At 58.2% G+C, this 56,061-nt stretch carries 56 protein-coding genes and 1 other RNA gene (2 of these 57 cut by a window edge); 24 read left to right on the top strand and 33 right to left on the bottom strand.

All coding sequences use genetic code 11. The features are described 5' to 3' along the window. Window positions 1-1,560, top strand: partial view of an MMPL family transporter gene (locus tag PJU76_RS11835; protein WP_271779684.1) — the 3' portion only. It extends 792 nt beyond the left edge of the window; the window shows 1,560 of its 2,352 coding nt (coding positions 793-2,352); the start codon falls outside the window, past its left edge; its stop codon occupies window positions 1,558-1,560. Between the two features lie 14 nt (window positions 1,561-1,574). On the opposite strand, the gene PJU76_RS11830 is transcribed toward PJU76_RS11835, so the two are convergent. Beyond that, complete coding sequence (locus PJU76_RS11830) at window positions 1,575-1,838, bottom strand: phosphopantetheine-binding protein (protein ID WP_271779683.1); 264 nt, start codon at window positions 1,836-1,838, stop codon at window positions 1,575-1,577. A 307-nt stretch (window positions 1,839-2,145) separates the two neighbouring features. Between PJU76_RS11830 and PJU76_RS11825 the strand changes: the two genes are divergently transcribed. From PJU76_RS11825 to PJU76_RS11805, 5 genes are read left to right on the top strand one after another with little or no spacing between them, the layout of a single operon-like run. After that, complete coding sequence (locus PJU76_RS11825; RefSeq protein WP_271779682.1) at window positions 2,146-3,339, top strand: beta-ketoacyl-[acyl-carrier-protein] synthase family protein; 1,194 nt, start codon at window positions 2,146-2,148, stop codon at window positions 3,337-3,339. A gap of 17 nt (window positions 3,340-3,356) precedes the next feature. Then, window positions 3,357-4,166, top strand: coding sequence for a beta-ketoacyl synthase chain length factor (locus tag PJU76_RS11820; protein WP_271779681.1), 810 nt, complete (start codon window positions 3,357-3,359; stop codon window positions 4,164-4,166). Next, window positions 4,157-4,609 (top strand): 3-hydroxylacyl-ACP dehydratase, encoded by a 453-nt coding sequence (locus tag PJU76_RS11815; protein ID WP_271779680.1) that lies wholly within the window; start codon window positions 4,157-4,159, stop codon window positions 4,607-4,609. Before PJU76_RS11820 ends, PJU76_RS11815 begins: the two co-directional genes overlap by 10 nt. Next, window positions 4,609-5,331: a 3-oxoacyl-ACP reductase FabG gene (fabG, locus tag PJU76_RS11810; RefSeq protein WP_271779679.1), complete on the top strand. Its 723-nt coding sequence runs from the start codon at window positions 4,609-4,611 to the stop codon at window positions 5,329-5,331. Before PJU76_RS11815 ends, fabG begins: the two co-directional genes overlap by 1 nt. Continuing rightward, on the top strand, window positions 5,328-6,611 hold the full coding sequence (locus tag PJU76_RS11805) for a cation:proton antiporter (protein ID WP_271779678.1): 1,284 nt from the start codon (window positions 5,328-5,330) through the stop codon (window positions 6,609-6,611). The genes fabG and PJU76_RS11805 overlap by 4 nt, the downstream gene beginning before the upstream one ends. Window positions 6,612-6,640: 29 nt before the next feature. On the opposite strand, the gene PJU76_RS11800 is transcribed toward PJU76_RS11805, so the two are convergent. The 5 genes from PJU76_RS11800 to PJU76_RS11780 all read right to left on the bottom strand — a co-directional run bounded on the left by PJU76_RS11800 (window position 6,641) and on the right by PJU76_RS11780 (window position 11,938). Beyond that, complete coding sequence (locus PJU76_RS11800) at window positions 6,641-7,405, bottom strand: glycosyltransferase family 2 protein (RefSeq protein WP_271779677.1); 765 nt, start codon at window positions 7,403-7,405, stop codon at window positions 6,641-6,643. After that, the gene (locus PJU76_RS11795) at window positions 7,402-8,190 is read right to left on the bottom strand and encodes a lysophospholipid acyltransferase family protein (RefSeq protein WP_271779676.1); all 789 of its coding nucleotides are present in this window, start codon (window positions 8,188-8,190) and stop codon (window positions 7,402-7,404) included. The genes PJU76_RS11800 and PJU76_RS11795 overlap by 4 nt, the downstream gene beginning before the upstream one ends. Window positions 8,191-8,714: 524 nt before the next feature. Further along, on the bottom strand, window positions 8,715-9,824 hold the full coding sequence (locus PJU76_RS11790) for a chorismate transformation enzyme, FkbO/Hyg5 family (protein ID WP_271779675.1): 1,110 nt from the start codon (window positions 9,822-9,824) through the stop codon (window positions 8,715-8,717). Further along, on the bottom strand, window positions 9,782-11,104 hold the full coding sequence (locus PJU76_RS11785) for an NAD(P)/FAD-dependent oxidoreductase (RefSeq protein ID WP_271779674.1): 1,323 nt from the start codon (window positions 11,102-11,104) through the stop codon (window positions 9,782-9,784). Before PJU76_RS11785 ends, PJU76_RS11790 begins: the two co-directional genes overlap by 43 nt. Before the next feature lie 51 nt (window positions 11,105-11,155). Continuing rightward, window positions 11,156-11,938, bottom strand: coding sequence for a polysaccharide deacetylase family protein (locus PJU76_RS11780; RefSeq protein WP_271779673.1), 783 nt, complete (start codon window positions 11,936-11,938; stop codon window positions 11,156-11,158). Between the two features lie 479 nt (window positions 11,939-12,417). Between PJU76_RS11780 and PJU76_RS11775 the strand changes: the two genes are divergently transcribed. Together PJU76_RS11775 and PJU76_RS11770 are read left to right on the top strand one after the other, a co-directional pair. Then, complete coding sequence (locus PJU76_RS11775) at window positions 12,418-12,834, top strand: ClpXP protease specificity-enhancing factor (RefSeq protein WP_271779672.1); 417 nt, start codon at window positions 12,418-12,420, stop codon at window positions 12,832-12,834. A 26-nt stretch (window positions 12,835-12,860) separates the two neighbouring features. Next, on the top strand, window positions 12,861-13,499 hold the full coding sequence (locus PJU76_RS11770) for a transglycosylase SLT domain-containing protein (protein WP_271781013.1): 639 nt from the start codon (window positions 12,861-12,863) through the stop codon (window positions 13,497-13,499). Here the strand turns inward: PJU76_RS11770 and PJU76_RS11765 are convergent. Genes PJU76_RS11765 through aroQ form a run of 6 tightly spaced genes read right to left on the bottom strand, consistent with a single transcriptional unit; the run spans window position 13,481 to window position 17,542 of the window. Then, window positions 13,481-13,723 carry a helix-turn-helix domain-containing protein gene (locus PJU76_RS11765; protein WP_271779671.1) on the bottom strand — a complete coding sequence of 81 codons (243 nt, stop codon included), beginning with the start codon at window positions 13,721-13,723 and terminating at the stop codon, window positions 13,481-13,483. The two genes, PJU76_RS11770 and PJU76_RS11765, sit on opposite strands and share 19 nt — an antisense overlap. Before the next feature lie 12 nt (window positions 13,724-13,735). After that, window positions 13,736-14,368, bottom strand: coding sequence for a zinc-ribbon and DUF3426 domain-containing protein (locus tag PJU76_RS11760; RefSeq protein WP_271779670.1), 633 nt, complete (start codon window positions 14,366-14,368; stop codon window positions 13,736-13,738). A gap of 2 nt (window positions 14,369-14,370) precedes the next feature. Further along, the gene (prmA, locus tag PJU76_RS11755) at window positions 14,371-15,249 is read right to left on the bottom strand and encodes a 50S ribosomal protein L11 methyltransferase (protein ID WP_271779669.1); all 879 of its coding nucleotides are present in this window, start codon (window positions 15,247-15,249) and stop codon (window positions 14,371-14,373) included. Further along, window positions 15,246-16,592 carry an acetyl-CoA carboxylase biotin carboxylase subunit gene (gene accC / locus PJU76_RS11750; protein WP_215861802.1) on the bottom strand — a complete coding sequence of 449 codons (1,347 nt, stop codon included), beginning with the start codon at window positions 16,590-16,592 and terminating at the stop codon, window positions 15,246-15,248. The genes prmA and accC overlap by 4 nt, the downstream gene beginning before the upstream one ends. Continuing rightward, window positions 16,585-17,061: an acetyl-CoA carboxylase biotin carboxyl carrier protein gene (accB, locus tag PJU76_RS11745; protein WP_271779668.1), complete on the bottom strand. Its 477-nt coding sequence runs from the start codon at window positions 17,059-17,061 to the stop codon at window positions 16,585-16,587. The genes accC and accB overlap by 8 nt, the downstream gene beginning before the upstream one ends. 19 nt (window positions 17,062-17,080) lie before the next feature. Beyond that, complete coding sequence (gene aroQ, locus PJU76_RS11740) at window positions 17,081-17,542, bottom strand: type II 3-dehydroquinate dehydratase (protein ID WP_215880029.1); 462 nt, start codon at window positions 17,540-17,542, stop codon at window positions 17,081-17,083. Between the two features lie 269 nt (window positions 17,543-17,811). Here aroQ and PJU76_RS11735 point away from each other — a divergent pair, with 269 nt between their 5' ends. Beyond that, on the top strand, window positions 17,812-18,669 hold the full coding sequence (locus PJU76_RS11735) for a diiron oxygenase (protein WP_271779667.1): 858 nt from the start codon (window positions 17,812-17,814) through the stop codon (window positions 18,667-18,669). Window positions 18,670-18,883: 214 nt separating this feature from the next. Here PJU76_RS11735 and ftsZ read toward each other — a convergent pair whose 3' ends face one another. The 17 genes from ftsZ to rnpB form a co-directional block, all read right to left on the bottom strand. Further along, on the bottom strand, window positions 18,884-20,044 hold the full coding sequence (gene ftsZ, locus PJU76_RS11730; protein WP_271779666.1) for a cell division protein FtsZ: 1,161 nt from the start codon (window positions 20,042-20,044) through the stop codon (window positions 18,884-18,886). A 58-nt stretch (window positions 20,045-20,102) separates the two neighbouring features. Beyond that, window positions 20,103-21,371, bottom strand: a complete 1,269-nt coding sequence (gene ftsA / locus PJU76_RS11725; RefSeq protein ID WP_215849785.1) for a cell division protein FtsA — start codon at window positions 21,369-21,371, stop codon at window positions 20,103-20,105. 30 nt (window positions 21,372-21,401) lie between these two features. Then, on the bottom strand, window positions 21,402-22,247 hold the full coding sequence (locus PJU76_RS11720) for a cell division protein FtsQ/DivIB (protein ID WP_271779665.1): 846 nt from the start codon (window positions 22,245-22,247) through the stop codon (window positions 21,402-21,404). Continuing rightward, a complete protein-coding gene (locus PJU76_RS11715; RefSeq protein ID WP_271779664.1) occupies window positions 22,240-23,166 on the bottom strand; it encodes a D-alanine--D-alanine ligase in 927 nt (308 codons plus the stop codon). The genes PJU76_RS11720 and PJU76_RS11715 overlap by 8 nt, the downstream gene beginning before the upstream one ends. Beyond that, entirely contained in the window at window positions 23,159-24,046 is an 888-nt protein-coding gene (murB, locus tag PJU76_RS11710) for a UDP-N-acetylmuramate dehydrogenase (RefSeq protein ID WP_271779663.1), read from the bottom strand. The genes PJU76_RS11715 and murB overlap by 8 nt, the downstream gene beginning before the upstream one ends. Further along, on the bottom strand, window positions 24,043-25,437 hold the full coding sequence (murC, locus tag PJU76_RS11705) for a UDP-N-acetylmuramate--L-alanine ligase (RefSeq protein ID WP_271779662.1): 1,395 nt from the start codon (window positions 25,435-25,437) through the stop codon (window positions 24,043-24,045). The genes murB and murC overlap by 4 nt, the downstream gene beginning before the upstream one ends. Further along, entirely contained in the window at window positions 25,430-26,512 is a 1,083-nt protein-coding gene (gene murG, locus PJU76_RS11700; protein WP_271779661.1) for an undecaprenyldiphospho-muramoylpentapeptide beta-N-acetylglucosaminyltransferase, read from the bottom strand. The genes murC and murG overlap by 8 nt, the downstream gene beginning before the upstream one ends. After that, window positions 26,505-27,677, bottom strand: a complete 1,173-nt coding sequence (ftsW, locus tag PJU76_RS11695) for a putative lipid II flippase FtsW (protein ID WP_271779660.1) — start codon at window positions 27,675-27,677, stop codon at window positions 26,505-26,507. The genes murG and ftsW overlap by 8 nt, the downstream gene beginning before the upstream one ends. Continuing rightward, window positions 27,674-29,020, bottom strand: a complete 1,347-nt coding sequence (murD, locus tag PJU76_RS11690; protein ID WP_271779659.1) for a UDP-N-acetylmuramoyl-L-alanine--D-glutamate ligase — start codon at window positions 29,018-29,020, stop codon at window positions 27,674-27,676. Before murD ends, ftsW begins: the two co-directional genes overlap by 4 nt. Window position 29,021: 1 nt before the next feature. After that, entirely contained in the window at window positions 29,022-30,104 is a 1,083-nt protein-coding gene (mraY, locus tag PJU76_RS11685; protein WP_271779658.1) for a phospho-N-acetylmuramoyl-pentapeptide-transferase, read from the bottom strand. Next, a complete protein-coding gene (locus PJU76_RS11680; protein WP_271779657.1) occupies window positions 30,104-31,456 on the bottom strand; it encodes a UDP-N-acetylmuramoyl-tripeptide--D-alanyl-D-alanine ligase in 1,353 nt (450 codons plus the stop codon). Before PJU76_RS11680 ends, mraY begins: the two co-directional genes overlap by 1 nt. Further along, entirely contained in the window at window positions 31,453-32,901 is a 1,449-nt protein-coding gene (locus PJU76_RS11675; protein WP_271779656.1) for a UDP-N-acetylmuramoyl-L-alanyl-D-glutamate--2,6-diaminopimelate ligase, read from the bottom strand. Before PJU76_RS11675 ends, PJU76_RS11680 begins: the two co-directional genes overlap by 4 nt. Continuing rightward, window positions 32,888-34,672: a peptidoglycan D,D-transpeptidase FtsI family protein gene (locus tag PJU76_RS11670; RefSeq protein ID WP_271779655.1), complete on the bottom strand. Its 1,785-nt coding sequence runs from the start codon at window positions 34,670-34,672 to the stop codon at window positions 32,888-32,890. Before PJU76_RS11670 ends, PJU76_RS11675 begins: the two co-directional genes overlap by 14 nt. Next, on the bottom strand, window positions 34,669-34,932 hold the full coding sequence (gene ftsL, locus PJU76_RS11665; protein ID WP_064218192.1) for a cell division protein FtsL: 264 nt from the start codon (window positions 34,930-34,932) through the stop codon (window positions 34,669-34,671). Before ftsL ends, PJU76_RS11670 begins: the two co-directional genes overlap by 4 nt. Further along, window positions 34,922-35,887, bottom strand: coding sequence for a 16S rRNA (cytosine(1402)-N(4))-methyltransferase RsmH (gene rsmH / locus PJU76_RS11660; protein WP_271779654.1), 966 nt, complete (start codon window positions 35,885-35,887; stop codon window positions 34,922-34,924). Before rsmH ends, ftsL begins: the two co-directional genes overlap by 11 nt. Continuing rightward, on the bottom strand, window positions 35,884-36,339 hold the full coding sequence (mraZ, locus tag PJU76_RS11655) for a division/cell wall cluster transcriptional repressor MraZ (RefSeq protein WP_064218194.1): 456 nt from the start codon (window positions 36,337-36,339) through the stop codon (window positions 35,884-35,886). Before mraZ ends, rsmH begins: the two co-directional genes overlap by 4 nt. Before the next feature lie 322 nt (window positions 36,340-36,661). Next, window positions 36,662-37,006, bottom strand: an RNA gene (gene rnpB, locus PJU76_RS11650) — RNase P RNA component class A. A 145-nt stretch (window positions 37,007-37,151) separates the two neighbouring features. Between rnpB and PJU76_RS11645 the strand changes: the two genes are divergently transcribed. Next, complete coding sequence (locus tag PJU76_RS11645) at window positions 37,152-37,418, top strand: hypothetical protein (RefSeq protein WP_271779653.1); 267 nt, start codon at window positions 37,152-37,154, stop codon at window positions 37,416-37,418. On the opposite strand, the gene PJU76_RS11640 is transcribed toward PJU76_RS11645, so the two are convergent. The 3 genes from PJU76_RS11640 to PJU76_RS11630 are packed head-to-tail and all read right to left on the bottom strand — an operon-like array spanning window position 37,363 to window position 41,092. After that, the gene (locus PJU76_RS11640) at window positions 37,363-38,733 is read right to left on the bottom strand and encodes a tRNA nucleotidyltransferase/poly(A) polymerase family protein (RefSeq protein WP_271779652.1); all 1,371 of its coding nucleotides are present in this window, start codon (window positions 38,731-38,733) and stop codon (window positions 37,363-37,365) included. The two genes, PJU76_RS11645 and PJU76_RS11640, sit on opposite strands and share 56 nt — an antisense overlap. Window positions 38,734-38,742: 9 nt before the next feature. Beyond that, window positions 38,743-40,470, bottom strand: a complete 1,728-nt coding sequence (locus PJU76_RS11635; protein WP_271779651.1) for an AMP-dependent synthetase/ligase — start codon at window positions 40,468-40,470, stop codon at window positions 38,743-38,745. 1 nt (window position 40,471) lies between these two features. After that, the gene (locus PJU76_RS11630; protein ID WP_064218197.1) at window positions 40,472-41,092 is read right to left on the bottom strand and encodes a glutathione S-transferase N-terminal domain-containing protein; all 621 of its coding nucleotides are present in this window, start codon (window positions 41,090-41,092) and stop codon (window positions 40,472-40,474) included. A gap of 300 nt (window positions 41,093-41,392) precedes the next feature. Between PJU76_RS11630 and lpxC the strand changes: the two genes are divergently transcribed. Further along, on the top strand, window positions 41,393-42,307 hold the full coding sequence (gene lpxC / locus PJU76_RS11625; protein ID WP_271779650.1) for a UDP-3-O-acyl-N-acetylglucosamine deacetylase: 915 nt from the start codon (window positions 41,393-41,395) through the stop codon (window positions 42,305-42,307). Here lpxC and PJU76_RS11620 read toward each other — a convergent pair. Further along, window positions 42,247-42,759, bottom strand: coding sequence for a DciA family protein (locus PJU76_RS11620; protein ID WP_271779649.1), 513 nt, complete (start codon window positions 42,757-42,759; stop codon window positions 42,247-42,249). The genes lpxC and PJU76_RS11620 overlap by 61 nt on opposite strands. A gap of 50 nt (window positions 42,760-42,809) precedes the next feature. Between PJU76_RS11620 and secA the strand changes: the two genes are divergently transcribed. The 13 genes from secA to waaA all read left to right on the top strand — a co-directional run. Then, window positions 42,810-45,557 (top strand): preprotein translocase subunit SecA, encoded by a 2,748-nt coding sequence (gene secA, locus PJU76_RS11615; protein ID WP_271779648.1) that lies wholly within the window; start codon window positions 42,810-42,812, stop codon window positions 45,555-45,557. Window positions 45,558-45,566: 9 nt separating this feature from the next. Continuing rightward, a complete protein-coding gene (argJ, locus tag PJU76_RS11610; RefSeq protein WP_271779647.1) occupies window positions 45,567-46,793 on the top strand; it encodes a bifunctional glutamate N-acetyltransferase/amino-acid acetyltransferase ArgJ in 1,227 nt (408 codons plus the stop codon). Then, on the top strand, window positions 46,793-47,782 hold the full coding sequence (locus tag PJU76_RS11605; protein WP_271779646.1) for a Nudix family hydrolase: 990 nt from the start codon (window positions 46,793-46,795) through the stop codon (window positions 47,780-47,782). The genes argJ and PJU76_RS11605 overlap by 1 nt, the downstream gene beginning before the upstream one ends. Continuing rightward, complete coding sequence (locus PJU76_RS11600) at window positions 47,783-48,745, top strand: glycosyltransferase family 2 protein (RefSeq protein WP_271779645.1); 963 nt, start codon at window positions 47,783-47,785, stop codon at window positions 48,743-48,745. Continuing rightward, a complete protein-coding gene (locus PJU76_RS11595; RefSeq protein WP_271779644.1) occupies window positions 48,742-49,458 on the top strand; it encodes a polysaccharide deacetylase family protein in 717 nt (238 codons plus the stop codon). The genes PJU76_RS11600 and PJU76_RS11595 overlap by 4 nt, the downstream gene beginning before the upstream one ends. Then, complete coding sequence (locus PJU76_RS11590) at window positions 49,455-50,531, top strand: glycosyltransferase family 4 protein (protein WP_271779643.1); 1,077 nt, start codon at window positions 49,455-49,457, stop codon at window positions 50,529-50,531. The genes PJU76_RS11595 and PJU76_RS11590 overlap by 4 nt, the downstream gene beginning before the upstream one ends. Window positions 50,532-50,592: 61 nt before the next feature. Continuing rightward, window positions 50,593-51,177: a Uma2 family endonuclease gene (locus PJU76_RS11585; RefSeq protein ID WP_271779642.1), complete on the top strand. Its 585-nt coding sequence runs from the start codon at window positions 50,593-50,595 to the stop codon at window positions 51,175-51,177. Between the two features lie 11 nt (window positions 51,178-51,188). Then, window positions 51,189-52,295, top strand: coding sequence for a glycosyltransferase family 9 protein (locus PJU76_RS11580; protein ID WP_271779641.1), 1,107 nt, complete (start codon window positions 51,189-51,191; stop codon window positions 52,293-52,295). A 23-nt stretch (window positions 52,296-52,318) separates the two neighbouring features. Next, on the top strand, window positions 52,319-53,503 hold the full coding sequence (locus PJU76_RS11575; RefSeq protein WP_271779640.1) for an O-antigen ligase family protein: 1,185 nt from the start codon (window positions 52,319-52,321) through the stop codon (window positions 53,501-53,503). Next, window positions 53,503-54,273 carry a glycosyltransferase family 2 protein gene (locus PJU76_RS11570; protein WP_271779639.1) on the top strand — a complete coding sequence of 257 codons (771 nt, stop codon included), beginning with the start codon at window positions 53,503-53,505 and terminating at the stop codon, window positions 54,271-54,273. Before PJU76_RS11575 ends, PJU76_RS11570 begins: the two co-directional genes overlap by 1 nt. Further along, window positions 54,270-55,322: a lipopolysaccharide heptosyltransferase I gene (waaC, locus tag PJU76_RS11565; RefSeq protein WP_271779638.1), complete on the top strand. Its 1,053-nt coding sequence runs from the start codon at window positions 54,270-54,272 to the stop codon at window positions 55,320-55,322. The genes PJU76_RS11570 and waaC overlap by 4 nt, the downstream gene beginning before the upstream one ends. Further along, window positions 55,319-55,999: a tyrosine-protein phosphatase gene (locus PJU76_RS11560; RefSeq protein ID WP_271779637.1), complete on the top strand. Its 681-nt coding sequence runs from the start codon at window positions 55,319-55,321 to the stop codon at window positions 55,997-55,999. The genes waaC and PJU76_RS11560 overlap by 4 nt, the downstream gene beginning before the upstream one ends. After that, a protein-coding gene (waaA, locus tag PJU76_RS11555; protein ID WP_271779636.1) for a lipid IV(A) 3-deoxy-D-manno-octulosonic acid transferase crosses the window boundary here: on the top strand, window positions 55,996-56,061 show its start. 1,188 nt of this gene lie beyond the right edge of the window; 66 of the gene's 1,254 nt are visible here — the first part of the coding sequence; its start codon is at window positions 55,996-55,998; the stop codon falls past the right edge of the window. The genes PJU76_RS11560 and waaA overlap by 4 nt, the downstream gene beginning before the upstream one ends.

The following is a 56,061-nucleotide window of genomic DNA, read 5'->3' as shown; positions in this document are numbered from 1 at the left end:
CTTTTGTTTGTATACCGGTCTCTGGTGGTGCTCGTATACAGCCTTGTGCCCGTGATGTCTGGCGTTATCGTTGGTATCGCGGCGGTGTCTTTAGGTTTTGGGATGGTTTATGATATCACTTTGGGATTCGGCACGGCACTGATCGGGGAAGCGGTAGATTATTCAATCTATTTCTTTGTGCAGACCGGGGAAATGGCTACCGGCGCTGAGTTATGGAAAAAAAATTATTGGCCCATCATCAGGCTGGGTGTTTTTACCTCAGTGGTCGGTTTTGCCAGTCTGCTGTTTTCTAATCTGCCAGGGCTCGCCCAGCTTGGCCTCTATGCCATTACTGGCCTACTCACCGCCGCAGGTGTTACCCGCTTGGTATTGTCAAGGCTGCCCGCACATCATTTTAAACGGCGCGATTTCGAGCGGGTGGGTGATGTTCTTCTCGACGTTATGCGTATGCTGTCGTCCGCAAGATGGATCGTTATTTCATTGACGATCATTGCGAGTGGCATTTTGCTTGTCCATCGCGATCATATCTGGAGTCACGAACTGTCGGCGCTTAGTCCAGTTCCTAAAGCCGATCAGTTACTCTATGCGAAGTTGCGTAAGGATATGGGGATACCTGATGAGGGATATTTGCTGGTTGTCTCCGGAGCAACCCGTAACCTGGCTCTGGAAAATGCCAGTAAAATTGACCCGCTATTAGAACGGCTCCAGATCTCTGGAATTATTGGCGGCTTTGAAACACCTACTCGTTTTTTGCCCGGCATGGAATCCCAGGTGGAGCGGAGATCGGCTTTGCCTTCGGAACCTGTTCTGATCACACGTTTAGAAGCGGCGGTGCGCGGTTTGCCGGTGTCAGCATCACGGCTCTCCCCGTTTGTCCAAGCGGTGGAGCGGGAGCGGAAGCTGCCGCTACTGACTTATGCTGAGCTGCCAGCGGGTGTTCAGCAGATTGTCGACAGTATGCTTGTGCATCATGGCCAGGAGTGGAGCGTGTTGTTACCAATTATAGCGCCATCATCCGGTAAGATTGACTCTAAGGCAGTGCAAGCCGCAATGATGCATCATCATATTGATGATGCTATCTTTGTTGATATTTCTGGCGCCACCAATACGCTTTATTCTGGGTATATCAGGAATGCGCTCAAGCTTTCTTTGGCCGGTGTTCTAGGTATTATCATTTTATTGTTAGCAGTCTTCCGATCCGTGATACGTGTTGTTCGAATCATGTTACCATTAATTGCTGCGGTACTTGTGGTAGTAGCTGCATTTGTGGTGATGGGTGTCGAGTTGAATATTATGAATCTCATTGGACTGATGTTGATAGTTGCCGTAGGGTCTAACTACGCACTATTCTTTGATCGTGGCGGGCAGATGAATAGGGAAGGCTCGTCACGCACTTTATTATCTTTGGTTGTTGCCAATATGGCCACGGTTATCGGTTTTGCGCCGCTGGCCTTCTCCGGAGTCCCAGTCCTTCAGGCAATTGGTGCCACTGTTGCTCCCGGCGTGATATTGGCGCTTTTATTTTCTGCCAGCTTGGTTGAGCGCAGAGGTTTATTGTAGCGCGAGCGTTGTGCTTAGTCGGCTTGATGGTTTTGTACGTAATTACTGAGGTTTCTTAGGCAACTGAATATCTCTGTTTTATTGGCTCCTTCGCCAGATAGCATCACCCCGTATTTCTTGGTGATTACCATAGACAGCTCCAGGAGGTCGATAGAATCCAAGCCCAATGGGCCGCCATAGAGTGGGGCCTCAGGATCTACTTGCAAAGGGTCCCCTGGCAGGTTCAAGGATTTTATAATTAAACGGCTTAAGTCTGCTTCTTCTGGGGTAAGGGCCATTCTTTAATGTCTCCATTTTGACTGTCGTTGTACGTCAGATCCCGCTGGTCTGCCAATGGTGCGCGTAGCTTTAATCCGCTCTGCACGCGTTGTCAGGAGTGCACCGTTCTCTCATTTCCGCCAGTGCTCCCTCGTCGAGCGTAGCCTTGGGATTGTAACCCAGAATAAGGTGTCGTCCAGCATCCTCTGTGGCGGGGTTTGCCAGCGAAGATGGCATCGGGAGGCGTGTGGTCAGCAGGTGCCCGTTGACTTTTAGCCGCTTCACCATCACAATGGTCTTTCAATATCACATTGATTTATAATATATATGTCCATTCTGATGATTTCTGGCGTGACCGCTACAAGTTGCATTGGCCGTGGTCTGGAACAGACCTTGGCCGCATTGCATGGTCGGCGGGGCGGGCTTGCGCCTTGTGTATTCCGCGACGTGGTCGTCGACACTTGGGTCGGTGAAGTGGCTGGCGTGGATGACGAAGAAATGGATGCGGATCTGCGCGATTTCAATTGTCGTAACAACCGCTTGGCCCAGCTCGCACTTTCTCAGGATGGTTTTACAGATGCTGTTGAGGTGGCCGTCGGGCGCTGGGGGCGACGACGCGTGGGTGTTTTCCTGGGAACGAGCACTGCCGGTATGTTACGTACCGAGTGGGCGTTTCGACATCGTGACGCAGTGAATGGCCAGCTACCGGCAGAATTCGTATATGCCGGTACCCATAGTCCTTATTCCCTTACGGAATTTGTCCGGCGTAAGCTTGGTCTTGCAGGGCCTGCTGTGGCTGTCTCGTCGGCGTGTTCTTCCAGTGCGAAGGTCTTCGCCTCCGCCCAGCGGATGATAGATTGCGGTTTGATTGATGCGGCGGTGGTGGGCGGTGTGGATTCATTATGCGCGACGACACTCTATGGTTTTGAGTCTCTGGGTCTTTTGGCCAAAGAGCCGTGTCGACCGTTTAACGGTGATCGTGCGGGCATTTCTATTGGGGAGGCGGCTGCGTATATGCTTGTGGAGAGAGTGACTGGTCCTCAGGATCGCGAAGCCGTCTGGTTGTTGGGTGTCGGCGAGTCAAGCGATGCCTATCATATGTCCTCACCACATCCGGAGGGTCTGGGCGCGCGCTTGGCCATGGAGCGCGCGCTAGTCTCCGCAGGGTTGGGCCCTGAACATATTGATTATATTAATCTGCACGGTACTGGCACCGTGGCGAATGATGCGGCAGAGGCAATCGCTATAGCGAATGTCTTCGGTACCGCAACACCTTGCAGCTCGACAAAGGGGGCTACGGGCCATACATTGGGCGCAGCAGGTGCTTTGGAAGCGGCCATATGCGTATTGTCCATTCAAAACGGCTTTATGCCGTCGGGCCCATATACCGGACCGCGGGATCATGCGATGGAAATTAATTATATTTCACAAAATCAGGGAGGTGCGATCTCCACGGTGTTAAGTAATTCATTCGGTTTTGGTGGTAGTAACTGTAGCCTGATTTTTGGCCGTTCCATTTAACGAACCGGGGTTTTGCTATGCATCCTGTGTATGTGGAAGGCATTGGTGTGTTGGGGCCGGGCATCCAAAGCTGGCAAGAGGCCGTATATTTACTGAAGGGCGAACATACCTATCTGCCCGGAAAGGCGATATTATCGTCGCCGGAATCCTTACCCCCGGCAGAACGACGCCGCGCCAGCAGAGGGGTCATGGCCGCACTGCAGGTGGGATATGCGGCCTGTGCCATGGCGGGTATCTTGCCTGCGGAGCCTGCATCGGTGTTTGCTTCTTCGGGTGGCGATGGGGATATCTGCAACGCCATTTGTTCCGCGATGGCCGCAGGCGACCATCTGATATCGCCCACCCAGTTTCACAATTCCGTGCACAACGCGATTTCTGGTTACTGGGGCATTGCGACGGGCGCGATGGCGCCATCGTCTGTGGTGAGCGCCTATGATGGGAGTTTTGCGGCTGGCCTGTTAGAAGCCGTGTCGCTGCTGCTGACGCTCCGTACCCCCGTGTTGCTGGTGGCCAGTGATCAGGATTATCCCTTCCCGCTATACGCCGCTCGCCCGGTACCCGATATTTTTGCGGTTGCGCTGTTATTGACGGTAACGCCGCAGCCCGGTAACGCGCTGGCGCAGATCCGGATTTCTGGCGATATGCCCTTTGTCGAGCGGCCTGGGCAAGCGATGTCCGACGCGCAGCTTGACGATCTCTCCAGAGCCATCCCCGCGGCGCGTTGTCTGCCGCTGCTGCAATCCATCGCAAGGCGCGATACCGGAAATATCGTATTGGAGTATTTACCTTCTCAATATCTGGTGCTTGAAGTGGCGCCGTGTCGATAGGTCGTCAGTGGATCTCTGATCACATTCCGCATAAAGGCAATATGCTCTTGCTGGATTGCGTAGAGCGCTGGGATGATGAACAGATTCTTTGTGTCGCGAGCAGCCATCGAAGCACAAGCAACCCATTGCGCGCGGGTGGACGGCTGGGTGCGATTTGCGGTGTCGAGTATGCGGCACAGGCCATGGCTGTACATGATGCATTGGTACGGACGAAAGAAGGTGGCGAGCCTCAAAGGAGCGGTGCTGGTTACCTCGCGAGTGTCCGCGAATTATGTATGGAAATAACGCGCCTCGACGATATCGAGGGCGATCTGGCGGTCAGCGCAACAAGGCTCGCGGCCCACAGTAGTTTGCTTTACAGCTTCGTTATTTCCACTGACCGACGTATACTTGTTAAGGGTCGAATCATTATTTTCGTGGCGGCTCAACAGGAAGTCCCTTGATGTGTAAACGTGCCTTGGTGACGGGCGGGAGTGGTGGCATTGGTGCCGCTATCTGCCAAAGGCTGGCCGCAGATGGCTTTGACGTCATTATTCATACCCATCGCAACCTGGTAAAAGCTACCGCGTTGGCGGCGTACATCCGAGACGCTGGCGGTCGCGCAGCGGTGTCCGCCTTCGATATCACCGACCGCGAGGCGACCACCCAGTCCGTGCAGGAATTGATTGCGTCGGGGCCGATACAGGTGTTGATCAATAATGCCGGAATCCACGATGATGCGGTGTTTCCAGGACTCAGTCCGCAGCAGTGGCAGGAGGTCATAGATGTTTCGTTGAACGGCTTCTTCCATGTTACGCAGGCCGTATTGATGCCCATGATCCGCACCCGCTGGGGACGGATCATCAATATTACCTCCGTGGCGGCGCTTATGGGGAATCGCGGACAAGTAAATTACGCAGCAGCGAAAGGTGCGCTACATGCGGCGACTAAATCGCTAGCGTTGGAAGTGGCTAGTCGGGGTATTACCGTCAACGCCGTCGCGCCCGGCATTATCGCCACGGAAATGAGTGCACGGGCTTTTGATGTCGCGCGTATCACCCAGATGGTACCCATGGGGCGGGCGGGGCAACCGGCCGAGGTCGCTGATCTCGTAGCTTTCCTGGCCTCAGAAAAAGCGGCTTATATCAGCGGGCAGATTATATCTATCAATGGTGCCATGGTATGAATACGGATTTGGCGACCCAGCAATCCGAGCGTCTCGTATTTTTTACCCTGGCACAACTCTGCATTATTATTCTGGCCGCGCGCATCGCGGGAAGCTTGGCTGCCAGGATAGCCCAGGCCACTGTTGTTGGAGAAATTATCGCGGGCATTCTGTTGGGCCCTTCATTGTTCGGCTGGATAATGCCAGTTCCTTCTCTTTGGGTTTTCCATTCTACTCCGTCAGGGCCGTTAGATGTCCTTTCCCAGTTAGGTCTCATCTTGCTGATGTTTCAGGTCGGCCTGGAATTCGACTTTTCGCACCTTAAGAAAAAAGCCAATCGCCGTGTGGTGTTATGGATAGCAATGGCTAGCCTGTTGTTACCATTCGCTACGGGTTTGGGCGTGGGTTTCATGAGCGCGCCTCTGCTTTCTCCGGAGGCGAACCGCTGGGTTTCGGCGCTCTTTGTGGCTACTGCTTTTTCCATTACAGCTGTTCCTGTTCTCGGCCGCATTATGATGGAGCTGGGTATAACGAAATCCCGACTCGGGGTGATCGCCATCAGCGCCGCAGCGATAAATGACGTGGTGGGCTGGTTATTGCTCGCACTGGTAACGGCCTTGGCGCTTGCGCAATTTCAATTCCCTTTATTTTTGGCCAAGGTATTTTTCGTTCTTCTTTTTGTCCTGGCATGGTTTTTCTTCGTTCGCCCACTCATGAAATGGGCGGTCCGCCACTTTAATGCCGGGCATGAGATATCTGCGACTTTTCTGGGGATTGTTCTGGTGAGCATATTCATCTCGGGTATGATTACCTCAGCATTAGGGATATTCACGATATTTGGTGGGTTTATTATGGGCGTCATATTGTATGACGAAGCTGATTTCGCCAAGCTATGGCAAGCGCGTGTTGCCCCTTTCGTTTCAGTTTTTTTTCTGCCAATATTTTTTACATATACCGGCTTGCGAACTAATATTGCTGCGCTCGATGGCGTATGGCCGTGGATTTGGTGTGGTTTAATATTGATATCGGCGACGATCTCCAAGTTTGTTGGAGTATATGCCGCCGCGCGGATTTCAGGATTAAATCATCATCAGGGGAAAATAATGGGGGTCATGATGAATACCAGGGCACTCATGGAGCTTGTGGTCATTAATGTGGGTTATGATATGCGGGCTATTTCGGAAAAAACTTTTACCATGCTGGTCATTATGGCCATTGTGAGCACCGTCGTCACCACGCCGTTGTTGCGGCGCTGGTTGCCTCATGCGCAAGGGCGACATGGGGAGGTCGTTGCTACTTGAAAATGCTGAACAGTGGGGGCATATGACAGCTAACGCTGGTGCTGTATCCGGCGCGCCAATAATATTGGCAGACGTATTATAAAGCCGAAAAATAAACGGGTATGCATCCAGGTCAATAGAATGTTGTCACGCAGGTAATGAAAATGAGAAATCCCGCCGTCGCTGGTCTCAAAATAACGCACGGATGCCGGTAAATTGATAATACGGATTCCCATCCAGGACATTCGTACAGCGGCTTCGGGATCGAAGTCGAAACGCCGCATCCAGCGCTGTTTGTGCATGAGGCGCTGGAGGGGGGCCAAGGGATAAACGCGAAAGCCAAACAGGGAGTCGCCAATACCCCCGCCTAATGTTTCCAGGTTGGCCCACCAGTTGGATATCTTACGACCTTTTACCCGAAGAGCAGGGGCGCTGGCATCAAAAACCGGTACGCCGAGAATCATGGCGTCAGGGTTGTTGGCAGACGCCTGCATAAATGCGGGGACTTCCCCGGCGGGGTGCTGACCATCGGAGTCCATCGTCAATACATGGGTATAGCCCTGTCCCTGGGCTTGCTCCAAGCCATATCGTATAGCTTCTCCTTTGCCACGGTTATGGGAGAGGATGAGAATGCGTAATCCACCATCCCGGCGCGCTAATTCCTGGAGGCCTATCGCCGTGCCGTCGGTGCTCCCGTCGACGACGACCCAGACAGGGTTCCAATGTTGACGTGCCGCGGCCACTGTTGCATAGACTTTGGGCCCGGGGTTGTAGCTCGGAATAAGCAATAAGTGGGTGCTGGAGGGTTGTTTCATTCCAATTCGTCTGCTGCCGCTGACGCGACGTTTGGTGGTAAGGGATTGCCTGCCAGAGCTGAGTGAAAATAGGTTTCCAGTTCCACTATCGTACGGCGTACGTCCGTTGGTGGATCGAAGCGGCGACCTATCTCTATACGGTAGTGAATAGGCATGGCCGGCTTGCGAAAGAAGGGCCATCCCTTACCGAGAAAGGGAGAGTCTGCGGTGATTAATATGGTCTGGATGGGCACATGGGCCTGCTTGGCAATCAGCGCAATGCTGCCCCGTATGGTTCCGATGGGAAGGGGATGACTTCGCGTGCCTTCCGGGAAAAGAAGCAAATGACTGCCACCACGTAGTTCTTCGACGGCAAGGTGAAGCATGTGGCGTAAGGCGTCATTACGAATGTAACAAGCCAGGCGCGCACCGGCGCCAAAAAATGGATTGTCTACCAATTCCGCTTTCATAATGCACGCTAGGCGCGGCATGCGCGAAAGAATCATAATCGCATCAAGCAGTGAGGGATGATTCGGTGCGATGATCATCGGTAACTCATCGCTGAGTGTATCGAGTGCGCTAATGTCAAAATGGCAAGCACCGAGAGCGGATAATGTCCGCAGATACAGCCTAAATCCCATGGAAATAACCCATCTCCCAATTAATTTCCGAAGTTTTATCGGAAATATAATATTCATGGGTAGTGCAAAAATAGACCATAAAAGACTAACGCTCGCCAAGAGCGCGAGGCCAATGTAGAATACCACATATTCTCTGGCGGAGCGTATTTTTTCAACAAATCTCATGGGATGGAGACATTGGTCGTGATGGTCTGGCCTGCAATGGCACATGGCTAGCATGTATCTGCATGAATATCTGACCCTTAGCCGGTATGCACTCCAACATTGACGTCGCCCTAAGCAGAAATAAGGATCTTAAATAAATTACCAGATTTTCCTAGCTTGTATCACAGGAGGTAAATTATGTCAACAGCTTCGCGCTTGCTGCCGAAGCTGTTAATTTTGGTTCTCGGAATGTGCAGCGCGACATTATTTTACGGAGTGTTAGTGTCCATTACTATTATCAGCAAAGTATCCGCTGATTCAAATCGAGAGTTGTTGTCATAAAGTATAAGGCCGTTTTGGCCCTTAATAAGACGCTTCTGTGCGGCGCGCATCCCAGCCAAAACAGAACGGAATAAATTGCTTGCCGGTGATGTCACTCGACCTGGCGTCTGGACACGCCTATCTCCAATTTGGAGAATGGCGTACCAGGGGCGGGGAGAACGTTTTTAAAGCGCTGGTAGCATGCAATGTAGAGACTGGGATTTTTATGAATGCACGACTCCGCCTGTGGCCTCGATCTCCACAAGAAGTTCGGATCTGCAGATGTCCGCTTGAATGTATAGCGTTTTCGTCGCCGGTGCGATAAGCCGATCCAGTTCTGCCTGGATAATGGTTAGGTCCGCTATGTTGCGAAAATAGACGCGATAATTCAGCGTCTCTAATGTATGTAAATGATGCCCGGCGACGCGATTCGCTTCATCGATAACCGCGGAAATGTTCCGTATGCTTTCCTGGGTTTGTGCGGCGACATCATCGATATGCAAGGTGTCGTGTCCAACAATGCTGGCGGTTCCGGAAATAAATAAGGCATGTTGCTGATCTAGATTGAGCCATCCGCCGCGCGAGAAGGTAGGGCTGCATGGCCCATATTTTTTGGGATAGCGATAGGCGCTAATCTGTCTGGGATTTTCCAGAGCTACAGATTTGTCCCGCCCGGCGAGAAAGTGTACGACTAAGTTTGTGGAGGATGTCCCTACGGCACTCGCGGCGGGAATGCTATTTTCCTCGGAAAGTCGATCGTGGGCAATAAACGAGCCTTGGCGCCCGATATTGAACTGGCGATAGTGTTCCAGGCCGTGCGTGGCGCCGTTGATGTCGGGTAAAAAATTCCAGACGCGGAGTAAGTGAATATGGCCGATTTCTTGGAGGAGGTTGAATATTTGCTGATAGGCTTCTTGAGCGCACGACTGAATGGGCGGGGGATTGATATTTTCGCCATCGTCTACCGGTGTTGTTATAGCCAGGGCAATACTGCCTAAAGTAAGGGTTGCGCTACGCCGATAGCGTATATCCAAATAATGTCCAGGAATTACGGGCTGGGTCGTACTCCATATTTCACAGATATCAGCTCCGTAAATGGTCAGGGGTGTTTTTATAATGCCACTATTTTGGTCGGTACCGATCCCTGACGTGAGTTGGCTGTTGAACAAAACGATACCGAGAATATTTTTTGTGCGCAGCGCATTCCTGTTTAATGCCGTTGCTGCCGGAGCGTAGGTAAGCGTAAGCTGCGTGCCCGTGCTTGTTGACATGACCTTATCTCCACGCATGGTTAAATCCTGATGTTTTCCTTTCGCTTTTTGTATGCGGCCCAAGACCGTCCGAGGTGCCGTATCGACATCAGATAATAGACCATCTTGAAGAACCGTAATGATGTCCAAATCGGTGTTTTATCAAAAATATCTCCTGCAAGAACGGATAGCACGGCCTCTTTGGTGCGTGCCGGATTGCCCGGATACATGAACATATCGCGCAGGGCGGGCTGTGTAATGCGATAAATGTACCAGGAGAATACCTTCCCCCCGTGCCGGCTTTTCCGGTCAAAGTGACGCAATGCGGCGGCGGCACGTCGCGGTTGCCGCAGGCAAATATCAATAGTATCGGCACCGATAAAAGCGCTTTGCATCGCGAGCATGACGCCCGACGAAAAGACCGGATCGTAAAATGCGAATGCATCCCCTAACATGAGGAAGCTTTCCCCATGGGTTTGCGCGCAGATATAGGTGTAATTGCCAGTAGCTTCGACATCGGTCACGCGCCGTGCGTCTGCTAGTCGCATCGCCAGCTCGGGAGACATGGCGATAGTGTCCGCAAAAAAATCTTCCACGGGTTTCTTTCGCGTTTTTAGATAAGAGGGCCATACCACCGCCCCCACGCTGGTGGTTCCATCGGCTAACGGTATGAACCAGAACCATCCGTGTTCAAACCAGAATAGCGAAATATGCCCCTCTTCACTGGCAGGGAGGCGATGTGCCCCACGGAAATGCGCATAAAGGGCGGAACTGTTATGTTTCGGGTTATTCTGCTTGATCTTGAAGCATGTTCCGAGAAATGTATCTCTACCGGATGCATCAACCAGGAACCGTGCTTTCCATGTTTCTGTCGATCCATCCTCGCGGAGGGCGTGAACTATGGCACCTTTCTCCTGCGGCAAAAATTCAACCGACCGGGCCCGGCATCCCTCAATCGTTGTCGCGCCTTTTTTGCGCGCATTGCGAAACAGAATATCATCGAAGTCTGCGCGTCTGACCTGATAGGCCATGGGCATGGATTTGTCCCATGCATCGGCAAATAAGAAGGCTTCTCTTTTTTTTGTATGGTAGGGTGAGTTGAATTCTGCACCCCACTTTTTCATCCCGATCTGATCTACCTCCTGGGCAACACCCAATTGTTGCAGCAGCGGTAAATTGGCGGGGAGCAGGGACTCACCTATATGAAATCTTGGATGATGTGCTTTTTCTAGTATGGTGATTCGGTGGCCGCGCTCGGCGAGCAGCGCACCGATCGTCGAACCTGCCGGTCCGCCACCTATAACCAGAACGTCGCATTCGTGTGTCGCAGGATCTGCGTTTGATATCTGTTGTTCTCTGGTCATCCGTCGTTCCTCCAGTGGAGCTTTCTATGAAGGCTACACTGACTTATTTAGTTAGCTCGGCGCATTGGTCGATGATGTGTGATCACCGCAAGCACCTGTAACGGTGTGCTTGTATATTTGTGGGAGCGCTTTGACGTCCTTGAATATCATGGATAAAGACACGCTACGTAGTTCTTTATGGCTACACAGCTCTAGTAGTCTGGGCAACACAACCAGCCCCAGCTTGTTATCATGCAACAGTAGTATGTCTCCGGCGGCCAGGTTGCGGCTGAGGCGGCGGAGTACGGTGTCTGGATTTCGAGATGTTGTGTCGTAACCACGACGAGTCCACGCGACGTGGTGCAGACCGAGGCGCCGTAATACCCCGCCCAAGAATGGACTGCGAAAGCCAAAAGGCGCGCGGAAGAAACGCGGTGCTGTCCCATGCGTCGCCTCTTCGATAGCTTTTTGTGCTTTAACAATGTCGTTCGCTAATGCGCTTGGGCCGCCGAACGCGAAAAGCATGTTGTGGCGATAACTGTGATTTTCTACGCTATGGCCACGCCGAAGTATTTCGGCGACTAAATTCGGGTGCGCAGCAGCTTTCTCACCGATGCAAAAAAAGGTGGCTTTGGCGTTATGCAGGTCTAGCTGATCCAGTATTTGAGTGGTTATTTCTTCATTTGGCCCATCGTCGAAGGTGAGGGCAATTTCGCGACGTGCGACAGCGGTTTGAGGCAGGCGGACTAAATTCGGGCTGATCAATTTGCAGCGTGGACAAAGGACGAGCATGGCAAGCACGACCTGGCTGAATATTATACTTGCCAAAATGTATAGTGCGATCGTTTCTAGCATGAGTTGATATATTCTCTTTGTCGACTCTGTGAGTTATTGTAACGACAGATTATCTCTCTTTCAGCAAGGAGTCACTCATTGCGTCCATGTCGGCACTCAGCGCCGCGCCGCCGCGCCCCCCTGGGGCCTTGCCGGGGGCGGTACAGTGGTCACCAAAGCGCGGGTATTGTGCCTCATATTTTAGATATTGCGGTAATAGCGGTGTACTTTTTTCTGAATGCGCCAAAATGCCTCGTTCTGTGCGCCTCTATTAGCGGAAATCTTGTTTAAACAAATGGATATGTTATATTGGACTGAGGTTTGACAGCGGCGTGTACTTGCCTGATCCCACCGTCGGTATCTGAACAATCTTGAGAATTCCGAAAAATCGGCTATAAACTGGTTCATGGATGATTTTTAACGCAGCGGCGACAGGCGCTGCCCTTGTGTCTGTCGCCTGCACGGGTTATATGGCTGGATGCTGATGATGGAGAACAAAATTGTTACCTGAAAGTGCTAAGTCCTATCTGCTCAATGCCATCTATCAGTGGTGTGTGGACCAGGGTTATACCCCGTATATCCTGGTGGTTGTGGCTTATCCGGGGGTGTCTGTTCCGAGTGGCTACGAAAAGGATGGACGGATGATTCTTGATGTTTCGCCGCGCGCTTGCCACAGTCTCAATATGGCGGATGACTGGATTACTTTTAATGCCCGCTTTGGTGGGGTCGCCCGCACGGTAGATGTACCGATGGCGGCTGTGGCGGCGATTTACGCCGCGGAGACACAGGAGGGGATGGGTTTTGCCGATCCCGAAATTCCAACCACACCGCCGTCGTCCCCAGAGGGCGGCGGTGTGGAGAGCGCGGACAAACCCATAGGTAAGTCCGAGCGCCCTTCACTGCGGGTGGTGAAATAGTGAGGCTTGGCCTGCTGCTCAGCACGATGCTGCTCCTTTGTGGAAGCACGGCGGAGGCCAATATTTATGCGTATACCGATAGCAGTGGGGTAGTGCATTTGACCAATGTGCCTGGCGGGAATGACAGGTACCGGATGGTCATGCGAACGCCGAAAATGGCGGTAGCCATGGCGCGCGCAGATTTTAACCGGGTGGCCAGGGCGCATTATCAGGCACTGATTCGGGCGGCGGCTAGCCGTTATGGAGTCAGTCCGGCGCTGGTTAACGCCGTGATTAGCGCCGAGTCCGGTTATAATGCAGGGGCGGTTTCACCCAAAGGAGCGGTCGGGCTGATGCAACTCATTCCGGCAACGGCGGATCGTTTCGGGGTGGCCAACTCCTTCAGCCCGGCTGACAACATCAATGGTGGCACGGCGTATCTGGCCCATCTGTTGCGGGTATTTAGTGGTGACCTGAAACTGGCCGTAGCCGCCTACAACGCGGGATCGAAGGCCGTGATCCAGGCGGGTTATCATATCCCGCCTTTTGCGGAAACCCAGGCATACGTGCCGCGGGTACTCGCTTATTATCGGCAGTACCTGAATAGCGGCGGCAAGGCGGGCGGTCTGAATTCGCAAGCGGTGGTGCAAGCTGCCCCGCAGCTTATTCAGGTATCTAATCCGTAGGCTTGTAGTTTTTTACGCAAGGTGTTGCGATTAATGCCTAACCACTGGGCAGCCGTGCCGCGTTGCCCGTTACAGTGCTGCAGCGTGTTGGCAAGCAGTGCGCGCTCCACTTCGCCTATTATCATCGCATGCAAATTACTGGGTACCTCGCCCTGCAAATCTGCCAAATAGCGGTCCATGACTGCGGTCACACAATCGCTCAACGATAGGTTCGTGGTTTCCATGGCCAGCCCTGCTCAGGGGCGACTGAGGAGCGTGACTTGGTAACCGGCTGCGGTCGTTAATGCGGGGCTGCTGAGTGTAAATGGTACCGCAGTGCCGGGAACAAACCCGGAGCGGGCATGGAATGCGCCTCTCAGGTATTGAGCGGCGGTAAACTGCAGATGCGCTATCGGCGCACCGTAGACATTGCTGAGGGTGACTTCGATCACCGGGTAGGCCTGGACTTTATTGGCCACATTTTCGATGTTGCCGGTGATGCGCGCCAGATGCTTCCCCGCCTGGGTAACCTGACTGTTTAAAATACGGATCTCTTTGTTAGGACCCGGCCACGGGATGGTGACGCCCAATTGTTCGGCGCTACTCAGTAAGATGCGGCGCACTGGCGCGCTGGTGGCGGCGTAACTATAACTGCGTGTCCACCAAAGTGCCTGCCCGATCAGGGCGATAATCAGCAGGGTAATGGTCAGGATGAGCAGAAGTTTACCCAGAAAGCGCCCCAGGCTGCTACCGGAACGCGTATCCTCTGCGGCGATATCGAAATGGAAGATTTGCTGGCAGACGCTGCATTTCGCTTGATAGTGATGCTCGCGCAACGCGTTGTTATCGGTGGCGAAGGTCGATTCACAGCGGGGGCAGATGATTTCCATGGTCATACTCCGATTTTGCGCTGGCCATAGAGGAGCGACCAGTCTTCTTCGTGTTGCGGGGCGGCGAGATCGAAATAGGGTCTATAGGCGGCGGTAATCTCCGCTTCTTGACGGTGCAGGATGCCGGACAGGGCGATCCAGCCTCCGGGACGGACCGCGTCAGCCAAGGTGACGGCGAGGGCCAACAAGGGGGCCGCCAAAATGTTGGCGACCAGAATGTCGGCCATGGGCAGGCTGGCGTTTTCCGGTAGCGCGAGTTGCAGGCCGGTACTGACACCATTGCTTTCAGCGTTGGCGGCGGCTACCTGCAGCGCAACGGGGTCCGTATCTACGCCGAAGGCATGGTCGACCCCCAGCAGCAGCCCGGCGATGGCCAGGATACCGGAGCCGCAACCGTAATCGATAAGGCTTTCGCCCCCGCGGATGCGCGCGTCCAGGAAACGCAGGCAGAGCGCCGTGGTGGCGTGGGCGCCGGTGCCAAAGGCCTGGCCGGGATCGAGATGCAGCACACGAGTGGCGTCGGCGGGCGCCGCATCCCAACTGGGGGCGATCCAGAGGCGACCGAAGCAGCGTGCCGGGAAAGCAGCCTGCGTCGCCGCCACCCAGTCTTGTTCCTCCAGCGGCGTGAATTGTACTGCGAATTGCTGCCAGTCATTGTCTCTGACCAGTCTTTGCAGAATCGCTTCATTATGGTCGTCGGCAGGAAACAATGCCTGGCACTGGCTGTTCTGCCAGATCAGGCCTTCATCGAACACGGCTTCACTATCATCGCCCTCAAGAAAGGTGACGGCTTCTGCCCCGGCATCCAGCAATCGCGCCTCGATGGCTGCCGCGGCTGCCGCGGGGACACGCATGTCGAGCTGCCACCAGGCAATCTTCATAGGTCGAGCAAGGCCTCCAGATAGTGGATGTGCACCCCGCCTGCGGCGTACTGGGCCTCTTCCAGGATACGCCGGTGCAGGGGGATATTGGTCTGGATACCCTCAATGGTGGTCTCGCGCAGGGCGCTGCGCATACGCATATTGGCCTCCTCGCGGTTGCCTCCGAACGCGATGATTTTGCCGATCATGGAGTCATAGAAGGGTGGCACGCGATAACCCGCATAAATGTGACTGTCGACCCGGATGCCTGGCCCGCCGGGCGGGTGCCAGGCGGTGATTTGTCCAGGAGAGGGTACGAAACGCTCCGGGTCTTCGGCATTGATGCGGCATTCGATGGCGTGACCGCTGAGTACGACATCTTCCTGCCGAATCCCAAGAGGCAGGCCCGCTGCAATGCGGATCTGAGCCTTGATGATGTCGATGCCGGTAATCAGCTCCGTGACCGGGTGCTCGACCTGCACGCGTGTATTCATTTCAATGAAGTAGAAGGTCTGGCTGCCCGGATCGTAGAGGAACTCGATCGTGCCGGCGCCCCGATAGCCCATATCCTCGCAGGCCCTGACTACCGAAGCGCCGATTTCAGCCCGCTGGGCGGCGCTGATGCCGGGAGCGGGGGCTTCTTCGATCACTTTTTGATGGCGGCGCTGCACCGAGCAGTCCCGTTCGCCCAGATGAACGCAATGGCCATGGGCATCGCAGAGTATCTGAAACTCGATATGGCGCGGCGTCTCCAGGAATTTTTCCATGTACAGGGTGGGGTTGCCGAAAGCCTTGCCCGCCTCTGCGCGGGTCAGATTGGCGGCGTTGATAAGGTGCGCCTCCGTATGCACTACCCGCATACCGCGCCCACCACCACCACCAGCGGCCTTGAGAATGACGGGGTAACCGATCTCGCGGGCAATGGTTTTGAGGGTTTCATTATCGTCGGGCAAAGCTCCGTCGGAGCCCGGCACACAGGGCACTCCGGCCTTCTTCATGGCCGCCTTGGCGGCAATTTTGTCGCCCATCAGACGGATGGTTTCGGCACGCGGGCCGATAAAGGCGAAGCCACTTTTTTCGATCCGCTCGGCGAAGTCAGCATTTTCCGAAAGGAAGCCGTAGCCGGGATGAATGGCTTCGGCATCCGTTACCTCGGCGGCCGCAATCACGGCGGGAATATTCAGATAGCTTTTGTCGCTGGGCGCCGGACCGATACACACCGACTCGTCGGCGAGTTTGACATGCAGAAGATCGCGATCAGGCTCGGAGTGGACGGCGACGGTGCGGATGCCCAGTTCGCGGCAGGCGCGCTGAATACGCAGGGCAATCTCGCCGCGGTTGGCAATGAGGATTTTTTCAAACATCTCCATTCTCGGGAGCAATGATGAACAGGGGTTCACCGTATTCGACGGGTTGGCCATTGCTGGCGAGGACCTTGATTACTTTTCCGGAGATGTCGGCTTCAATTTCGTTGAGCAACTTCATGGCTTCGATAATGCAGAGGGTCTGACCCGCCTTGATAATGCTGCCTTCTTCCACAAAGGGCGAGGCTTCGGGGGAGGCGGCGCGGTAAAAGGTGCCAACCATGGGCGATTTAATCGTGGAGCCTTGAGGCGGCTGCTCAACAGCGGCGAACGTGGTCGCTACCGGTGCAGCGGTGGGCATTGCCGCAGCACCTGCCATTGGCGGAGTGCAGGTAACGGTCGGTGCCGTATGCGCAGGCGCGACGTGCCGGGTGATTCGGACTTTGTTATCGCCCTCGACCACTTCTATTTCATCAATGGCACTTTTTTCCAGCAGCTCGGCCAGGCGGCGGATGAATTGGATATCCATGCTCTTTCCTTGGTATCAGTTATGAGTTGTTGCGCTTCAAGCGCCGATGAATGGCATCCAGCGCCAGGAAATATCCATCCGCACCGAGTCCCGCGACGACGCCTTGGGCGAGATCGGAGAAATAGGAGTGTTGGCGGAACGGTTCCCGTGCATGGATGTTGGACAAATGCACTTCAATAAAGGGAATCTGGACAGCGGCCAGAGCATCGCGCAGGGCGACGCTGGTGTGGGTGAAGGCCGCGGGGTTGATGATGATGTATGTAACGCCCTGACGGGCCGCTTCCTGAACGGCATCGATCAGTATGTGTTCGGCGTTGCTCTGCAGGCTGCGCAGTCGCCAGCCCCATCCCTGCGCGCGCGTCTGCAGCCCGACCTCGATCTCAGCGAGGGTAGCCCGCCCATAATGGTCGGGCTCACGGCTACCCAGCAGGTTCAGGTTCGGTCCATGCAGTACAAGGATATGAGGAGATGATCCAGTCATGGCTTCCGCGTAACGCTAAGTATATCCGTAAAGTCTGCCGCAAATGGCCGGATAAATCTAGGTCATTCGTGCCTGGGGCGGCGGCCAGGGGAAATAAATGGGGTCATCGCCCAAGGCGGGGATTTGGCGTAGAATACGGCGGGTGTATGTGAAGCTTCGCGGATTTTGCCGCAATGCCTGGGGGCGGCGCGCAATTTTCGTCAAATGGGTGGAAAGACTGAGATGTCCAGGCCCCATTATTGAAAACGCCAGAGAGAGGTGTGTTTGTTATGTTATACCCTGAGTTGTTCAAATCGCTGGAGGCCGCACGCTGGAACATGGCTACGGATATTCCCTGGGAGCAGTTTGACCGTGATCTGGTGAGCGATGAGCAATTGCGCACGATCAAGATGAACGCGGTCACCGAGTGGTCCGCACTTCCGGCGACGGAGATGTTTCTCCGGGACAACCGGAATGACTCCGATTTCTCGGCTTTCATGTCCATCTGGTTCTATGAAGAGCAGAAGCATGCCTTGGTGCTCATGGAATATTTGCGCCGCTTCGCGCCGGAGTATCTGCCGACAGAAGAAGAGTTGCACAACGTGCGTTTTGAATTTGATCCAGCCCCGGCGATGGAGACGCTCATGCTCCATTTTTGTGGCGAAATTCGTCTGACGCATTGGTACAAATGCGCGGCACAGTGGCATAGCGAACCGGTGATTCGCGCGATTTACGAGGTGCTTTCCAAGGATGAGGCTCGGCACGCAGGTATTTACCTTAAATATATGCGGCGTGCTATTGATCGTCTTGGGGATACCGCACGCCTGGCCTTTGCCAAGATTGGCGTGCTCATGGCTAACACCAAGACGGCGAAGGCATTGCATCCCACCAATCTCCATGTCAATAAGGCCATGTACCCCGAAGACAGTGTGCAAAGCCATTTGCCGGACCCGGGCTGGCTGGAGCAATGGCTGGATACCCAGATTCATTTCGATGTGATCTGGGAGGGTAAGGTAGTCAATGGCATTTTGCGTAATCTTTCCGCTTTGCTCGAAACGCCCATTCAGAGTGCCAAGGATCTCAGTCGTTACCGCAAGGCGATGAGCGCTGTCGCCCAGGACTCTTCTGGGCACATGGTGGTGGGCTAACCACACTGTAGTGCCTTGGCGACAGGGGCCGTGTTGCCGGATCTATAGAGAAAAACGACGGAATATCCGTGGCGGACCCTTACCCTGGATGCCCGATTGCTGGCGGATGCAGACGAACTGGTGCGCCCGGCAGCGGCTAAGGGGCCGCGGCCGGGCAAAGAACGCTGCCGTCCAGGTCAAGCGCCTTTATCGCGCTGACCTGCCGTTGTCGGCCTTAGTCCGCCTGGCGGCGTAAAAAGGCGGGGATGTCCAGGTCGGCATAGTTTGGGGTGTTATTGCCGCCGCGCGCGGCGGCTACCGAGGCCGCGGGGTGTTCAGCCGCCTGACGCATGCCGGTGGGCTTGTCGAGATTGCGCCAGTCTGCGGCAGTGGCCGGGGCCGGACGGGTGCGAATATTTTCGACCGCCAGACGCACGGGTTCCCGCTGCAGACCGGTGGCGACCACAGTGACCCGCAGCTCCCCTTCCAGTTCTGGATCGAGCACGGTACCGACCTTGACGTTGGCATCATCGGCGGCATAGCCACGAATCAGTTCACCGACCTCTTCAAACTCGCCCAGGGTCAGGTCCATGCCAGCGGTGATGTTGACCAGAATGCCGCGGGCGCCGGAGAGGTTGATGTCATCCAGCAACGGACTGGAAGCAGCGCGGGTGGCCGCGTCCTTGGCGCGGTTTTCGCCGCGACCGCTGGCGGCACCCATCATCGCAAGGCCCATGCCGGACATGATGGTGCGGACATCGGCGAAGTCGAGGTTCATCAGACCGGGGCGGGTGACCAACTCGGCGATGCCCTGCACGGCGCCAAGGAGGATGTTGTCGGCGGCTTGGTAGGCATCCCTGAGGCTGATGTTCTTGCCAAGGACGGACAACAGTTTTTCATTGGGGATGATGACCAGTGAGTCCACGTACTGGGAGAGTTCGTCGATGCCGGAGAGGGCGTGCTGCTGACGTTTCTTGCCCTCAAAGTTGAAGGGCTTGGTGACCACGCCGACGGTAAGGATGCCCATGTCGCGGGCAATGGCCGCCACCACGGGGGCGGCGCCGGTGCCGGTGCCGCCCCCCATGCCGGTGGTGATGAAGACCATGTCGGCCTTCTCTAAAGCTGCGCGGATTTCGTCACGGCCTTCTTCGGCAGCCTTGCGGCCGACTTCCGGATCCGCGCCAGCGCCGAGGCCGCGGGTGATCTGGGCGCCGAGCTGGATGATATGGTTGGCGTGGGAATGGCGTAGCGCCTGGGCATCGGTATTGGCAGTGATGAATTCCACGTCTTCCAGACCCGCTATACACATGTTGTTGATGGCATTACCGCCGCCGCCACCGACGCCGATCACTTTGATGACCGCGCCTTCCTGTTCACATTCATTGAGTTCAAACATGGTCTTTCCTCTTCTTGAAGTCCTGCAAAATGGTGTGCCTCAGCCCTGCAAGCAGAAATTAGCCAAAGCTCGTCTGTACCCAGGAGCGCATCTTGCGAAAAATGCCGCCGAAGCTGGTATCCATATGATTTTCCCGTGCCGCAATAGCCGGGTTCTGTAAAGGCTCTGCCTGGCTTACCACTTGATTGTGGAGACCATACATGACCAGGCCCACCCCCGTGGCATGGCCCGGCGTATGAACGACGGTTTCCATGCCGGGCAAATGCATGGGTTCACCGACGCGCACTGGCAGGTGGAGGATTTCCTCGGCCAGTTCGGCCATACCTTCCAGCTTGCTGGAACCGCCGGTAATGACCACTCCAGCCGCGACCATATCTTCATAGCCGGTGCGCCGCAGCTCAGCCTGGATCAGCTCAAAGAGTTCCTTGATGCGGGGTTCGATGATGTCGCCGAGAATGCGTCGGGATATGGTCCGGGGCGGGCGCGTGCCGACGCTGGGGACGGGGATTTCTTCATCTTGCTCGATGAGGTCACCGAGGGCGCAGCCGTAGAGTTTTTTGATATTTTCCGCGTCGACGGGTGGGGTGCGCAGGCCGAGAGCGATGTCGTTAGTGACCTGATCGCCGGCAATGGGGATGACGGCGGTATGGCGAACGGCGCCATCGCGGAAGATGGCGATATCCGTGGTACCACCGCCGATGTCCACCAGGCAGACACCGAGTTCTTTCTCATCGGCGGTGAGGACAGCATCGGCGGAGGCGAGCTGTTCGAGGACCAGATCCTGTACCTGCAAGCCGCAGCGTTCGACGCATTTGGTGATGTTTTGCGCGGCGCTGACGGCACCGGTGACGATATGCACCCGGGCCTCCAGGCGCACGCCGGACATGCCGACGGGCTCACGGACGCCTTCCTGGCTGTCAATCATGAATTCCTGGGGCAGAATATGAATGACGTTCTGATCCTGTGGAATGACGATGGCACGGGCGGCGTCCATGACCCGGCCAACGTCCTCATGGCTGACTTCCTTGTTCTTGATGGCGACGATGCCGTGGCTGTTATAGCCGCGGATGTGGCCGCCGGCAATGCCGACCACCGCGCCGTGAATCTGCACACCGGCCATCAGTTCCGCTTCCTGCACGGCGCGGGTGATGGCCTGCACGGTGGATTCGATGTCGACGACCACACCCTTTTTGAGGCCTCGGGAGGGATGTTGACCGACGCCGATGATCTCCGCCTCACGACCGCCCCTGGACTGGGCGACGATGCAGGCGACCTTGGAGGTGCCGATGTCCAAACCGACGATGAGTTCAGGATTGCTGCGTTTCATTTCATCTTGCTCCTTCGGATCGGTGATCCGTTACTGACTGCTGATGGTGGCCGCCGCGGGCATGGCGACCGCAAAGCCGTTGGTGTAGCGCAAGTCCATGGTGGCCCCTGGCACGAGGTATTCTTTGACTTGGGGGACAATAGTCACCCACCGTGTTAAAGCGGGAAGGATGTTTTCACTGCCCAGCAGCAGGCGCACCTTATTGCTGAGAATGCAACGCCAGCCGCCGCGTTGATCTTCTTGCAAATCCAGCACCTTGACGCCCAGAGGGGTGAGGATCTGATTGAATTTGGCCATCTGTGAAATCAGTCTGGCACCGCTATCCGCCGGTCCTTCGAGATTCGTCAGATTATCGGGGACCTGACTGGGAGGAACACTGAACACCTGACCTTGGGCATTCACCATTTGTCCGGTGCCGCCCAGCCAGCGGGCCACGGGCACTTCGGGTTTGATATCGATCTGCAAGCGATTGGGCCAGACCCTGCGGACTTCGGTATCGGCGACCCAAGGCAGTGCATCGAGGGCATTGCGTACCTGCTTCGGGTTTACCCAGAGAAAACCCTGAGCAATGTAAGGTTTGAGGATGGTATTGACCGTGGGCAGCGGAATTCTCGCGGAGCTGCCGATAATGGTCAGGGTGCTGATGGGCATGAACTGTGGTTCGCGCACCCAGTTCCAGCCCATCCAGCCCCCCCAGGCGAGGGCACTGAGACCGACGCCGCCGATCAGCATGCGACCGTAAAGTCGCCATGAGATGGGTTGGTGTGCTTTGGGTGGAGCCGCCGCTTCGGCCTTGCGTTTGGGCGGCTCCTTGATGGTGGCGGCAGGCCGCTGCGGGTTCCGCCCATGGCGGTAATCGCGCATGACGCTAACCATGTTTCACTCTCCTCTGCGCAGTACGCAGTATGGCGTTGCATAATTCCGGGAAATCCATGCCGATCGCTTGGGCGGCCATGGGGACCAGGCTGTGGCTGGTCATGCCGGGTACACTGTTCACTTCCAGCAGATGGGCCTGGCCGCCGCCGCTGATCATGAAGTCGACCCGTCCCCAGTCGCGACCGCCCAGTTCGGCAAAAGCCTTGAGCGCAAGTGTCTGCAACTGCTGATCCAGTGTGGCGCCGAGGCCGGAGGGCAAGAGGTAGCGGGTATCGTCGGCGAGATACTTGGCGGTGTAGTCGTAGAAGGCGCGGGGTGTTTCGATGACAATGGGCGGCAGTGCGCGGCCGTCGAGGATGCCAACGGTGGCTTCGTGGCCGATGACGGCGCCCTCGCAGAGGACTTCGTCTTCAATCGCAAAGGCGCTCTGCAAGGCCGCATCCAGTTCTGCCGGACCCGTAACTTTGCTGACGCCAAGGCTGGAACCGCCGTGGTTCGGCTTGATGTACAGGGACCAACCGAAGCGGGCGCCGAGATCAGGTACATTCTCGCCGCGGCGCAGCAGGATGCCGTCGGTCACCGGTAAACCGGCTGCCCGCCAGAGCTGCTTGCAGCGCCATTTATCCATGGCGAGGGCGGAAGCGAGGATGCCGCTGCCGGTATAGGGTATGTCGAGAGTCTCCAGACAGGCCTGCAACAGGCCGTCTTCGCCTACCGCGCCATGGCAGACGTTGAAGACGATGTGCGCCTTGCTGTCTGCCACTTGCTGCTGAAGGATGGACGGCTGGATGTCAATGCCGACGGCATCCAGGCCCAATCCCCGCAGCGCCTGCAATACGGCGCGACCGCTGTCGAGGGAAACTTCGCGCTCGCCGGAGGGACCCCCATAAAGTACGGCTATGCGGAGCAAATCAGACATCGGCCACCTCCCCGATAACGCGCATCTCCGGCTGGAGTTCGATACCAAAGCGGCTGAAAACCTCTTGTTGCACGTTGGCCACCAGTGCTTCAATCTCCTCGGCGCGGGCAGCACCGCGATTGATGATGAAATTGGCGTGCTGGATACTTACTTCGGCATCGCCATAGCGTATGCCCTTGAGTTCCGCCGCTTCGATGAGCCGGGCGGCATGATCGCCGGGTGGGTTGCGGAAGACGGAACCGCAGCTCGGCCATTCCAGAGGCTGGGTGGCGGCGCGGCGTTCTTGCCAGGTACGCAGGCGCTGCATGACGGTGTCGCGGTCTTCGGGGGTCAGGCGTAATCCTGCAGCGACGAAGCAGGCCGCGCCCTGACCCAGAACTTCCCGGTAACCAATCTGAAACTCGGCGCGAGACAGGCGTTGCAGTTGGCCATCGGGATGTAATATCTCGACCCATTCCACCAGGCTCCAGGTGTCGCCACCGTGGGCGCCGGCATTCATACTGAGACAGCCGCCCAGGGTGCCGGGAATGCCGGCCAGAAATTCGGCGCCGGCGAGCCCGGCCTTGGCGGCGAAATGGGCGATCTTCACTGCGCCCGCGCCCGCTCCGGCACGGACCAGGCCGGACGCGTCGAGGGTGATTTCATCCAGGGTGTTGGCGAGGCAAATGACGGTGCCGCGCAGGCCGCCATCGCGCACCAGCACGTTGCTGCCCAGCCCGAGCCAGGTGAGGGGGGCGACGGCGAAACCCTGCAGGAAAGCCTGCAGATCTTCCAGCGTGCCGGGCAGATAGAAACGATCGGCCGGACCGCCGACCCGCCAGCTGGTGTGGCGGTGCATGGGTTCTCCCAAGCGTAGACGACCCCCGATGGCGGGCATCATGCGGGATCCTCCGCGAAGACCTGGGACCATTGCGCCGCCAGACTGGCGATGCTGCCCGCGCCGAGGGTCAGCAGTACGGCCCCGGCGGGGAGTTCGGCGCGGATGTGTCGCGGCGCCGTGAGTAAATCAGGCAGGAAGCGGACAGACACCCCTTGCGCGGCCATGGCCGTAGCGAGGGCGCGGCTGCTGACGCCGGGCAAGGCCTTTTCACCAGCACTGTAAATGTCCGTCAGGATCACCCGATCCGCCGCCGCCAGACTGCTGACGAAATCACCGAAGAGTGCTTGCGTGCGGCTGTGGCGATGGGGCTGAAAGGCCACCACCAGCGGTCGCTCCGGCCATACGGAGCGGGCTGCGGCGATAGTGGCGGCGATTTCCCGGGGGTGATGGCCGTAATCATCCACCACGGTGATTCCGTCGAATGTACCGACCAGCTCAAAGCGGCGGCCGACCCCACGGAAGTCGGCCAGAGCGTTGGCAATAGTGGATTCCTGTATGCCCACCTTGCTGGCGATGCCGATGGCGGCAAGGGCATTGAGGACGTTGTGGCGGCCGGGGATGCCCAGTTCTACGTCCAGCCAGTGGACATAGTCGCTGTCCACCCGCCGCCACACGGCGAAGCGACTGCCGATGCCGTGCACGGCGACATCGCGCGCTTGTAAATCCACATCGTCACCGAAGCCGTAGCGCAGTACGGGGGTGCGCAATTCGGGGATGAGGCCGGCGACCATGGGTTCATCGGTGCAGAGGACGGCGAGGCCGTAGAAGGGCAGACGCTGGAGAAATTGCAGGAAGGCGCCGCGCAGATTATCGAGGCTGTCGCCGTAGGTTTCCATGTGATCGGCGTCGATGTTGGTGACGACGGCCATGACGGGCGAGAGATAGAGGAAGGATGCATCAGATTCGTCCGCTTCTGCCACCAGATATTCGCCACTGCCGAGGGCGGCATGGGTGCCCGCGCTCTTCAAGCGGCCGCCGATGACGAAGGTGGGGTCCAGTCCGCCAGCGCCGAGAATACTGGCCACCAGGCTCGTGGTGGTGGTCTTGCCGTGGGTGCCGGCGATGGCGATGCCCTGCTTGAAGCGCATCAACTCCGCCAGCATCTCGGCGCGGCGGATGACGGGGATGCGCAGTTCGCGGGCGGCTTGCACCTCTGGATTGCTTTCGGGAACGGCCGAAGAAATCACGACCACATCCGCGCCGCGCACATTGGCCGCTTCGTGGCCGCTGAAAATCCGCGCCCCTAAGTCCGTCAGACGCAGAGTGGAACTGCCGGGATGTAAGTCGGAGCCGGAGACGGCATAGCCGAGATTCAACAGCACTTCGGCGATGCCGCGCATGCCGCTGCCGCCGATGCCGACCATGTGGATTTGGCGGACCCAGTTACGCATTGTTGCCTCCGTCATATTCTACGCACGCTGTCGCAACGGTGGCGGCGGCGTCGCCCTTGGCCTGCGCGCGCGCGGCTTCTGCCCAGCGCAGGCGGAGTGCGGCGTCGGTCAGCAAGGGGTTCAACACGTCGCGCAATTGTATGGCGTCCAGTCCTTCCTGACGCAGCATCCTGGCCGCACCGGCCTCCTCCAGAAAACGGGCGTTGGCGGCCTGATGGTCGTCCACCGCGAAGGGAAAGGGGATCAGGACGGCGCCGAGACCAGCGGCGGCGAGTTCGGCGATGGTGGCGGCGCCGGCGCGGCAGAGGGCGAGGTCGGCCCAACCCAGCGCCGCGGCCATATCCTCTATAAAGGGTTCTACCCGAGCGTCAAGGCCCGCCTGCGTGTAAGCCGCCTGCGTGCTTTCCACGTGATCCTTACCTGTCTGGTGCCAGATGGCAGGGCGCTCGGCAGCGGTCATGCCGCTCAACGCGGCGACACTGACTTCGTTGAGCACCTTGGCGCCCTGACTGCCGCCCATGATGAGCAGGTGCGCCGGCCCTTTACGGCTGTGGAAGCGTTCCTGCGGTGTCGGCAAGGCGCGAATAGCCGCGCGCACCGGATTTCCCACCCACTCACCGCGGGTCAGACGGGTGCCGGGAAAGCCGAGAAAAATACGCCTGGCCAGTGGGGCCAGCAAACGATTGCTGAGCCCGGCGATGGCATTTTGTTCATGCAGGCAGAGTGGGCGTCCCAGAGTCCAGGCGGCGATGCCGACGGGTGCGGCGACGTAACCGCCCATGCCCAGGACCACGTGGCTCCGGGTCCGCCGCAAAATCTGCCGGGCCTGGAGGATGGCCTTGCTCACCCGCCAGGGTGCACGCAACCAGCGCCCCATGCCTTTGCCGCGCAGGCCCTGCATGTCCAGGGTATACAGCGGGTAGCCGCGTTCCGGCACCAGGCGTGCTTCCATCCCGGCAGCCGTTCCCGCAAAAGCGACCTCCACGCCCCGGGCGCGCAGTGCGTCGGCGACCGCCAGGGCCGGGAAGACATGGCCGCCAGTGCCGCCGGCTGCGATCAGGACGCTGTCAGCCATTCTGGAGTTCCTCCCGGACGACGATTTTGCTTTTGGGCACAGCCGGATAACGGCGGCTGACGCCGAGGACGACACCCAGGGCTGCGCAGAGGAAGACCAGGGCGCTGCCGCCGTAACTGATCAGCGGCAGGGCAAAACCTTTGGTCGGCAGAGCGCCAAGATTCACGCCCATGGACATAACCGCCTCGCCCCCAAACCAGGTCAGCGTGCCGTAACAGAAAAGAGCGAAGAAGGCATCACCGGCCGCCGCGGCACGGCGGCCGACGCGGTAGATCCGCCAGCAGGCGATGCCATAGAGAATCGTCAGGGACCACACCCCGATCATGCCGAGCTCTTCGCCGATCACCGCCAGAATGAAGTCGGTATAGGACTCGGGCAGGTAGAAATATTTCATTACCCCGTCGCCCAGACCGACTCCGAAGAGACCGCCACGCCCAAAGGCAATGAGAGATTGCACCAACTGGAATCCGGCCCCGTAAGGATCTGCCCAGGGGTTTTGGAAGGTCGTGATGCGGGCCAGGCGATAAGGCGCTGATATGGCCAGGATTCCGAGCGCGCTACCCGATACGGCGCCGGCCAGGATGACGTAACCCAAGGGCAGGCCGCCCAGAAAGAGCATCACTCCGGTGAGGAGCACCACCATCGCGTAAGAGCCGAAATCCGGTTGCAGGAGCAGGAGCACACCCAGCAGACCGAGCACCACAAAAATCGGCCAGAGCCCCTCTTTGAAACGGCCCAGCAACTCCCCCTTACGTACCACGTAGCGGGCGAGGAAAAGCAGCAAGGCAAATTTCAGCAACTCGGAAGGCTGCAGGCGGACAATGAGGAAGTTGATCCAGCGATGGGAGCCATTCACCGATACGCCGACAAATGGTATAAAAACAATAAGTAGGGCGATGATGGAAAGGCCCATCAGCGGGAAAGTGATGCGCTCCCAGAAATCCAGATCAATGCGGCTGGCGTAATAGAGTATCGCAGCGGCAAAAATGCCGTAGAGGCCCTGCCGCTCGGCAAAGAAGAAAGGATTGCCGGTCTCGTGCTGGGCGATGGGCGCGCTGGCGGAGTAGACCATGATGAAGCCGAAGCCGAGCAAGGTCAGAATGACCCACCAGAGAACATAATCGGCAGGGCCGTCTTCCGCTAACCACCAACTTGGCCTGGTCATGCCACTCTCCCCGTCACGGTCTGCACGGCTGCGGCAAACTGACGGCCGCGATCCTGATAATCGATGAACATGTCCGTGCTGGCACAGGCAGGTGAGAGCAGTACCTGGTCGCCACTCCGCGCCATCTCCGCTGCCGCCTGTACCGCCGCTGGCATGCTGTCGGCGGCTTGCACCGGTAACACGTCAGTCAGCAGCGCGGCTATTTGCGGGCCATCCTTACCAAGGACGACGGCCCCCCGTTGACCGCGACAGGCTTCCCGCAGCGGACTCAGGTCGGCCCCTTTGGCATCGCCGCCCAGGATCATCACCAGGGGTCCCGGCAAGCCGGACATGGCTTTGAGGGTGGCGCCCAAATTGGTGCCCTTGGAGTCGTCGTAGTAGTTCACCCCGTTCACCTCAGCAATCCAGGCGAGGCGGTGGGGCAAACCGGAGAAATTGCGCAAGGCCTGCCGAATGGCGGTAAGTGGGATATCCACGGCGCGCGCGAGCAATGCCGCCGCCAACGCATTTTCGGTGTTATGCCCACCGCGCAGCAGGAGTTGATCCAAAGCCAGCAACGCACCGTCGGCGCGCAGGCAGAGCTGACCATCGGCGGTATAGGCGTCGCGATCGCCTGCCCGTCCAAAGAACCGCAGTTGCACTCCTGCCGGAACCTGAGCGGGGAGGGCGGCGGTAAAGGTGTCTTCGGCATTCAGTACCAGGGTATTCCCCGCCCCCATCGCCTGGAAAATGCGCACCTTGGCGGCACCATAGGCCGTATAATCGCCGTGCCAATCCAGATGGTCGGGGCTCAGGTTGAGGATGGCGGCGGCGCGTGGGCGAAAATGTTGGCAGGCAGCGAGCTGAAAGCTGGACAGTTCCAGGACATAGAGCTCCGGCTCGGGACCCGTTTCCGGCAAAAGGTCGAGGGCGGGGACGCCGAGGTTGCCACCGACGGCGGCGCGTAGTCCGGCGGCTTGTGCCATCTCGCCAAGCAAAGTGGTGACCGTGCTTTTGCCATTGCTGCCGGTGATGGCGACGATGGACGTCCGGGCGATACGGCCGAAAAGTTCGATATCGCCGATGATCTCTATGCCCGCTTGTCTGGCGCGGCGCAAGGCGGGCAATGTCGGCATCAGTCCTGGGCTGAGCAGAATGATATCCGCACCCAGGAACAGGTCTTCGGGAAGATCGCCAAAATGGAAATCAACGTCTGGGTAACGTTGCCGCAAATTGGCGGCGTCTTCTAGCCGGCGCGTGTCCGCGACCTGGCAACGGGCACCCAGGCGCAGGGCGGTGCGCAAGAGGGAATGTCCCGTCTTGCCCATGCCGACGATGTATGCCTTTTTGCCGTTGAGATCCATGTCAGCGTATCTTCAGGCTGGAAAGACCGACGAGGACCAGAATCACGGTGATGATCCAGAAGCGGACCGCCACCCGGGGTTCGGGCCAGCCTTTTTTCTCAAAATGATGGTGCAGGGGCGCCATACGGAAGACCCGTTTACCGGTGAGCCGGAAAGAGGCCACCTGGATGATGACGGATAAGGTTTCTACCACAAAAACGCCGCCCATAATGACCAGCACGAGTTCCTGACGGGCGATGATGGCGACGATGGCCAGCGCCGCGCCTAACGCCAGGGCGCCGGTATCGCCCATGAAAACCTCGGCCGGATACGTGTTAAACCAGAGAAAACCGAGTCCCGCGCCCACCAGTGCCCCGCAGAAAATCAGCATTTGTCCAGAGCCCGGCACCCAGGGCACATCCAGGTAGTGGGCGAAGACCGCGTTGCCGGACACGTAAGCGAATATTCCTAAAGCCGCTGCGACCATGACTGTCGGTACAATGGCCAAGCCATCCAGTCCGTCGGTCAGGTTGACGGCATTGGAGGTGCCGACAATCACGAAATAACTGAACAGGATGAAGCCGATGCCCAGCGGGATCAGTACATGTGGTACAAAAGGCAGGATCAGACTGGTCTCTATCGGCTTGTTGGCCAGGGCGTAGAGCATACTCGCCGCGGCGAAGGCCACCAGCGACTGTAAACCATATTTGGCCCGCGCCGAGAGTCCTTTGCTGTTTTTGCGCTGCAGCTTGCGCCGGTCGTCGCTGAAGCCGATGGCGCCAAAGGCCAGGGTAGTGAGCACCGCCACCCAGACCAGCGGATTACGCAAATCCGACCAGAGCAGCGTCGTCAGGACGACTATCAGCAGGATCAGGGCGCCGCCCATGGTGGGTGTACCCTGTTTGCTCAGGTGGGTTTCGGGGCCGTCATTGCGGACCATCTGACCGATTTTGTACCGACGCAGGCGGGCGATAAAGAAGGGACCGATGAACAACGAGAGGAGCAATGCGGTAAGGACGGCCAATACGCCGCGCAGGGTCAGATAGTGAAACACGTAAAAGCCGTGATAAAGGTTGCCGAGTTCCATAAAGAGGGCGTAGAGCATCAGGCGTTCCCCCCGGTTAGTGCCTGTACGACGCGTTCCATGTGGGCGGCGCGGGAGCCTTTGATCAGTACCACGGTGTCGCCGTCCAGGCGACTTTGCAGGGCAGTTAGTAAAGGGGGCAATTCGGAGAAGGCTTCGGCGTCGACGCCGAAGGCATCGGCTGCTTCTGCTGCCAGCGGGCCGAGTGTGTAAAGGCGCTCAATACCGAGTTGCCGCGCCAGTGTCCCCGCCTGCCGATGGTAAAGTGCGGCTTCGGGACCGAGTTCACCCATGTCACCCAGGACGAGAATGCATTGGCCGCCCTGCGTGGCGAGCACGCGCAGGGCGGCTTCCAGAGAAGCCGGATTGGCGTTGTAAGTGTCGTCGAGAAGCCGACTGCCATGAGGGCCGGAGCGCCACTGTAAACGCCCAGGGATGGTCTTCAGTCCGGCCACCGCCCGTTGAATCTGCGGAATGGGAATATCGAGCGCCAGTGCCGCGGTCGTGGCCGCCAGGACATTGCGGCCATTGTGTTGACCGGGCAAGGGAATCTCCAGAGTGAATTGCCCTTGCGGAGCGCGCACCTCCAGATGTCCGCCACCCTGTTCGTGGGCGTGCCAGTGTCCGCGTACCCGCGTCGGGCGATGCTCTAAGCTGAAGCGCCAGACCTCGCCCGGCGCCCGTTCCGCCCAGAAATCCGCGAAGGGATCATCGCCATTGAGGATCGTGATACCGCGATTGTCTAGACCGGAGAGAATTTCGCCTTTGGCTGCGGCAATGGCGGCAATGCTGCCGAGACCTTCCAGATGCGCGGGGGCGGCATTGTTGATCAGGGCCAGGGTGGGTCGCGCCAGCCCGCTGAGGAGGGTGAGTTCGCCGGGGTGATTCATGCCCATTTCCAGCACCGCGTAGCGATGCTCCGGACCGAGTCTGGCGAGCGTCAGAGGCACGCCGACGTGATTATTCTGATTGCCGAGTGTGGCAAGCACCGGGCCGGACTCGTTAAGAATGGCGGTGAGTACCTCTTTGACCGTCGTTTTGCCGCAGGAGCCGGTCACCGCCAGCAGCGGCAGGCTGAACCGCCGCCGCCATTGGGCGGCCAATGTCTGCAACGCTATCAGGGTATCCCCCACCAAGACGCCGGGTGCGGCGGCGGGGGCGCCGATCAGCACGGCCCCGGCGCCCTGAGCAAGAGCATCAGGCACGAAGTCCTCGCCATTGAAGCGGTCGCCGCGCAATGCGACAAAAAGTTGTCCCGTCATCGGCTGGCGGCTGTCCGTGGCGATGCCCTGAATTTCTTTGCGGCCAGCGCTGCCGGGCAACAGCTTACCCCCGGTTATTCCAGCGATTTCTTTCAGTGAATAGCGGATCATGCGCTGAGCACCTCCGCGGCAATACTGCGATCCTGAAAGGGTAAACGTTGTCCCAGTATCTCCTGGATGCGCTCGTGTCCCTTACCGGCAATGAGCACCCAATCCCCGACCTGCGATGCAATGATGGCGGCCCGGATGGCCGCCGCGCGGTCATGGATCACGGTAGCCTGACCGGGCCGTTCCATACCGCCCAGGATGTCGTTGACGATAGCCTCGGGTGCTTCGCTGCGCGGGTTATCGTCGGTGAGAATGACGTGGTCGGCAAGGCGTTCGGCCACCCGCCCCATTTCCGGTCGTTTGCCACGATCCCGATCACCACCACAGCCAAAGACCACGGTCACGGCACCCTTAGCGACTTCGCGCAGGTCGGTCAGCACCCGCTGCAGCGCGTCGGGGGTGTGGGCATAGTCGATCATCACCTGTGCCTTGCCGGGGACCGGAGCCAAGCGCTGATATCGGCCTTCCGGCAAATCGAGTCCGGCGATGGCGGCGTCATTGACCGGCCAGCCCATACCCTCAGCAGTGGCCAGCGCAGCCAGCAGATTCTGAATATTGCTGTTGCCGATGAGGGGGCTGCGCAGGCGCCGCGGGCCGCTAGGGGTATGCAGGTCGAGCAGGGTACCGCTGGCCCCGGGATGCCACTCGACAGCCTGGTAGTCGCCGCTTTTTACCCCGAAGCGCAGTTGCCGGACTTTCGGCAACACCGCGGCAGCGATCTGCCCAGCAAATGTGTCGTCGCTGTTTACTACGGCCAATTGGAGGCCTGGCGTCTGGAAGAGGCGGGCTTTGGTCGCGCCGTAGTGCGCCATGTCCCCATGAAAATCAAGATGGTCCCGACTGAGATTGGTAAATACGGCAACGGAAAAGGGTACTGCCGCAACCCGTTCCAGCGCGAGCGCATGGGAGGAGACTTCCATGGCGATGACCTTGGCGCCCTGATCGCGCAGCGTCGCCAGGGTCTGCCACAAAGGGACCGGGTCCGGTGTGGTATTGACTTGGGAGATAAGCGCGTCCACGCGGCCGTAGCCAAGGGTGCCGATGATCATAGCGGGCTGCGGCGCGAGTTCGGCGATGAGGCGGGTGACGCTGCTCTTGCCGTTGGTACCGGTAACACCAATGATGACGGGCGCCTGACCCGCGTCCCAGCGATGCCAGCGGCGCAATGCCCTACCGAGCAAAGCCCGCGCCTGCGGGCTTTGCCAGACGGGGTGACCCTGTTCGGTGTAAGTGCTCTCTTCACCGCCTTCCAACAGCGCTGCGCTTGCACCTGCCGCCCAAGCCTGTTGCAAAAATTGCCGACCGTCACCATGGCTGGTGTTCAATCCGACGTAGAGCATGCCCGGTCGCAGGCGGCGGGTATCGGTTTCAATGCCCTGCAGGGCAATTCCCGCCAAGGCAGTAGGCGTGGCGGGCAACAAGCTGGCGAGTGTCTCAGTGTGCGGCATCGCCAGCCCCCTCGGCCCAACGCCGCTCCTGGTCCGCGCTTCTGGGTTTCCCTGCCGCGGCATTCCAGGCGCCGGCGCTGGCATCGGGTTGTACGCCCATTTGATGCAGGGCAGCGCTCATGGTCACCCGAAATACCGGGGCGGCGACTACCCCGCCATAACGCCAGCCCTGAGTTGGTCCACGCACCACTACGGCCATGACGAATCGCGGATTGTTAGCGGGCGCGAAGCCGACAAAGGTGGTATTCACTTGATGCTTATGAAAACCGCCCTTACCATTGGCCATGATGGACGTGCCGGTTTTCCCGGCTACCGAATAGCCGGGAATCGCGGCAAGGAAACCGGTGCCGCCCCGACTGGTCACCCCGGCGAGCCAGTCGCGCAGTCGCGACGCAGTGGCGGCCGGTATGACCTGCTGACTGTGCAGGGGGGTGTTGCTGGTGCTGCGCAGTAAGGTGGGTTGGACATAGACCCCGTTATTGGCGATGGCGCCGTAAGCCGCCGCCAGTTGCAAAGGGGTGACGGAGAGACCATAACCGTAAGCCATGGCGGCACGCCGCGCCACATCCCAACCTTGCCATGTGGGGACCGCACCGCCCGTTTCCCCCGGCAGTCCTAAGCCGCTTACCTGCCCAAAACCGACATTGCGCAGCATCTGGTAGAGATCGGCAGGCGGTGTCCGCAGGGAAATTTTCGCCGCGCCAATGTTGCTGGAATACTTGAGCACCTGAGCGAGGTCGAGGGTGCCGTGACGGACATCGTCCTGAATGCAGTAATGGGCCACCCGAAAGCAGTTGGTGTTCACATCAAACGTGGAATTGGGCTGAATGCTGCCGTCATCCAATGCGGCAGCGATGGTAAAAGGTTTCACCACCGAGCCTGGCTCGAAAGTATCGGCGACGGCGCGATTGTTGTAGAGGTCTGGCTGGTAATCGGCGCGATCATTGGGGTTAAAAGAGGGATAGCTGACCATGGCGAGAATTTCGCCGGTATGCACATTCATCAGCACCGCTGCTCCGGAGCGCGCCTGAAAACGCTGTACGGCGGAGGCGAGAGCGGTGTACGCCACATACTGGATGTTGCGGTCGATGCTGAGTGTGAGTGCCTGGCCGGGCAGGGCTGGTTTGGTTGTGCCCAGGATGGCGAGCGGATGTCCCAGATTGTCGCGCAGCCCGGTTTCCTGTCCTGCCTTCCCCTGTAGCCACTGGTTATAGGCCAGTTCCAACCCTTCAATGCCGCGTTCGTCCACATTGGTGAAACCGAGCAATGGCGCGGCGATGCTGCCGGACGGATAGTAACGCCTATTTTCATTGAGGCTGTATAAACCGGGTACATGCAGGGCGAGAATAGCAGCGGCACGTTCTGGAGCAATCTGGCGAGCAAGGAAGGTGAATCGGCTGCCGCCGCTATGGATCCGTGTGGTAAGGACGGTTGTGCTGATTCCTAAGGCGGCGGCAATTTGTGGCCAATGTGCTTGCTGCGGGTTAAACAACCGGGGATCTACCCAGAGGGTTTGCACCGGGACGGACAGAGCTAACGCTTTACCGGAACGATCGAGAATGGGGCCGCGCTGCGCCGGCAAGGCGAAATGTCGCAGATACCGCAGTGCGCCCTGGTTGCGTAGAAAGTGACCGCGTTCCACCTGCGCGCGCCAGGCTTGTGCCATGATCGCCGCCAAACCCAGCGCAACCACCATCCATACGGCGGCCGCCCGCCACGCGGGAAGCGTAACGGGTTGCGGCGAGTGGAGGGGGGCGCCGGGATGGGTCATGGTGCTTTGACCATGACAATCTGATCGTTTTTGGGGGCGGCAAGTCCGAGTTTTTGGTGTGCAATATCGCCCACGCGGGCATTGGAAGCGAGTGTGGCCTGCTCCAATTGGAGTTGGCCCCAGCGGTTGTCCAGGGCGAAATGTTTGGCCTGGGCTTCCTGTAAGGCGATGAACTGGCTACGGGTATTCTCTCTTGCCGCGACGATTCCGAATAGCGTAGCGGTAATCAGCAGGGCGAAAATAATGGTGCTACGCCGCATGTCGTGCACTCCTTTCGGCAGCCCGCAGCACGGCCGAGCGGGAACGGGGGTTGTCGTAAGTTTCCCGGGTGCTGGCCCGCAGCGCCTTACCGACAGGATGCCACGGCAGAGGCGGGAGCTCGCTGGCCCGCAGGGGTATGTCAGCGCTGATACGATAACCGTCAGCGCGGAAAAAACGTTTTACCAACCGATCTTCCAGAGAGTGAAAGCTGATGACCGCCAGCCGGCCGCCCGCGCGCAATGCATTCATGGCCTGGGGGAGAAAGGCTTCCAGTTCTTCCAGTTCGCGGTTGATGAAAATGCGGATGCCCTGAAAACTGCGGGTGGCCGCATGCTGTCCGATTTCGTGACGGGGCAGTAGCTCAGCGATCAAGTCCGCCAGTTGCAAGGTTCTGGTGATCGGCGTTTGTTCCCGGACACGCAGGATGGCGCGGGCGATAGGGCGGGCAAAACGTTCCTCGCCGTATTCGCGCAATACCCGCGTTATTTCTGCTTGGGGTGCGATGGCCAGCCACTCTGCGGCGCTCATGCCTGCCCCGGGGTCCATGCGCATGTCGAGAGGGCCGTCGCGCAGGAAGCTGAAGCCGCGGTCTGCCTCATCCAGTTGTGGGGAGGAGACGCCGAGGTCGGCGAGAATGGCATCCACACTCCCCCACCCCAGCGTAGTGAGTATCCCGGCCAATTGGCTGAAGCGTGCCTGACGGATATACACCCGGGAGTCCTGCGCGAAACGGGCGCGCAATGTGGCAATGGCGGTCGGGTCGCGGTCGAGGATGAGCAGGGTGTCCGCCGCTCCGAGCTCGGCCAGCAAGGCCGCACTGTGGCCGCCGCGCCCACCGGTCGCGTCGACACAGCGCACCGGCGCACCGGTATGGAGTGCCGGACGCAGGACAGCGATGGTTTCTGCCAGAAGAACTGCAACGTGTGCTGTGCTTGGTTCATTTTCACCTCTCACAGGACCAGATCACCCAAGCCGGCGAAACTATCGGCGTTGGCCAGCCAGTTTTCCTGGCAGATGTCCCAACGGGCAGCATCCCAGATTTCAAATTTGTCGATCTGACCCACCAGTACCAATTCCTTGTCCAGCTCGGCGAATTTGCGCAGGTTGGGAGAAAGGAGGACGCGGCCTTGGGCATCCAGGCGGAGTTCTTCAGACTGCCCCACAAAAAGGCGTTGAAACTGACGGGCCGCGGTATTGTTGCTGGGGAGTTCGGCGATGCGGCGTTCGACCTTTTCCCAGGTGGGCAGGGGGTAAGCGACCAGGCAGCGTTCTCCTTCCCGGCTCTGGGCATCAATGGTAATGATTAATTGCCCGTCGCAGTGGGCGCTCAACCAGTCGCGGAAACGCGCGGGGACGTTCATGCGGCCCTTGCTGTCCAGACTGTGTCGATGCGTTCCCCTAAACATGTCTGCACTCTCCTCCAAAAACTTCCACTTTGCCCCACTTTGCCCCACATCTCGAAGATTAGAGGGAAGGGTGTCTGCTGTCAAGGAGAAAAAACGAATAATTACGGCATGTTAGAGGGTGTTTATAAAGAGTAAACAAACTACTTGAAAGGGTTTCTGCAATCGTCGGATTACATGATGCAAAATGCACTTGATAATGCTCTTTCTTCAGCCGTGGAATACGGAGGTAGGGCGCGTCTTGTTTTTCTAGGAGGTTGATTTTTATATGCGTGCTGTTGATATTTCCGGGCCGTTTGCCGGGACAAACGGGTGCTGGTGGTAAAATTGGAGTGGGCCGATAAGCCGGGTTCTGTCGTGGACGACCATTCCTCTAGGCCTGCACTTGCGCACAGGCTCCAGCAACCTACCCGCGTGCACCGCGGGCCACGGTATCGCACGCCTATTTGGTCTTGCTCCAGGCGGGGTTTTCCCTGCCATTTCCGTTACCGGAAATGCGGTGCGCTCTTACCGCACCTTTTCACCCTTACCGGCGCTTACGCGCTTGGCGGTATATTTTCTGTGGCACTTTCCGTAGGCTCACGCCTCCCGGCCGTTAACCGGCGCCTTGCCCTATGGAGCCCGGACTTTCCTCCCCGGATTGCTCCGCGGCGGTCGCCTGGCCCACTCCGTCGCGAAGCATACGCGTTTTATGGTCTTCTGTCAGAAGAAAAACGCGCGTCCGGATTTTGCGCACTATACTGTGATGCGTCTTCACGTCGCACCAGGATCCTGTCGCGGCCCGCTGCGGTGACTATGGAGGGGGGTGAAATGCCATGATCAATGACGGTTTTCTCGATGAGGCGCGGGAAGTACCTTCGGTTACACCGATGGAGCGAGTGGTGGCCTGGTTTGTTTTCCGGAGTCGTGAGGATGCCCGACAGTATTTAGAGCATGTGTATCTGGCAGCGGGGCAGGGCCTGGTGGGTGGTTGTGGCCGCGATAGCGTCGCTCCGTACTGGTGGGTAGGGGTCCAGGTACAAGATATCAGTCAGTGGGGGAACGTGACGGCAGTGAATAAACGCGGTCGTCTCGGAGACTGAGTTCGGACAAGCGCCGGTGCAGCGCCACCGTCAGAGATTCGCGATCGTGGTAACCACCGCTCACCTGTAGTTCGTGGGCAAGGGCCAGCGCTTTGCCCAGTTGCGGCCCGGGGGTGAATCCCTGGGCCATCAGGTCAGACCCCTTTAGTAGCGGGTCCGGGAGACCACTCCAAAGATTCATTTCTTGCCAAATCTTGCGGGTGGCATCTATGGCCGGGGGATACTCTGTGCCTGCGCCACGCGCATCCGCCAGGGCGACATCCAGCAGTAGGGGGCGGTCAGGGACCTGTAGGGCAAGACGGGCATAGGCGGCGCGCCCTGCGCCATCGCGGTGCAGGGCATAGGGCGCGGCATGCCAGCGCAGGATTGGCAGCACCTGGTGGCTGAGATGCTTGCCGGGAAAATAGTAGCTTAGGAAAGTCTCGGCGGCGACACGTGCCTGTTCATGTCCGCAAGCGCGCCAGCAACCTTGAGGATCGCGCCGGGTGGTGCTGACCTTGCCGAGGTCGTGCAGCAAGGCGCCCAACATGAGGACGATGTCGCGCTTTTTGTCGCCGCAGCGCAGTTGGCCAGCAGCGGCAAGCACCCGCCCGGTGTGTATCCAGGCATCACCTTCCGGGTGGGCATCGGGGCGCTGGGGTACAGCTTGCAGGGCACGGAGTTCGGGAAATCGGGTAATGGCGCCGGTCAGGACGAGACTATCCCAGGCCCGGACCAGATACTGGCCGCGCAGGAGCAGTGCCTCCCATTCTTTGCGTATGCGTTCTTGGGGGATTTCTTGCAGGCGAGGCGCCAATTGGCGGCAGAGTGTGGCGCTCCGGGCTTCAATAGAAAAACCCAATTGGCCTGCCAATCGGGCCGCGCGGAAAACGCGCAGAGGGTCTTCCCCAAAAGTGTCGGCCGCTACTACGCGGAGCCGCCGGGCGTGGAGATCCGCTACCCCTCCAACATGGTCCAGGAGGCGCTGAGCCTGCCAGTCCCAGGCCAGGGCGTTGACCGAAAAATCCCGCCGCTGGGCGGCGATGGCCCAGGGCAGGTGCGGGCTGATTTGTCCGCCGCTCGCCTGGGGCAGGGAAATCTCCGCGCCAGCCGTTACCCAGACCGCACAGCGGCCACCTACCCGATGCGCGCCGAAGGGTTCCAGGCATTCGGCCAAGCGGGTCTCGCCTAATCCATATATTTCCAGATCCCAGTCATGGGCGACCACACCGAGCAGCGCGTCGCGCGGTGTACCTCCCACCACCAGGACGCGCGCTCCCGCCCGCTGCAATGCCGTTAGAATGGGAGTCAGCGCAGCGGGCGGCGTAAGCAGCATGAGGGGAGGTCAGCCTTTGCCCATACGCGCCAGCAGCTCGGCGTAGTGTTCGGCGACGACACGCCGTTTCACCTTTAGGGTAGGGGTTAGTTCGCCGTTGGCTTCACTCAGTGCCTCTGGTAGCAAGGCGAAACGCCGTACCTGTTCATGGGAGGGCAGGTCAGCAAGAGCGGTCGAAATGACTGCATGGATAATCTTGTGTGTGGTGGCATCGTCGGCGTGGGCAGCGGCACGCTCCTTGAGGAGCTCCCGATTGGGAAAGATGAGGGCCACGAGATACGGCATGCGATCGCCGAAGACGACGGCTTGGTCGATCAGCGCTTGCGCCATCAGCCGCATCTCAATTTTCTGCGGCGGGATGTTTTCGCCGGCGGAATTAACGATCAGATCTTTCTTGCGGTCGCTGATATGCAGGTAACCATCCGAGTCCAGGTTGCCCACGTCGCCGGTGTGTAACCAACCGTTCACCAAGGCCTCGCGCGTGGCGCTCTCGTTGTTCCAGTAGCCCTGCATGATGGACGGGCCGCGTACCAAAATTTCGCCATCAGCAGCTATGCGTCCTTCCAGATTGGGCAGAAACTGTCCCACGGTTCCCGGACGAATGGCCTCCAAAGGATTGGCGGCGATTACCGGGCTTGCTTCGGTCATGCCATAACCTTCGACAATAGGTAATCCCAACTCAATAAAAAACTTGGAAATTTCAGCATCCAGGGGGGCGCCTCCAGAGACAAAGAAACGCAAGCGCCCACCCAGTTTCTTGCGGAGATTGCGGATCAGCAGGCGGCGGGTAAGAGAACGTTGCCAGCGTGCCGCCGGACGTCCCTGCGGATCAAGCCCCGCTCCCCGGCGCAGAAAACGGCCGAGCAGACCCGGTCGATCTTCAATGTTCCGTCGCACCCGGCTATAGAGCAGTTGAAAGACCCGCGGCACGGCGACCACGATGTCCGGATGTGCGGCTTCCATGTCGCGGAGTACCGTGTCCGGGCGTTCCGCGTAGGCGACGTCCAGCCCCAGCAGATAGGTGCCGAAATGCCCCGTGCCCCGTTCGAAAATGTGGGAGAGGGGCAGAATGGAGAGCAGGCGTTGTCCGGCATGTAATGGCACCAACGGTACGAACCCTTCGATATTGCTCAGGATGTTGCCGTGACTGAGCATGACGCCCTTGGGCCAACCCGTCGTCCCGGAGGTGTAGACGATGGTGGCCGTTTGTTGACGTTGCAGTGCCGTGAGATGTTCTTCCAATTCAACATCGCGCAAGGAGGCGTCCTCCCCTTCCAGCGCTCCCCAGTGCCCCAGGCCGACTTCTTGCGCAGCGTTTGCATCGCGCAGCAGGATACGATCGCTGGGTACCCCCCAGCTTTGTATGTGCCGCCACTCGCGGGCACTTTCCAGCAGTATCAGTCCGGCGCCGCTATCGCCCAGTACATAATGAATCTCGCGCGGGCTGAATGTCGGATAGAGAGGAACGGTAATGGCGCCAATGCTGAGGATGGCAAAATCCATGATCGCCCAGTCCAGAGAGTTGGGGGCCATCAGAACTACTCGTTCTCCGCTGCGTACCCCTAGGCGCAGGAGTCCGCGGGCCCGTAAGCGGACGCGCTCGGCAAAGACCGCCGCCGTTATCGGCTGAAAAACATTGCCTTGCCGTTGCAAGGCAATGACGCCACCCGGGTCGCGCTTGCAGCGTGCAAAGAGTCCTTCCGGCAGACTTTGGAGGCGGGCAAGTTCCACACCCATGTCAGCGCATGGCCTTCTCGGCAGGGGTCAGGCAGCGTTTGAAGCTCTCCAGATTGAAGACGCGATCCATGTACCCTTGCGTTGCGCGGGCTGCCGCAGGTAGGCTGATTTCCAGAACCGGGAGGCGCCACAGCAGCGGGGCGATGGCGCAGTCGAGCACCGAAAGTTCATCGCCGAAGAGGTAACGCTGCTGGCTGAAGATGCTACTTAGTCCGGCAAGGGTGCTGCGGATCTGCTCTTTAGCCGTTTTGACCTGCTCGGCACTGTAGCCCGGCTGAAAGAGTGGAGCGAACCAGTCGCGGTCGAAACGCAAGAGACCCAGGCGCACCTTGGCGCGGGAGATGGGGTCCACAGGAATCAACGGAGGGTGCGGAAAGCGCTCATCCAGATATTCCATAATAAGGACAGATTCGTGGATGGCCAAGTCACGATCCACCAGGGTGGGCACCTGATTGTAGGGATTGAGCTCCGCGAGATCTTCTGGCTTGTTAGCGAGATCGACGTCGATGGTTTGGTACTCCATGGCTTTTTCCTCCAGAACGAAGCGGACGCGGTGTGCAAAAACACAATCGTTGCCGGAGTAAAGGGTCATCAGAGTTTTTTTGCTGCTGGGGGTCGCCATGATTATAGATCCTTGTATTGGAGAAGCGCGTTTTGGTGCGACCGCGGTGGTGCGGTCACCTGGATGCCTTGGATTATACATAACTGGGTACGCCTTGGGGTGATGTGCCATGCTCGCCCGCTAAAAAAGTCGGTCAGCGTAGATTTAATGCGATGTCAATGGAATATTGTCAGGGGTGGCTGGTCACTGTACACTTCCTGACCGCCTGGTTAGTTGTATGGAGACAACAAAAGTTGTAAAGTAGGCCACACGGTATTTAGCGGGAGGGCGATCCCTAAGATCGCGGAAGGGAATAAAATTATGATCCGTCAGCGTACGCTCAAAAATATGATCTGGGGTACCGGTATCGGCTTGCACAGTGGCAAGAAGGTCTATATCGGCCTGCGCCCAGCGCCGATAAACACCGGAATCGTCTTCCACCGCAGCGATATCGAGGGTGGCGCCTGGATTAAGGCGGACTCTCTGCATGTGGTGGATACCCGACTGTCTACCAATATCGGCGATGGCCAGATGCGGGTTGGTACTATTGAGCACCTGATGTCGGCCCTGGCGGGTCTGGGTATTGATAATGCCTATGTAGATCTCGACGGACCGGAAGTGCCGATTATGGATGGCAGTGCCGCACCCTTTGTATTCCTCATTCAGTGCGCCGGGATCGAAGAGCAAAACTCACCAAAGCGTTTTATCCGCATCACCAAGCCCCTCAAGGCAGAAGACGGTGATCGATGGGTGCAACTGGAGCCCTTTGAAGGTTTTAAGGTGAGTTTTACCATCGATTTCGACCATCCCGTGATGAAAAATGGTGGTCAGGAAGTGACGGTGGATTTCGCGCGGACTTCGTATCTCAAAGAAGTGGCGCGGGCACGCACCTTCGGCTTTATGCGTGAAGTCGAGACCTTGCGGAGCATGGGGCTCGCCTTGGGTGGCAATCTCGATAACGCCATTGTGGTCGATGATTACCGTGTACTCAATGAAGAAGGTCTGCGGTACACCAACGAGTTCGTGCGCCACAAGGTACTTGACTCCATTGGTGATCTCTATCTGCTTGGCCACCCGTTAGTAGGCCATTTTTCTGGTCACAAGGCGGGGCACGCCCTCAATAACAATTTGTTGCGGGCGCTGCTTGTCCGTCAGGATGCTTGGGAGTTTGTGGATTATTCCGAGAGGCGCGCGCCATTTTCCTTCGCTGACGCGCTGACGACAGCCTCCGCCTGAAGGTTGTCCAGGGTGGCCGCCAGGCGCTTAAGCGCGACGGCTATGGCTTGTGGCAGACGATCGGCTTCTGCCCGCAGCGCTTCGGCCGCCCCTGCTGAAATATAAGGCGCTTTCGGGATTTTGGTGGGTTGCGGCAGCCGGTATGACCAAGGCCGCACCGAGGCGGTGATTTGCCGCGCCGGAGTTTTCGGGAAGCGATTATTCCATTGTTTCAGTATGTTTTTTTCATTTCTTCGTAACCATGAAATCCATACCGGGCTCTGACAGAGTACACTCAACACCCCCCCAGACCAATCAACCAGCCAGGTATGGTCCTGCGCCTCCAGTGCGAGTAACGCGTTCCAGTCAATTTGACGCTCACGCAGCAGCGCTCCGCGACGGCAGATTTCGCCGATCGGCCCGGAAGGGTTTTGCGTCATGGGGCGCCAGATGCGTCGCCGTTTATCATCCATAGGCTTTCATGCTACCCTGCTCGATATTTTTTACCTAGGCTTGCGTGCTCATGTTTGGAACCATCATCCGCCATGTCGTTGGCAGTCGCAATGACCGCCTGATCAAGAAGGCCCGTATTATTGTGGCGCAGATTAACCTCCTGGAGGATCGTTACAAATCCATGGACGATGTTACCCTCGCCGGGCAAACCGCACTCTTTAAAGAGCGGATAGCCCAGGGCGAATCGCTTGACGCGGTGCTGCCTGAGGCATTTGCGGTGGTGCGTGAGGTGACTCAGCGGGTGATGGGCATGCGCCAGTACGACGTACAGCTCATCGGTGGCTATATGCTCCATGAAGGTAAAATCGCGGAAATGCGCACCGGTGAGGGCAAGACCCTCGTCGCGACCTTGCCCGCCTACCTCAACGCCCTGCAGGGTAAGGGCGTGCATGTGGTTACGGTCAATGATTATCTGGCCAGCCGCGATGCCCAGTGGGTTGGTAAGATTCACGGTTTTCTGGGCCTGAGCGTGGGTACCATCATCTCGGAGATGTCCAGCGATGAGCGCCGCGCCGCTTATGCGGCCGACATCACCTACGGCACCAACAACGAGTTCGGTTTCGATTATCTGCGCGATAACATGGCGTTTTCTCCGGCTGAGCGGGTGCAGCGCGGTCTCCACTACGCCATCATCGACGAAGTGGATTCCATCCTCATTGACGAGGCGCGTACTCCGTTGATTATCAGCGGTCCTACCGAAGAGAATACCGACCTTTACTACCGGGTGGACAAACTCGTCGGAAATTTTGTCGTCGATGAGGACTATACGGTCGATGAAAAGGCCCGGCAGGTGATGCTCACGGAAGAGGGCATCGAAAAGGCGGAATGCCTGATGGCGGAAAGTGGCCTGCTTGACGATGGTAATCTCTATGATCTGGCCAATGTCACCCTGGTTCATCATCTCAACCAGGCGCTGCGTGCGCATGTGATCTACCGGCGGGAGACGGATTATATCGTCCGCGACGGAGAGGTTTGCATCGTTGACGAGTTCACCGGACGCATGATGTCCGGGCGCCGTTGGTCCGATGGTCTGCATCAGGCGGTGGAGGCCAAGGAAGGGGTGGCCGTTCAGAATGAAAACCAGACGCTGGCCTCCATCACCTTCCAGAATTATTTCCGTATGTATGAAAAGCTTTCGGGCATGACTGGTACCGCGGACACCGAGGCCTTTGAGCTGAACCAGATTTACGGGCTGGAAGTGGTAATGATACCGACTCATAAGCCGGTGAAGCGGATGGACTTTGCCGATCTTATCTATCGCACCAGCGGGGAAAAGTGGGCGGCCATTGTTGAGGATATCCGCGACTGTCAGCAGCGTGGCCAGCCGGTACTGGTGGGTACCACCTCTATCGAGCATAACGAATTCTTGTCTCACCAGCTCAAACAAGCACGGATTCCCCATGAAGTACTGAACGCCAAACAGCATCAGCGCGAGGCCGAGATTATTGCCCAGGCCGGTAAACCTGGAATGGTGACCATCGCAACCAATATGGCGGGGCGTGGTACCGATATTGTGTTGGGCGGCAATGTCGGACATCAGGTGGATATGGTGCTGGCTAATCCGGATCTGGGAGAAGAGGAAAAAAGCCAACAGGTCGAATCCCTCAATAGCAGTTGGCAGGGGCTGCATGATGCGGCGATAGCGGCGGGTGGATTACATATTATTGGTACCGAACGGCATGAGTCGCGGCGGGTAGACAACCAGTTGCGAGGGCGCTCCGGTCGACAGGGCGACCCCGGTACCACTCGTTTTTACCTTTCCCTGGATGATCCGTTGATGCGTATTTTCGGCAGCGACCGTCTGGGTGGCCTGATGCAGAAGCTGGGCATGAAAGAAGGTGAGGCGATTGAACATCCCTGGGTGACCAAATCCATCGAGAACGCCCAGCGCAAGGTGGAAAGTCGCAACTTCGATATCCGCAAGCAATTGCTGGAATATGATGACGTGGCCAATGAACAGCGCAAAATTATTTATCAGCAACGCAATGCCTTCATGGATGCGGATGACGTCAGTTCGGAAATCAGGGCGCTGCGTGACGACGTCCTCGACGCAGTGTTGGCCGACACCGCGCCCGAAGGCGTTATGGAGGAGCGCTGGGATCTGCCCGGCCTGGAAGCCGCACTGGAGCGGGTTTTTAGTCTGCGGGTTCCGGTCGGACAATGGCTGGAGCAGGATAAAGGCCTCGCCTACCCCGTTTTGCGGGAGCGAATCATGGCGATGGTGTTGTCCGCTTATGCGGCCAAGGAAGAGCTCCTGGGCAGTGAAATGATGCGCCACTTCGAGAAATCCATCATCCTGCAAGTTCTGGACAGTCAGTGGAAGGACCATCTGGCGAGCATGGATCATCTCCGTGAAGGTATTCATCTGCGTGGATATGCCCAGAAAAATCCCAAGCAGGAGTATAAAAAAGAATCCCTGGCCATGTTCAACGTCATGCTGGGGCGATTGCGCGAAGAGGTAATCAGTACGTTGTCGCGCTTACATGTGAGCCCCGCGCCCGCAGAGTCGGTAGATTGGGATGCCATCGCCCGAGCCGCTCAGCCCCAGCATTTGCAATTCTCTCATCCGGATTTTTCGGCGGCGGCAGTAATGCCCGCCATAGAGAATGCAGGTCTTACTGCGGCGGGGCTCGGGGTCGTTGGTGAACAGGAAACTGGTCATAGTCCGGTAGCCAATGAGGATAAAGTGGGGCGGAATCAGCCCTGCCCCTGCGGTTCCGGTAAAAAATACAAGCATTGTCATGGGCGGTTGCAATAAGGAAAGCGTATGGCCGTTGGTCTCCACCCTCCCCGGAATATCCTGCCCATTGCGGGGGTTCGCCTTGGCGTGGCAGCGGCAGGCATTCGTTATGCGAATCGTACCGACCTGACCTTGATCCATTTGGCGGAAGGATCTCAGGTGGCGGGTGTTTTTACCCGTAATCGTTTCTGCGCGGCGCCAGTGTTGGTGGCACAGCGTCACCTGGCGGACGGCTCCGGCGTGCGGGCGCTGGTGATTAATACGGGCAATGCCAATGCGGGTACGGGCGCCGCTGGGCTGCAGGCAGCAGAGGCTAGTTGTCAGGTGGTGGCCGGGCAGTTGGGTTGCGCGCAGGAGGCCGTCTTGCCGTTTTCCACGGGCGTCATTGGCGAACCGGTAGCGCTTGCGGAGAAAATTGCCGGGGTGCTGCCAAGCTGTATCGAGACGCTCGCCGAGGATCACTGGGAGGTGGCCGCAGCCGCCATCATGACCACGGATACCATTGCCAAGGCCTGCTCCCGACAGTTGGAAATGGATGGCGTGACCGTCACGGTGACGGGTATGGCCAAGGGCTCAGGGATGATTCGTCCGGATATGGCCACGATGCTGGCCTATATCGCCACCGATGCCCCGTTGCACGGAGCAGGCTTGCAACAATGCCTGCAAGAAGCCATGGAGCGATCCTTCAACCGCATTACAGTGGATGGCGATACCTCCACCAACGATGCCTGCATCCTGATGGCAACCGGGCAGGCGGCGCTGCCGCCCATCTCTTTAGCAACGGATCCCCGCTACGGCAGACTGAGAGATGCCATCACGGCGGTGGCGCAGTGGTTGGCGCAGGCTGTTGTGCGCGACGGCGAGGGGGCGACCAAATTTATTCCGATCCATGTCCTGGGTGGGCGCGATGCAGCCGAGTGTCTGCAGGTGGCTTACCGAATGGCTCATAGTCCGTTGATCAAAACGGCTTTCTTTGCCTCCGACCCGAATTGGGGGCGCTTGCTGGCGGCCATCGGTTCCGCCGGCGTGGACGACCTGGAAGTGGATGGGGTGCAGGTCTGGCTGGGCGATACGCGCATCGTCCGCGACGGTGCCCGCGACCGTGATTATGATGAGGCGGCTGGACAGGCCGTGATGGCCCAGGAGGAAATCCCGGTGCGGGTTGATCTGGGCAGAGGTGCCGCCGAGGCGCAAATCTGGACTTGTGACTTGTCCTATGACTATGTCCGTATTAACGCCGATTACCGTAGCTGATGCCCACTGTTCCTGTCGCCACTGGAATTATTGAAGATGCCTCGGGGCGCCTGCTGATTTCGCTGCGCCCCGAGGGTAAGCCCTGGCCAGGCTTCTGGGAGTTTCCCGGCGGCAAGGTGGATCCCGGCGAAACGCCGGAACAGGCTCTGGTCCGGGAGCTTTGGGAAGAGTTGGGGATCACCGTTACGGCACCAGAGCCGTTCCGGGTGCTTGATTATACCTATCCGGAGCGTACGGTGCGCCTGCATTTTTACCGGGTGCGGCACTGGACGGGCACTGCCCATGGACGGGAAGGGCAGGAAGTACGTTGGCTCTATCCTTGGGAAATCCCGGCGCTGGAATGTCTCCCCGCGAATTTGCGTATAACGGCGGCGGTATTAGCGGAGGCTTTGCCCCAGCCGCCCCTCTGTCTGATTGCCGATCCCGACAGATTGCCGCTACTTGATTTCCGAAAGTCTCTGGAAGCCGCGCTTGGCGCTGGATTGCGCTGGTTAGTGCTGCGCTGCAAAACGGTGCCGGATGCCCCAACCGCCGCCGTACTGTCGGCACTGTGCGCCGAGGCGCTGGCGCAGGGTGCGCAGGTCTACCTCAACCATTCCGATCCCTTGCCCGACTGGCCGCGGAGCGGACGCCATCTGACGCAAATCCAGCTCGATGCAGGCGTACGGTCTGACGCGGCTTTCGGGGTGTCTTGTCATGATGCCGTAGGCTTGCAGCGGGCGGCGCGTCTCGGGGCGCGCTACGCCTTTCTCTCGCCGCTTTTCCCCACCCCGAGCCATCCGGGTGCGGCGGCGCTGGGGTCTCAGGCTTTCGCGGCGATGGCCGCTGAATCATCTCTGCCCCTTATTGCGCTCGGTGGGATGACGGCAGCACGGGTGCCCGAGGCTCTGGCCGCTGGCGCGTGCGGTGTGGCGGTACTCTCCGGTATTCTCGAAGCGCAAGACCCTGCCGCTGCCACCCGCGCTTATCTCCAGCACTGGAATGGGTGAATGGCCTTTATTTCTGTCGTTATTCCGCTTTACGACGAGATCGACAATATCTTGCCGCTTTGTACGGCCCTGAGCCATGCCTTGGGGGACGCCGATGTCGAGGTGATCATTGTCGACGATGGTAGCCGGGACGGGAGCGCCGCCGCCCTGGACCGCGAAGCGGAGGCGCGGGGCGCGCGATTCAAGATCATCCACCTGCAGCGCAATTTCGGCCAGACAGCGGCCATGCAGGCGGGAATTGATGCCGCTCGGGGCGAAGTGATTGTGACCCTGGATGCGGATCTGCAGAATGATCCCGAAGACATTCTGCCTTTGGCCCGGCGCCTGCTGGAGAAAAACCTGGATGTGGTGGCGGGTTGGCGGAAGGACCGCCAGGATGACTTGCTCTTGCGTAGGATCCCGTCGCGTTTGGCCAATCGTTTGATCTGCCACCTCACCGGTATTTATCTGCACGATTACGGGTGCACCCTGAAGGCCTATCGGGCTTCCGTGATCAAAGGGGTGCGTCTCTATGGCGAGATGCATCGTTTTGTCCCGGCCTGGCTTTCTACGTTGACCTACACGGATCGCATTGTCGAGGTGCCGGTGCGCCACCACCCGCGCCGGGCCGGACAGAGCAAGTACGGCATCACTCGTACCCTCCGGGTGCTGGTTGACCTGCTTTTTGTGAAGTTCTTTCTTGGTTACAGTCAGCGGCCCATGCATTTTTTCGGGGTAATCGGGCTGGCGTTATCAAGCATCGGTTCGATCATGCTGTTGTATCTTTTGGTGGATAAATTTGGCTATGGCGCGGCGATTTCCGGACGCCCCATGCTGATTGCCGGTGTACTGTTTTTCCTCGCTGGGCTGCAATTTCTCAATACCGGCATTGTTGGGGAGATGTTATCGCGCATTTATCATGAGTCTCAGGATAAAAAGACTTATGTGGTGCGCTACACGATACATCTTGATCCACCAGCGTGAAACCTGTCCCCATTCTGATGTATCACAATATTGCGGTGGCGCCGCAAGGCGTGGAGTTGCGCGGACTTTATATCTCGCCCCGGCGTTTTGCGCGGCAGATGGCGCTGCTGCACTGGTTGGGTTATCAGGGGCTGTCCATGTCTGCAGCCATGCCTTATCTGCGCGGAGAGCGGGAAGGCAAGGTGGTGGTGATTACTCTGGATGACGGCTATCGGGATAATCTCGAACACGCCTTGCCGGTGTTGCAGCGCCATGGTTTTACGGCGACCTGCTACGTGGTGAGTGCCGCCATCGGTACCGACAATCACTGGGATGCGCAGCAGTTAGGCACACATAAGCCACTGATGAACGTGCCTGAGCTACATCGCTGGCGGGAGGCTGGAATGGAGATCGGGGCGCACAGTCGTCATCATCCCCGTTTGCCGGAGCTGAGTGAGTCCGAGTTGGACGACGAAGTGGCAGGATCCAAGCGCGAGTTGGAAGGACTTTTGGCGGTGCCGGTGACTCAGTTCTGTTATCCCTATGGTGCGGCGGGGCTGCGCGAACGGGAAGCGGCCCGGCGCGCTGGCTTTGTTGCCGCGGTGACGGTGCGGCGGGGCCGTGTCTTGCCGGGTGCTGACCTTATGGATTTACCGCGGGTGATGGTCGGCGGGCATCATGCGCCCCATGTTTTCCCCCTGCAACTGCTGACCAGGCATGAGGAGCGCCATTGATCGCCACTCCGCGTCTGCTCTGGGTGGGCACCAACCCCGGCGGTGGCGGCACGGAGACGCACATGATCACCCTGAGTCGCGCCTTGGCCGAGCAGGGGGCGGAGGTGCATTGTCTGGTGCATCCGCAAGGACGGATCGCGCAGGTGCTGGAGACTGCGCCGGTGACCCGGCATTTCGGGGTCTTCCGCAACAGCGCCGATCCCGGTGGCATCCGTGCCTTGCACCGGGCCATCCGGATGGTGCAGCCGGACTGGGTTATCGGCAGCTTCAGCAAGGAATACTGGCCACTGGCCCTGGTCAGCCGCAGTGCGGGACGGCCGTTGGCTTTGTTCCGGCACATGGATTTGCAATTGCGGCCCAGCACCCGCTGGTTGTTGTCGCGCTGGCCCCTGCGTCTGTTCGCTATCTCCAATTACCTGCGGGATCGTCTGATTCTGCAGGGGCTGCCTGCAAAGCGGGTGGAAGTGTTGGCGAATCCATTACATCTGAGCGATTTTCAGCGCGATCTTGAGGCACGGCGGGAACAGCGCCGAACCTTGGGTCTGACAGAGAACGATTTTGTTGTTGGTTTTGTCGGCGCCTGGCACCGCGGTAAAGGGGTATTTATGCTCGCCGACGCCATCGACGCTGCACAGGCGGTGGACCCTCGGGTGCATGGCCTGTGGCTGGGCGGTGGCGCTCACGAGGCGGATCTGCGCGCGCGCCTGCGCGATAAACCCTGGCACCACCTACTGGGTTGGCAGAACCCGGTGGCTCCTTGCTACAGTGTCATGGATACCCTTGCCTTGCCTTCCATCGAGCCGGATACCTTTGGCCGTGTCTGTCTGGAGGCGCAGTCCTGCGCGACACCGGTGCTGGGCGCGGCCATGGGGGGTATTCCCGAGAGCTTTGCGCCGGATCGGAGTGGCCTGCTATTGATGGCCGGGGCCGCGGTGGAGTGGCGGGACGCTATTCTGCGACTGGTGGCGGATGTCCCCTTGCGTGCGCGTTTGGCGGCGGCAGGTCCGGATTACGCCCGGCGCTTTGATGCGGACGTCATCGCCCGCAATTTTCTGGTCAGCCTGGCGCGATGACACAGATGCTTCCACGTCTTATGATAGAGGCCGTTTATTCGCTGAGGCAGGGGGAAAGGTCATGCAGGTAGCCATGTTACGGCCTTTGTCTGTCAAAGAGTATCTGGAAGGTGAGGAACGCGCCGATATTCGCCACGAGTATGTGGCCGGGCAGGTCTATGCCATGGCCGGGGCCAAGCTGCGTCATAACCAGATTGCGGGCAACCTGTATGGACTGCTCTGGCAAAAAACCCGTGGTAGTCACTGCCAGGTTCTGAACAGCGATATGAAAGTGCGGGTAGAAGCTGTAGATGCCTTTTATTACCCCGATGTCGTGTTGCGTTGTGGAGTGCCGTTGTCCGGAGATACCCTCTATCTGGAAGATCCCTGCCTTATCGTCGAAGTATTGTCAGTCGGCACGGCGAATGTGGACCGTCGTGAAAAGCTACAAGCTTATCAGACGCTTCCTAGCCTGCAGGAATATGTTTTGGTGGATAGCGAAAAAGCCGTCGTCGAGGCATTCCGCCGGCATCCTGAAGGTTGGTGGTACGAGTTGCTGAATGACCCTGAAAGCGACCGTTTGCGCCTCCGATGTGTCGACCTGGCACTTTCAGTAGAGGACATCTATGCCGGCGTCGATCTGCCTTCGGCCCTTCAGACCGATTGAACGCAGCCCTGATGCCACGTCCTTTACCCGTAGAACCCCACCGCATACTTCTGATCAAGTCGCACAGTGCAGGTATCGGCGACATCCTGCGTAGCTCGGCGGCATGGGCGGTGCTCAAAAAGCGCTGGCCGGATGCGGAGCTGCATCTGGTGTTTCTGACCCGCTGGCCGGGTTATCCGAGCGAGGCGCTGATTCGGGACCATCATCTGCTGGCCAGCGCCCATTTTTTGCCCATGCAAGAGGGGCGCTTTGCCGGTATGCGGGGCGTTGGTCCGCGTATATGGCGACGTTTATTACCCGAGTTGCGGCGTATCGCGCAGGAAGTACAACCGGACCTGATCATTGATCACGAGCCCTTTGGTGTCGAAACCAGTATCGCCGCCCTCTGGATGCGGCGTTTCTGTGCGGCACCTGCGGTCGGGGTGAATCAGGTGCCGGGACGGGGGTGGCTTTATGATTATGCGGGGCCGGGTTTACAGGAGTACGCCCGGCGGCATGAATTGTCCTGGCCCATGGACTATACGGAGCGGGATTTCGCGGCGTTAGCGGCTTTGAAGCTGGAGCGGGATGGCCAGCGGATCGTGTTGCAGGAGACGGAGGCGGGGCGTGCGTTCCGTGAGGTGTTGCCGACACGGTTGCCTGTGGGCTGGCCTGTTATCGGAGTGAACATTGGTTGTGGTACGCCAGATGCGGAAAAAAAACGCCCCTCCGTCGGATTTCTGGTGGAAGTGATGGGGCAGGTTGCGGCCGCTTCTCCCCATATTCTTTTGCTGACCGGCGCCCCAAACGAACGCAGCATCAATCAGGATTTTCTGGGGCAATATGCTGCTCGCTGGGGTGATGTCGGGCATATCCTGGATATTGCTGGCCAGACCACACCCAGCGGCCTGACGGGAGCCCTTGCGATTTGTGATATCTTCGTGTCCAGCGACTCCGGGCCGTACCACATGGCCGTCGCCATGGGTCTACCCACGCTGGCGCTGTTTAATTTTCCAAGTCCGGAACATTACCACCGTGAAGTATCCGTCGTCGTGACCGGGAATGGTAGCGGCGATAGTGATGCGATGGTGTCCAGCATTTTACGATTGCTTGATAAAAATAAGGTTTTTATGTCATGAAGTGGCGAGTCCCGGATGGACTAATGTTTACAGCGTATGCCTTGCCATTATTCTGTTTTCCCCTGAGCACGGCAGGTGCTGGTATCTCATTAGGGCTTATGCTGTTGATTTATGCCATAAGCGGCCATTGGCGGGAATGGCGGTGTATTGGCGCGCGGCCTTGGGCGCTGCCCCTCGCCTTGCTGATTGGCTGGACTTTACTGGGCTTGTTCTGGACTTCCAATATGTTCTTTGGGATGAAAATCGCGGAGGCAACGAGCTACGGTATATTTGCGTTTATCGGCGCTACCCTGCCCTGGAAACAGCGCTGGATAAAATTATTGATCAGGCTATTTCTTTCCGGTTTATTAATAAATGAGTTTCTGGCAGTCATGATGACTTGGAAGATTCTTCCTTGGAAGAATGTCGACAATATTGCTTATACTGGATTTTGTGATCATATCTTCCTTTCTCTGGTAATTGCCCACGCACTTTTGTGGCTGGTCTGGGATTTCAAGCAGCAGTGGAACTTCCCCCGCTGGGCTAATTTGCCTATAGGTGTTCTGTTGTTGATGCAAATAGCCATAACCCCGGCACGCTCCGGTCAGTTGCTGCTGGTTATTTTACTGCCGGCAACGATTTGGATACTCTATCCCGGACGCTGGCGTTATTGGGTGTCGATGGTTTTTACGGTGGCCGTCGCGGGATTGTTTGCGATACCCTCTATTCGTGCCCACTTCATGGTTGGATTTCATGAATTGTTGAGTTTTAATTTGAATCAGGCAGCTATTTATTCAAGTTGGGGTATTCGTCTCCTGGCAATGATCGGCGGTGTGATGATGTTCTTTGCCCATCCATTTTTTGGAGTGGGGACAGGTGATTTTTATCCCGTCATACTGAAAATGCAGGCGGCGCATCAGATTCCTGCGACCCCCGATTTTATCATGAATACCGCGGCTAACAGTTATATCAGTGAAGCGGCATCTTTGGGGATTGTCGGTCTTGGGCTTTTCCTCTGGTTTCTCTGGTCTCTGGGGCGTGAAATGTGGAGGTCGCGAGATCTTCCGCAGAACTGGTTCGCACTTACTTACTTCTCCATTTATCTCATTGGTGGGCTTTTCGATGGTTTGAGTTGGGGATACGCTGATGCCATTACTATCGCTCTGATGGCTGGCTTACCCTTACACCAAAGGTCTGTGATTGAGCCTGCAGATCTGAGCGCCCCATAATGGGTGCCTGTCTGTCGGTGGTTTATATTACCAAAAATGCCGGGCAGCACTTCGATCGGTCACTAGCAAGCGTGGCCCATATCGCCGACGAGTTGCTGGTGGTAGATAGCGGTTCTCAGGATAATACGTTAATGGTAGCGCGAAGCGCGGGTGCTCGTATCATCGAACGCTCCTGGCCCGGCTTTGCTGCGCAGCGACAGTTTGCCGTGGCGGCGGCGGAAAATCCGTGGGTTCTCATGATGGATGCCGACGAAATACTAACCGAGACGGCAGCGAAAATTATCCGAAATACTTTCTTGATCGGGGAACCTGCGGGTGTGGCTGGTTATCTTCTTGAGCGTAGAAGCTTTTTCCACGGTAAAGAAATTTGTTATGGCGATTGGTCGCATGACCGGGTATTGCGTTTGTTTGACCGCCGATGTGGTGCTTATGGGGAGAATCTGGTACATGAGGCGTGGGAGACTCATGGAACTGTCAAGCCAATCCCAGGTTGTGCATTGCACCATTACTCCTACGCTAATTATGGTGAGTTACTTAATAAAATGCGCCTTTACGCCACCCTCAACGCGCAGCAGGTCCACCAGCGCGGCAAAGTACTGCGCGGTTACATGCCCATGACCCATGCACTGGCGGCTTTTTGGCGCGGCTATTTCTGGCGCTTGGGATTTCTGGATGGTGTGGAGGGCGCCGCCATTGCCTGGACGACGGCGCTGGGAGCGTTCATGAAATATGCCATGGCGCTGGAACTCAGAGACCATAATCAGCAATGAAGATTTTGATGGTGCGCCTGAGTTCCATGGGCGACGTGCTGCATACCCTGCCGGCGCTGACGGATTTGCAGCGGACCCGACCGGATCTGCTCTTACATTGGTTGATTGAGCCTGCATTCGCGCCCATCGCACTGCTGCATCCAGGGGTCGCGCGGGTGATTCCCTTCTCTCTGCGCAACTATAAAAAACAGTGGCGTGGGCTGGCGGCCGTGTTACGGGATTTACGCCGGGCTTTACGGGTGGAGCATTACGATCATATTCTCGATGCCCAGGGGCTTTATAAAAGTGCATTGCTGGGCCGTCTGGGCGGTGCACCCCTGTGGGGCCTGGATGCCGCCAGCGCTCGCGAACCGGGTGCCAGCCGAATTTACCATCGCCGCTTTCCCGTGTCCTGGGGGCAGTCCGCCATCAGCCGGAATCGCCAACTATTCGCGCAGGCTTTAGACTACCCCCTGCCGGAAACGCCGCCAGATTATGGTTTGCAGGTGGCCGCCGCGCGCCTGCGTAAAGACACGCTGGTGCAACCTTGGGGAGAACTGGTGCAGCGGCCCTTCGTGCTGGGCTTTCACGGGACCTCGCGAGAGAACAAGGAATGGCAGGAAGACCACTGGCGGGCGCTGGCCGCCCGGCTACGACAGGAGGGACTGCGTTTGTTGTTGCCCGCAGGCAATGCGCGCGAGGCGGTGCGAGCCCGGCGCATCGCGGAGCAAGCGGATAATGTGGTCACCCTGCCCGCCGCTACGTTGCTGGAAATCGCGGCCCTCATCGTCCGGGCAGACGCCTATGTCGGTATGGATACGGGACTCTCTTATCTGGCCGGTGCCTTGGGGCTGGCGGGGGTTACTATGTACGGCCCGACGGCTAGTGGGCGTTTTTCCGTGATGGATAGTCGCCAGGTCAGCTTGCAAAGCCGTGAGCCTTGCTCGCCTTGTGGTAAATCCCGATGCCCGTTGCCGGAAGCGAAAAATGGCCTGATACTCTGCCAGCAGGCCTTACGCCCGGAGCAGGTCTGGACGGCCTTATCCCCTTTGCTGGAGCACCGATCATGAAACACCCCCTGGTGCTCCTGCCGGATGAGCGCCGCCGCTACCGGCGCCACCAGTTCTGGACGGATCACGGTATTTTCCGCGAACTGTTTTATGCGAACTTTCACGAGATTGCGCCGGGAGCGTTTCGTTCGGCCCAACCCTCGCCCCTTCAATTGCGGCACTGGCAGCAAAAGCATGGTTTCTGCACGGTGTTGAACCTGCGCGCTCCGGCACCCCACGAACCCCATTACCGTCTGGAGCAGGAGACTTGTGACGCCCTGGGCATGACGCACCTGACCCTGCACGGCTTCGGCTCCCGGGATCTGCCGGAACGCGAGAAATTGCTGGCGGGCATCGAGGTGTTGGATCAATTACCCAAACCTTTTTTGCTGCACTGCAAATCCGGGGCGGATCGGGCTGGTTTCATCAGCGTGCTGTATCTCCATCTGGTGCTGGGGACACCCCTCAGCGAAGCGCAGCGGCAACTGCGTTTGTGGCCCTTCGGTCATATCCGGCATGCCAATACCGGCATTCTCGACTGGTTTTTCATCAGTTACCACGATGCTGCCGCCTGCCAGCCCGGCCTGACCCTGCGTGACTGGATCAAGGACGGGTATGATCGCGAGCGCGTCCTGAAAAACTTCCGGCCCTGGTATCGTCTGGATTGGCTGACCGACCGTATTTTGCACCGCGAATGATGAGTCGCCGCCTCTACGCCTTTCTGCTTTGGCTGCTCAGCCCTGTCGTTCTGGGCTTTACC

It is taken from the genome of Acidithiobacillus ferriphilus (assembly GCF_028215975.1).
Lineage (GTDB): Bacteria > Pseudomonadota > Gammaproteobacteria > Acidithiobacillales > Acidithiobacillaceae > Acidithiobacillus > Acidithiobacillus ferriphilus.
The sequence above is the reverse complement of the archived record's forward strand: the minus strand, read 5'-3'. Positions and strand labels throughout refer to the sequence as shown.

Coding starts and splice junctions, on each gene's coding strand:
- PJU76_RS11780 (WP_271779673.1), bottom strand. CDS start 11,938: ATGCTAGAAACGATCGCACTATACATTTTGGCAAGTATAATATTCAGC.
- murD (WP_271779659.1), bottom strand. CDS start 29,020: ATGGATCTCAACGGCAAAAAGGCATACATCGTCGGCATGGGCAAGACG.
- PJU76_RS11640 (WP_271779652.1), bottom strand. CDS start 38,733: ATGCTGCTTACGCCGCCCGCTGCGCTGACTCCCATTCTAACGGCATTG.
- argJ (WP_271779647.1), top strand. CDS start 45,567: ATGGCCGTTGGTCTCCACCCTCCCCGGAATATCCTGCCCATTGCGGGG.
- secA (WP_271779648.1), top strand. CDS start 42,810: ATGTTTGGAACCATCATCCGCCATGTCGTTGGCAGTCGCAATGACCGC.
- lpxC (WP_271779650.1), top strand. CDS start 41,393: ATGATCCGTCAGCGTACGCTCAAAAATATGATCTGGGGTACCGGTATC.
- waaC (WP_271779638.1), top strand. CDS start 54,270: ATGAAGATTTTGATGGTGCGCCTGAGTTCCATGGGCGACGTGCTGCAT.
- PJU76_RS11580 (WP_271779641.1), top strand. CDS start 51,189: ATGCCACGTCCTTTACCCGTAGAACCCCACCGCATACTTCTGATCAAG.
- PJU76_RS11620 (WP_271779649.1), bottom strand. CDS start 42,759: ATGGATGATAAACGGCGACGCATCTGGCGCCCCATGACGCAAAACCCT.
- accB (WP_271779668.1), bottom strand. CDS start 17,061: ATGGATATCCAATTCATCCGCCGCCTGGCCGAGCTGCTGGAAAAAAGT.
- PJU76_RS11795 (WP_271779676.1), bottom strand. CDS start 8,190: ATGAGATTTGTTGAAAAAATACGCTCCGCCAGAGAATATGTGGTATTC.
- PJU76_RS11670 (WP_271779655.1), bottom strand. CDS start 34,672: ATGACCCATCCCGGCGCCCCCCTCCACTCGCCGCAACCCGTTACGCTT.
- PJU76_RS11715 (WP_271779664.1), bottom strand. CDS start 23,166: ATGTCTGATTTGCTCCGCATAGCCGTACTTTATGGGGGTCCCTCCGGC.
- murC (WP_271779662.1), bottom strand. CDS start 25,437: ATGCGTAACTGGGTCCGCCAAATCCACATGGTCGGCATCGGCGGCAGC.
- aroQ (WP_215880029.1), bottom strand. CDS start 17,542: ATGACTGGATCATCTCCTCATATCCTTGTACTGCATGGACCGAACCTG.
- PJU76_RS11820 (WP_271779681.1), top strand. CDS start 3,357: ATGCATCCTGTGTATGTGGAAGGCATTGGTGTGTTGGGGCCGGGCATC.
- PJU76_RS11825 (WP_271779682.1), top strand. CDS start 2,146: ATGTCCATTCTGATGATTTCTGGCGTGACCGCTACAAGTTGCATTGGC.
- PJU76_RS11720 (WP_271779665.1), bottom strand. CDS start 22,247: ATGGTTAGCGTCATGCGCGATTACCGCCATGGGCGGAACCCGCAGCGG.
- murB (WP_271779663.1), bottom strand. CDS start 24,046: ATGATGCCCGCCATCGGGGGTCGTCTACGCTTGGGAGAACCCATGCAC.
- PJU76_RS11830 (WP_271779683.1), bottom strand. CDS start 1,838: ATGGCCCTTACCCCAGAAGAAGCAGACTTAAGCCGTTTAATTATAAAA.
- PJU76_RS11605 (WP_271779646.1), top strand. CDS start 46,793: ATGCCCACTGTTCCTGTCGCCACTGGAATTATTGAAGATGCCTCGGGG.
- PJU76_RS11575 (WP_271779640.1), top strand. CDS start 52,319: ATGTTTACAGCGTATGCCTTGCCATTATTCTGTTTTCCCCTGAGCACG.
- PJU76_RS11675 (WP_271779656.1), bottom strand. CDS start 32,901: ATGCCGCACACTGAGACACTCGCCAGCTTGTTGCCCGCCACGCCTACT.
- ftsA (WP_215849785.1), bottom strand. CDS start 21,371: ATGAAACGCAGCAATCCTGAACTCATCGTCGGTTTGGACATCGGCACC.
- PJU76_RS11630 (WP_064218197.1), bottom strand. CDS start 41,092: ATGGCGACCCCCAGCAGCAAAAAAACTCTGATGACCCTTTACTCCGGC.
- mraY (WP_271779658.1), bottom strand. CDS start 30,104: ATGCTCTACGCCCTCTTTATGGAACTCGGCAACCTTTATCACGGCTTT.
- PJU76_RS11635 (WP_271779651.1), bottom strand. CDS start 40,470: ATGGGTGTGGAACTTGCCCGCCTCCAAAGTCTGCCGGAAGGACTCTTT.
- ftsL (WP_064218192.1), bottom strand. CDS start 34,932: ATGCGGCGTAGCACCATTATTTTCGCCCTGCTGATTACCGCTACGCTA.
- accC (WP_215861802.1), bottom strand. CDS start 16,592: ATGTTTGAAAAAATCCTCATTGCCAACCGCGGCGAGATTGCCCTGCGT.
- PJU76_RS11600 (WP_271779645.1), top strand. CDS start 47,783: ATGGCCTTTATTTCTGTCGTTATTCCGCTTTACGACGAGATCGACAAT.
- prmA (WP_271779669.1), bottom strand. CDS start 15,249: ATGAAGATTGCCTGGTGGCAGCTCGACATGCGTGTCCCCGCGGCAGCC.
- fabG (WP_271779679.1), top strand. CDS start 4,609: ATGTGTAAACGTGCCTTGGTGACGGGCGGGAGTGGTGGCATTGGTGCC.
- PJU76_RS11570 (WP_271779639.1), top strand. CDS start 53,503: ATGGGTGCCTGTCTGTCGGTGGTTTATATTACCAAAAATGCCGGGCAG.
- PJU76_RS11735 (WP_271779667.1), top strand. CDS start 17,812: ATGTTATACCCTGAGTTGTTCAAATCGCTGGAGGCCGCACGCTGGAAC.
- PJU76_RS11645 (WP_271779653.1), top strand. CDS start 37,152: ATGATCAATGACGGTTTTCTCGATGAGGCGCGGGAAGTACCTTCGGTT.
- mraZ (WP_064218194.1), bottom strand. CDS start 36,339: ATGTTTAGGGGAACGCATCGACACAGTCTGGACAGCAAGGGCCGCATG.
- PJU76_RS11680 (WP_271779657.1), bottom strand. CDS start 31,456: ATGATCCGCTATTCACTGAAAGAAATCGCTGGAATAACCGGGGGTAAG.
- PJU76_RS11765 (WP_271779671.1), bottom strand. CDS start 13,723: ATGGAAACCACGAACCTATCGTTGAGCGATTGTGTGACCGCAGTCATG.
- PJU76_RS11800 (WP_271779677.1), bottom strand. CDS start 7,405: ATGAAACAACCCTCCAGCACCCACTTATTGCTTATTCCGAGCTACAAC.
- ftsZ (WP_271779666.1), bottom strand. CDS start 20,044: ATGTTTGAACTCAATGAATGTGAACAGGAAGGCGCGGTCATCAAAGTG.
- PJU76_RS11770 (WP_271781013.1), top strand. CDS start 12,861: ATGCTGCTCCTTTGTGGAAGCACGGCGGAGGCCAATATTTATGCGTAT.
- PJU76_RS11805 (WP_271779678.1), top strand. CDS start 5,328: ATGAATACGGATTTGGCGACCCAGCAATCCGAGCGTCTCGTATTTTTT.
- PJU76_RS11585 (WP_271779642.1), top strand. CDS start 50,593: ATGCAGGTAGCCATGTTACGGCCTTTGTCTGTCAAAGAGTATCTGGAA.
- PJU76_RS11760 (WP_271779670.1), bottom strand. CDS start 14,368: ATGGAAATCATCTGCCCCCGCTGTGAATCGACCTTCGCCACCGATAAC.
- PJU76_RS11560 (WP_271779637.1), top strand. CDS start 55,319: ATGAAACACCCCCTGGTGCTCCTGCCGGATGAGCGCCGCCGCTACCGG.
- PJU76_RS11785 (WP_271779674.1), bottom strand. CDS start 11,104: ATGACCAGAGAACAACAGATATCAAACGCAGATCCTGCGACACACGAA.
- murG (WP_271779661.1), bottom strand. CDS start 26,512: ATGGCTGACAGCGTCCTGATCGCAGCCGGCGGCACTGGCGGCCATGTC.
- ftsW (WP_271779660.1), bottom strand. CDS start 27,677: ATGACCAGGCCAAGTTGGTGGTTAGCGGAAGACGGCCCTGCCGATTAT.